Genomic DNA, 49,618 nt, shown 5'->3' on the forward strand with positions numbered 1-49,618 from the left:
TGGGAACTGTGGAGGGTTGATAGTGCCCGTGCGAATGGGAAAAAATGAGCCGGGGGCACTCTGACAGAACATCAGAGCCACTTCTATTAAAAATGGTAACTTAAGAGATGACTCCATATAAAAAAGAGTGCCGGCCCCTGTGCTGACACCCCATTCTACAAATTTTTGAACTAAAAACGGTGCGCTCTGAGAGAGCGATGTTACGTGGCTAAATAGGCCTCCAGCATCCATCTGTGCTTCTCAAACGAAGCACGAATCGCAATCAGCAGATCGGCCGTCGGTTGATCATCATGATCCTCGGCAACGGTGATTCCCTCCGTCAATTCTGTGCAAATCGTGTCAAAGTCACTGGCGAGCGTCTGCACCATTTCCTGAGCGGTTTCAGAGCCTGATGCCTCTGAAACCGACGCTAGCTGTAATTGATCTTTAAGTGTCGCCGTAGGTAAAGCCCGTAGCGCCAGCATCCTCTCGGCGATCGTGTCCAAATGCAATGTGGTCTCCGTATACAAGTCCTGGAACTTTACATGTAAGGTGAAGAAATTTTCCCCTTTTACATACCAATGATAATGGTGCAGCTTCATATAAAGCACCGAGAAGTTGGCGACCTGCTGATTAAGTGTCTCGGTTAAAATGGTTTCTGGATCTTTCGTTTTTGTTTTTGCCATCGTGCATCCCTCCAAATGTAATTGTGGTGATAGTATTTCTGTACCCGTCGCAGGAACGGTTCAAACCATCTTTTTTAGGACCTTCTGCAGGAGTACAAATAGAGCGGGCCTACGTCTACTTTTAAGAGGAAAGTCCATGTAAGAGTAGAGTAGCCCCGCAAATACCTTACTTTTCCAAGCAAATAAAAAAATCCCCAAAATAGGTTTCACCCCTGCAAAAAACGGGTAAAGCAATGGAGCGGAGATATGGTAAAAATGAACCAATTATGTCGAATTCCCAAATAAATGAGTGATAGCGGCATCCGTGATATGGTAGGATAAGGTATATTTCGACAGACGAATTATACCGAGGAGGAGAGCAGGACCATGAAAGGCTGGAATTTTAACATACATGCCAAAATCATTACAGGCTACTTAACCATCCTGATCTGCTTGGTGGTATCACTGTTCATCGTGATCAACCGGATGTCAGACCTGCAGCAGGAGGTCGATTTCGTAGCCGACCACGATATTGAAGTCCATGATCTGGCCAACCAGATTCAAAAAAATGTCCTCGATATGGAAACCGGGATGAGGGGGTACGTGATTACGGGTGATGAGGCGTACCTGGAGCCCTACAATAACGCAAGCCGCAGCTGGCTTGATAACTACAATAAGCTTCATTCCTTGTTAAACGATAACGGCAGCCAGCAGCGGAATCTCGAGGAAATCAAACCGCTGATCTTAAGCTGGGTCACCAATACCGGAGAATTTGTGATCAATCAAAAGCGATCCAATAACACAGCCTCCTTGAACGAGCACTTCGCCAACAACACCGGCAAAAAATTGACTGATCAGCTGCGAACTCAACTCGATTCATTCCTGGCGACCGAGAAGCAATTAACCACGGAACGGACGGAACAGCTCAACCAGAGCAATATGAATTTAAAAATAGCCCTTTATGCCCTGATCCTTTTTGTGACAGTGGCCACGGTAGCGACAGCCTTTTTCCTATCGAATTCAATTGTCAAAACGATCAAGCAGGTCGTCAGAACGATTAGGAATATTACCGAGTCCGAGGTCGACCTATCTACCAGAATCCATGTTAACACGCGCGATGAGACGCGCGAACTGGCCGAGGCGATGAACCACCTGCTCGGCAATCTCGAGAAACAGAGCTGGGTGCAAAAAAGCATGGCGGATATCTCGACGATGTACCAAGGAATAACGGACATTACCGAATTAGCACAAGACTTTCTGACCAAGCTGGCGCCCTTATTGCAGGCTAGCTATGGAATCGTCTATCTACGTAGAAGCGGAGGGGACGAGACCTGCTACGTCAAGGTCGCCGGCTATGCGATCGCGGATGAGGCGAAACCCGCGACCAGCTTCCGACTGGGTGAAGGATTAATTGGTCAAGCCGCCCTGGATCAACGTATTTTTCTGATTGATCGGCTGCCAGAGGAGCATATCAAGGTGACGTCGGGTCTCGGCGCGTCCTCACCGCGTAACCTCTTAATTGCACCGATTTTATTTGAGGGCAGAGTCGAAGCGGTCGTCGAATTCGCCGCGCTCCAACCGTTTGAATCGCAACACCTGACCTTACTGGACCAGCTTCAAGACAAATTTGGTTCAGCGATTTCGAGTGTGAACGGAAGGATGGAAGTAGAACGATTGCTGGGTGAATCCCAGATCCTGACCGAAGAACTACAGGCCCAATCGGAAGAGCTTCAAGCACAATCCGAGGAATTGCAAATGCAGCAAGAACAGCTGCGGATCACCAATGGCTATTTGGAGGAGCAGAACCATTTTGCCGAACAGCGTGCCATCGAGTTAAAACGTGCGAAGGATGAGCTCGAGGACTATTCGCTTAAGCTGAAAATGAGCTCGCAATATAAAACCGATTTCCTCGCCAACATGTCGCATGAGCTGCGGACGCCGTTAAACAGTATCTTGATTTTATCGCAAATGTTGATGGAAAATACCGCGGAAATGGACGAGGCCGAAGTCGAAGAATACGCCCGCGTGGTCTACACAGCTGGTGGCGACTTGCTGCGACTCATTGATGATATTCTCGATTTATCGAAAATCGAAGCGGGGAAAATTGAAATTGTAACCGATGAAGTGAACGTTACCGAGCTGCCACAGCTGCTCCGGAATATCTTCACACCGGTTGCTGCGAAAAAGAAGCTGGCCTTTGAGGTGGCGACAGCCCCTGTTGTCCCAGCGGTGATTTCGACAGACGGTCAACGACTCCAGCAAATTTTAAAAAATCTATTATCGAATGCCTTTAAATTTACGGAACAGGGCTCCGTTATGGTCACGATTGACCTGGCGGCACCGGAAAAAGCCGAGGAGCTGCTTGGCCGTCAAATAGAAGAACCGGTTTTGGCAATTGCCATCACCGATACAGGCATCGGCATTCCACTCGAAAAACAGCAAATCATTTTCGATGCCTTCCAGCAGGTGGATGGGACGACAAACCGGCAATATGGCGGGACCGGGCTTGGACTCTCGATTTGTCGTGAATTTACTAAACTGCTTGGCGGGGTATTGGTCGTCCAAAGTGAGCCGAAAAAGGGAAGCACATTTACCCTGTATATCCCGAGCCGATTAGAGCCTGAAAGCTATCATGTTTTCGAGGATACGGGCCACGACGAAGTAGCCGTCACCGTGATCGATGAAATTGAGGACGATGTGGGGGACGATGAAGAGCTAGCCTCAATCATGGATGTGCCGAGTGCGGAAGGTACAGATGAACAGCTTTTTTATGGAAAAAAAGTCCTGCTAGTCGAGGATGATAGCCGGAATGTATTCGCGCTTGTCACGGCGCTTGAGCGCAAGGGCATCGATGTTCAGGTCGCAGAAAATGGAAAGCGGGCAATTGAGATGCTTCAAAGCCAAGGCGACTTTGATTTGATTTTCATGGACATCATGATGCCAGTAATGGGCGGCTATGAGGCGATGAAGATTATTCGCCACGAGCTCCAACTGGAAAGCCTGCCAATCATCGCGCTAACGGCCAAGGCGATGAAGGGGGAGCGCGACAAATGTATGGAAGCCGGCGCCTCCGATTACATTATGAAGCCGTTAAATATGAATCAGCTCTTTTCGTTAATGCGAGTATGGCTGACAGAGCAGGTGAAGCCACATTGAACCACCAGAACACGATCCAACTACAGCAAGAAGCGGAGCGATTCCCTGAACCAGAGGTGATCGCCCCGACCGAGCTACAGGAAATAGAAATCAGTTTATTGATTGAAGGTCTCTATCAGATGTATGGCTATGACTTTCGTGGTTATGTTAAGGCGTCGTTGAGTAGACGAATCCTGAATCGAATGAAGGCCGAGCGCTTGCCAACCGTGACGGCGCTTTTGGAAAAAGTTCTTCACGAACAGGGCTATTTGGAGCGGTTGTTGAATGACCTGTCGATTCGAATGACGGAAATGTACCGAGATCCTAGCTTCTTTGCCGCTTTTCGCGAGCGGGTCGTGCCGCTGCTTCGGGATTTACCCGAGATTCGCATTTGGCATGCTGGGTGCGCAACTGGTGAGGAGGTCTATTCGATGGCCATCCTGATGCTCGAGGAGGGATTGGCCGATAAGACGAGGATTTATGCGACCGATATGAATGAGAAGGCGTTGGCAGCAGCTCAGACAAGCGCCTTTCCACTTAAGAAAATGCAGCAATATACGAAAAATTATTTGAAGGCCGGTGGGAAGAAGGCTTTTTCCGAGTACTATACGACCGACCATCAATATGCCTATTTTTCACCGCATCTTGAGGAGAACCTTATTTTTGCCCAGCATAATTTGGTAACGGACGGCTCGTTCAATGAATTTCATGTGATTCTCTGCCGCAATGTGTTGATTTATTTCGATAATGATCTGCAGCAGAAGGTGCACCTACTATTTCACAATAGCCTGGCTGAGGGAGGATTTATGGGCCTCGGTAACAAAGAGTCACTGTTATTTACGCCGAAGGGGATGAAGTACGAGGAATTTATCTCCCATGAACGAATCTACCGAAAAGTCTAGCAGCCTGCCCCTGTTGAACGGGGCGGGTATTTTTTATGACTTTATGGCTGGTGAAAAACGAGTCCTCGACACCACCCTCTTCTCTCCAATAGGTTTTATTTTTTAAAAAAAGGGTACTAGAAAAATAAAAAGCTGTGGGGAGACTGTCATGATGAAAATAAAACGCTTGGAAATCCTCTTTGTCCTCGTCATCATCTCTTTTTGCTATGAACTCATCTTTACCAACCTGCCACCTAAAGGCTAGACCACACCATAAAAAAAGCAGTGGGATCTCAACAAGACGTTGAGATCCACTGCTTTGCTTCATTGATCTAGATACTGATTATGCGGTGCGCTTCATCCCGCGTAGAATCAAGCTTACGATAAAGACAACGACAATCGCTCCGATAAGGGCGGGGATGAGGTAAAAGCCGCCGATAACCGGCCCCCAGCCGCCTAACAGGAGCGACCCTAGCCATGCCCCGATAAAGCCGGCAATAATATTTCCAAGGATGCCACCTGGCACGTCACGTCCTAAAATAAGTCCAGCGCCCCAGCCAATCACGCCTCCAATAATTAATGACCAAATAAATCCCATAATGATTCTCTCCCTTCAAAGTATCAATGATGTTGGTGTTTATGTACCCGCCATCGGAGCGGATAAACCTCTTGGTGGAAAAATCGCAACGCTTTGTTGAAAAAAAAGCCGAGATCCGCCCTTGTGACCCATTCGCAGTTAAACCTCTTGGTGAAAAAATTGCAGCGTCCTTATTGAAGAAAATTTAACGTCGTTCCGGTTCTGCCTCCCCCTGCGCGAGCGGAGGGGGGTTCACTCCTTTTGTTAAAAAATGCTGACACAAGCGTAATTCGAACGTTAACTTGTGAAAGCGTTCTTCGTCCCGTTCGTCCAGACAGCGATCAATTTCTCGTTTTAATAAGCTTACCTTCGAAATCATCTCCGCCTGGCGCTTTTGATCCATAGACAGCTGCTTGTTTTTCTTTTGCGGATATTGGCAGCGATAATCGCTCGATTTGGTCAAGCGGACCCCACATTTACACAATGTCACGCCTACATCCAACACAGTAAATTCGGCATTCCCACAATATTTACAAATTAGTTTCTTCATATAAATACCTCCAATAAAGATCGGGCAGTCCCATTTGCTGACAATGTAATGGAAGTTTACCTACTCTATGAGCGCCTTTGCCATCTTATATACCCGCGATTCCGTTTCAATAACCTACTAGTTTTTGAGAAAAAAAGGTTTTATTTTTCAGAGGAGCGGTTATATACGGAATAGAACGACACGAAATCCTAAAGGAGGAATGAAACATGGAAAACGTAAAAATTGTTGAAAACAGTGTTCAAGCAAGACAGGAAATTGACCAGTTCATCCGACAGGGGTTCACGAAGGATGAAATCTATTTATTAACGCACGACCAAGACCGCACCAATGATTTAACCGACCATCTCGATATAAATGATGTGGGCGTCCCAGAACAAGGCGTCTTCGAATCACTTGCCAATGTATTTCGGACAAGGGGAGATGAACTCCGCTCGAAGTTCGAAACACTGGGGTTCTCAACGGAGGAAGCCGAGCGATTTGAGCTCGAGCTCGACCAGGGCAAAGTCGTCGTTGTCGCCAAGTCAGCCTAATGGACTAAGAGAGGGAACAAAGACAGTGCGAGTTCCCTCTCGATTTTTAAAAAAATAAAGGAGCTGAAGGAAATGAAGATATCGAATTTAAGTTTTGAACAATTAGTAGGCGGACATAAACGGGCACGTCATAAAGCGGGCCGTCAGGAGGACAGCTTGGGGCAATATTTTGAGACGCCGATTATCCATCGGGAAATCCAAGGGGATCGGATTTATGTACCGCTCAATTTACAAAGGGTTTGGAATGAGATTTGAGATGGATGACGAATATGGCTAACTGGTTAGCTGCCTAAACACGGTCTTATCGTTGGGATACCGTGTTTAGGCAGCTAATTTATGTAAAGAGATAGCAAACACCAGGCTCTTCTTTTTGAATTTTCCAAATATAACCTCTAGACGAAACTTTTAAGATTTTAATACGTCAATATGGTAGAATATTCTTTGGGTTTAAAAATTGGCGAGCCCCTAAGGGAAGTTGCACTTATGTCTGATAGGAATACTTTCCTATTGGCTAAAAAGGAGGACAGACAGATGGAGGACTTTGGGCAAATAGCATTGTTAAGCATCCTATCACATTTGTTTTTTATTGCGATAGCCTGGTGGGCATTGCAAGCGATTCGCGTAGATAAGCTGCTGCGGCCGAACCATGTATTCCAGGCACGATTACTTTACATATTATTAGCCATTTTCATCGGATCATCTGTTAGTAATTTTTTCCTTGATTATTTGCAATGGGCCCAACAACTGCCATTCATGTTTCAATAAATGGTAATTTGAACTATTTATTTGCAAATTGGTAAAAATTTAGGTCTTCGTACATGTTCCCATTTAGCAAAATTCCGAGTACAATCTTCTTTATGTGGAAAACTAAGGTTGTCCCAAAGTTAGTACTTGTATAAGATATTATTTTTTCACTCTGGAATTTGTCAAAAAGTGACGAGATTTCCCAAGTATCGCTCGCTTGCTACCTGTCCATAATGGTAGTAAGGGGGAGTAGAGAGATGAAAAGAAAATTAACGCTTTTTTTATACATGATTTCCATCGTAAGTATGATTTTGGTTGTTATGGGGAACCGCACTACTGACCAACCGATTCAATCTCTTTTTCAGGAGGTTGTTCATGCAACAGAGAACGCGCCGAAAGGGTCCGATGATTTAGCAAAAATAGGCACTACGTTACAAGCCGAACATATTTTGCTCAGTGATTGGTCATTTTATGCACGCGAGCAAGTGAATGGATTAAAAAGTGAACAAGAGCTTCAAGCGTTTGCGAAGCAGCTTCAGAAACAGTTTTCCGATTGGGAATGGTCTGTGACGAACACAAGCCAGAAATGGGAAGTGACAGCAGTATCTCCAACATCTAAAAACCACCAAGAAAAGCTTCAACTAATGGCTACCCACACAAAACAACCTGTGAATGCGTATATAGTATATAGTGTCAGTGGAAAAGAGTGGAATCAGTCACAAGAAGCTTTTTTCACTAGTGATCAGTTTAAATCTAGGCTATCCGACATATTTCGAGGAAAACCTACATTTTTCTCTTGTATGAAGGGCGTGGTCAGTGATAAGATTGATACGGCTTTACCTACAACAGTAAGAAATTTACTGTCTGTTTTTAATGCAAAAGAGATCGAAGCGTTAAAAGAGGAGACATTCATGTCTGTTTCGGCATCATCGCCGATGTTTACAGGCTCCATAGATAATCAAAAAGATAGCATGAATTTGCAAATTGGCATACGCTCCGAAGGATTGGGCGGGAAGACTACCGTTGTAGTTGGAACCCCTCTCATCACGATTGAATATTAATATAGAGAAAATGGACGCGGAGGGGAATACTCTTGGAAAAGATCATCGTCCGCGGCGGACAAAGGCTATATGGAACGGTAAAAGTTGAAGGTGCAAAGAATGCCGTTCTGCCAGTTCTCGCTGCAACATTATTAGCAAGTGACGGAAAAAGTGTGTTACGTGATGTACCTACACTCTCCGATGTATACACAATTAATGAAGTTTTACGCAATCTAAATGCTGAAGTGGTATTTGAAAATAATACAGTTGTTGTCGATGCATCCAGAGAGTTAAAAGATGAAGCACCATTCGAGTATGTTCGAAAAATGAGGGCGTCTGTTCTTGTAATGGGCTCTTTATTGGCACGTAATGGCCGGGCACGCGTGGCATTGCCAGGCGGTTGTGCGATCGGATCTCGTCCTATCGACCAGCATCTTAAAGGCTTTGAAGCAATGGGTGCAAAGGTGAAGGTAGGGAATGGCTTCATTGAAGCAGAAGTGGATGGCCGCTTAAAGGGAGCTAAGATTTATTTGGATTTCCCAAGCGTAGGGGCAACAGAAAATATTATGATGGCGGCGTCTCTTGCACAGGGTACGACGATCATTGAAAATGTTGCCAAAGAACCAGAAATTGTTGATTTGGCCAATTTCTTAAATAAAATGGGCGCTCGCGTAAAGGGTGCAGGTACAGGCACTTTACGGATTGAAGGCGTGGATGTATTATTTGGCGCAGATCATGCGATTATTCCTGACCGTATTGAAGCAGGTACATTTATGGTGGCTGCTGCGATTACGGGCGGAGATGTAGTAGTAAAGGGCGCAGTTCCGGAACATCTTTCATCTTTGATTGCAAAAATGGAAGAAATGGGCGTCGAGATTTTTGAAGAAGAGGATGGCGTTCGTGTCATCGGTCCGGATCGCTTGAAGGCAGTCGACATCAAGACGATGCCACATCCTGGTTTCCCAACGGATATGCAATCGCAAATGATGGCATTGTTGCTTCGTGCGGATGGAACGTCGATGATTACGGAAACGGTGTTCGAAAATCGTTTCATGCATGTGGAGGAATTCCGCCGCATGAATGCCGATATTAAGATTGAAGGCCGCTCGGTTATTTTAAATGGCCCTTCGAATTTGCAAGGGGCTGAGGTTTCGGCAACGGATCTTCGGGCAGCGGCAGCGTTGATTTTGACTGGTTTGGTTTCTGAAGGTGTGACACGCGTGACGGAGTTGAAACATTTAGACCGCGGTTATGTCGACTTCCATGGCAAGTTAGCAGGTTTAGGTGCTGATATTGAACGCATCAAGGAAGCAGACGAAATCTTCGTTGAAACAACGAAATATGTTTCAGATATGAATGCCTAATAAAGGCAAATAGGAATCCTGGAGAGTGCAAGGTGGTCTAATATCGGACCATGCATCCTTCGGGATTTTTTGCGTTTTGGGGATGGTTTGTGGTGCGGTGAAGTGCGGTGTCAGGCATTGTTTGTCCTCTAGGCATGATGGTAACCTAGGAAAGGGTGTCAGGCACCAATTGTAATCTATGTATGATGGTAACTAGGGAAAGGGTGTCAGGCACCATTTATCCTCTATGTATAGTGCTTACCGTTTCAATCAATGTTTGCTATCCTCTCTTAAATATCCGAGGAAAACCTTCCAAAAAATCTGTAATAAATGCTTGTCCGCCTCCATATGATGAATTGAGACGCATCCCGGCAGGACTGTGCCGGTTGTGAATTTGCAAACTGGAGGCACTCACATGAAAAAAATCAAACCCCTCATCGTACTAGCATCACTCCTCATTGCCTTGACCCTAATTATCCCAGCTGTCTTGGTGTTACCCTTTTCGGGCGAGCACCATGCCAGTGGAAAACTAGGGGAAGTATTAAAGAAATCTCCATCGAAGGAAACAAGCGGAACTGTTTCAGTGGATTCTACATCCGGAGTTGACGTAGCCGTGTACCGCTCCTCTAAGAAGGTAGTCGAAGATGTCCCGTTAGAGGAATACCTCGTCGGCGTTGTGGCAGCAGAGATGCCAGCTGATTTTGAAGAAGAAGCCCTGAAGGCACAGGCATTAGCAGCGCGAACCTATATCGTCAATCGTTTAATGAGCAAGGATACACTGGGCGTGCCAAAAGGAGTTCAGGCCCAGGTCACTGACACGCAGGTTCACCAAGTGTACATGAATGATGCAGAAATGCAGCAAGAGTGGGGCAATGATTATAGCTGGAAAAAGAAAAAGGTGCTCGAGGCTGTTCAATCAACGGGTGGAAAAATTTTGACCTATGATGGAAAGCCAATTGATGCCCTATTCTTCTCGACAGGCAACGGCTACACGGAGAACTCCGAGGACTACTGGAGTGGAACGTTTCCTTATTTACGAAGTGTAGAAAGTCCATGGGATAAAAAGTCACCGAAGTTTAAGAGTCAAAAGGTGATGACTGTGAAGGATTTTGAAACGAAGCTCGGCGTGAAGATTGGCTCAGCATCGACGATTGGAAAAATTGTCGAGCGCACAGCAGGGAAACGGGTTGGAAAAGTCGATTTTAGTGGCAAGGTTCTGACGGGACCGGATATCCGCGAGAAGCTTGACCTGAGATCGTCCGACTTCGCCTGGGAACGCAAGGGTGACAATATTCTTATTACGACGAAAGGATTTGGCCATGGTGTTGGCATGAGTCAATACGGCGCGAATGGGATGGCGGAGGAAGGCAAGGATTATGCGGAGATCGTGAAGCACTATTATCAAGGTGTCGAGATTACTTCAGCGGAGCCTATGATGGCATCGCTGACGGCACAGAAATGATGTTGAGTTGAGCCAGGCCTTGTGCCTGGCTTTTGGGTTTTAGTGGAAGTGGTTGATAAATGGGGTGATGTGGTTGATAAAAAGGAAAAAGTGGTTGATAAATCAAAAAATCGGTCGATAAACGAGGAAAAGTGGTTGATAAATCTCGAGAGTACGTGAATAGGTTCTTGATTGAGATGGAAATCGTGCGATAAATAAGGGATTTTTATGAAAAATGGTATTTGAATAGAAATTGGGCAGCGATCAAGGCAAAAAATAGAAGAAAATTCACAAAACAGACAAAATCCCTCACCTCAAAATGGCAGGAATCTACCTATGAAACGAGAAATTAGATAAAAAAACGAAAGGATTGATGAAAACTTGTTTGCGAAACCACCAGCCCCCTCGATCAAAATCCAAAAATACATGGCACTCGAACCGCGCTTCCCGACCCATCACCCCAACTGGCCCATCTTCCAAGCCGACTACAAAAACTGGCTCGCCGGATATAAAGGAGAAAAATCACTCGAATTCCACCTCAGCATGCTTCCCGACGAAGACTACCACATTTTTCACAATATTCGCCTCCCATGGGGGAAATACTTTTTCCAAATCGATTACCTCCTCTTATGCAAAACCTTTGCCCTCATCCTAGAAGTCAAAAATCGCAGTGGAGAATACCGATTTGAAAAACACCTCAACCAAACCACACTAAGCACAAATGGACGCATCAGCAATCCCGTCCTCCAAGCAAGACTCCAGGCCCTCAAACTAAAAAAATGGCTCAAGAAACATCACTATCCGGAAATCCCGATCGATCACCTCTTCGTCAATAGTAACCAAAAGGCGACCATCCGCATCGGCCATAGGAACGAACAAATCCTTCGGTATATCTGTCACAGCGAGGGCCTCCTCGAAAAAATCAGCCAAATACAAGCCATCCACAAACAGGAAAAACTTGACTCGAAAGAATTACGCAAACTAAAACGCCTAATCCTATCGAGTCATACACCAGAAATCTTTGATATCCTGGCCCACTACCAGCTAACATCACAAGACCTCCTCACCGGCGTGGCCTGTCCCGTGTGCGGCACTCTCCCGATGACCTATTCCCATGGGAGCTGGAGTTGCTCCATGTGCAGCCACAGGTCGAGGACGGCGCACAAGTCAGCGATCCAAGATTATTTCTTGCTAATCAAGCCGACCATCACCAATGCGGAGCTGCGCCAATTTTTACAGGTGGATTCAGCGCGGAGCGCCAATCGCATCCTAAGTGGGCTCAACCTCGCTACCACCGGCCCAAATAAAACTAGAATCTATTTTTTGCAAAAGAAAAACCACTGCCAACCATAGCAGTGGTTAATCCCGAACACGCCCAAGCAACCGTCCCAGACGCGTAAAACGCCCATGAAACAGTGCACCTCTCACAAAATAAAAACAAACCGAGATTCCCGTGAAATCCTTCACGAGATCAAACCAGGACGCCGAACGGTACGCATAAAACGATTGGTGGATCTCATCACTGACGCCATAAAGCCCCGCCAACACAGCACAAGCCACATTCAAAGCCGGCGTAAACGAACCGCGCCGCGTCAAAAACGCCAGCACCAGCAACAGATACAAAATCGCAAACTCAATCAAATGCAGCGATTCCTTCATATTATGATCAAATGTCGAATTCGGCAGCTCGACAAACTGATTCGAAGGCAAACTCGACTGAATAAACACCACCGCCATATACAAAAACGGCAGCACTCGCCATACCCATTTCATAAAAAAATCCTCCATTAAAAAAATAATTTCCTCTAACATGCATAAAAAACCAGACACTGTCGAAAAATAAGTTTTAAAAAAAATTTTTGACTAGTGTATATAATTCTACTTATCTGTTCAGAATGATTGCTGAGGTGATGAAAATGAGAGAGGAAGAAAACAAACGATCTTCTCAAAGTTCCAGCATAAAACGCTTTTTCAAAAAGCGTTGGGTATTTCCAGCCATCTATATCGCAAGTGCAGCAATCATTTTAACCGGAGTTCTTTGGTACCAAGCAAGCAGCAGTGACACAGATAAATATGACTACAAGTCCACTGACATCGCCGGGAAAAACGACACACCAGCAGTAGAAGTCAACAAACCATTAGAGAACTTCAAAATGCCGGTGAAGAGTGCCGATGACGCCGTTGTAAAAACCAAATTCTATGACTTCCAGGGCAAAGCAGAAGACCAGGAAGCCGCATTAGTATTTTACAACAATCGCTATGAACCAAACCAAGGAATTGACATCACGACCAAGAAAGACGAAAGCTTTGATGTGACAGCATCATTAAGCGGAACCGTCACTCGTGTCGAAGAAGATGCCACCCTCGGTAATGTCATAGAAATTGAACACGACAAAGGTATTGTAACACAATATCAATCCGTTAAAGACATAAAGGTCAAGGTTGGCGAAGAAGTAAAACAAAATCAAGTGATTGCCAAGGCTGGGCAAAGCTTGTTTAATGAAAAAGCTGGAACACACGTACATTTTGAAATCCGCAAAGACGGCGTAGCCGTAAACCCAACAGAATACTTTGAAAAATCGTTGGACGCACTTTCGGAGGTTAACAAAGAATCGTCAGACATGCCAGAAATGAAGCAAGAACAACAAAAAATCGATGATCCTGCTTCCGACAGCACAGACGACGAATCAACAAACACAAATAAAAACGCAAACTCATAATAAACAATCCAAAGGGGAAGGGGAATACTTTCCTCTTTTTTTTTTGCATAAAAAAAGCCGGCACAATGGCCGGTATAATCAAAAGGGGGTTTGAATAAGTGTGAATACCCCTATCATAAACCCTCATTATGAACAAAATATGAATAAAACATGAAAGATCCTAACTTTTTTTCAGGAAAAAGGAACTCCTTCTTTGCCATTGGACCCAAAATGAAATGCGCCTGAACAGTTTTTTTACATTAAAACAGCTTGTAAGCGCATATATGTTAAAATGGTAATTAAAGGAGGGACATGCTTTGAAAAAAATAGTAGGATTAGTGTGCCTGCTCGTCATTATTGCGCTCGCAGGCTGTAGCAAAGAACCCACGCCGCAGGATCGATTTGCAGACTACATAGCATTATGGAACAATCAAAAATTTGCTAAGATGTATGATTACCTTTCAAATGATGCAAAAGAAACGATCTCCAAGAAAGACTTTACTAGTCGTTATCAAAAAATTTACGATGACCTACAGATTTCAGACCTCAAGATTAACTTCAAGAAACCAAAAGATGACAAACAGGGCGACGAGGAACAAGCCCAGTACTCTTTTACTGCAAAAATGAATAGCATTGCAGGACCAATTGAATTTACCCATAAAGCAACATTGCAACAGGAAGAACGAGACAAAAAGAAGAACTGGTATGTCGACTGGAGCTCCGAGTATATTTTTCCAGAATTGAAGGAAGGCGATACCATAGGGATCAGTACTGTGGCGCCAACGCGCGGAGAGATTCTGGACCGCGACGGGAACGGGCTGGCCGTCAATGGCCAAGTCTATGAAGTCGGTGTCGTTGCCGGAGATATAGATCAATCAGTGTTGGAACCACTTGCTTCGCTGCTGAAGATGACGCCTGAGCAAATCAATAAAGCACTTGGCGCGAGCTGGGTGAAGCCAGGCCTGTTTGTGCCGCTAAAGAAGGTGTCGATGGACGACCAGGAGCGGATTGCCCAGTTGATTGCGCTCGAACCCGTCCAGACGCGCAAGGTCGGGGCGCGGATTTATCCGTATGGTCCAGCAGCGGCGCAGTTGGTCGGTTATGTCGGATCGATTACCGCAGATGAGCTGGAGAAGCGGAAGGACAAGGGCTACACCAGCCAGGATGTGATTGGGAAACGCGGCCTTGAACAGGTGCTGGATGAGCAGCTGAAAGGCGAAACGGGCGTTACAATTGTGATTAAGAAAAAGAACAAGGCGTCCGGGGATGTGACCCTCGCTGAAAAACCAGTGGTCAACGGTAAGAATATCACGCTGACGATCGATGCTGATGTGCAGTCGGGGATCTTTGCAGAGTTTGGTGGCGAAGCCGGGACGGCGGCAGCATTGAATCCGACCACCGGTGAGACGCTAGCACTCGTCAGTAGTCCATCATTTGACCCGAATCTGGCCACGCTTGGCTTCTCAGCGGATGAATGGAAAGCGCTCCAAGACGATCCACTTAAACCGTTGACAACGCGGTTTAAACAGGGCTATGCACCGGGATCAGTCATGAAACCGCTGACGGCGGCGGTCGGGCTCACGACCGGGAAGATTTCGCCTGATGAGGCGGTGCCGATTATCGGGAAGCAGTGGCAAAAGGATAAATCATGGGGCGGCTACTTTGTGACACGGGTACACGCGGGAACGGATCCCGTGAATCTCGAAAAGGCGTTTGTGTTCTCGGATAATATTTATTTTGCCCAAGCGGCTTTGAAAATTGGCAAGGATCCGTTTGTCGACGGGCTGAAGAAATTTGGTTTTGACGAAGAGCTGGATTATCCGTTTCCGCTTGAGAAGTCGGTAACGGGGACGCTTGCCAATGATATTGCGCTCGCCGATTCTGGCTACGGGCAAGGGGAGATTCAGATGAGTATTGTGCATCTGATGTCCACCTATACACCATTTGTGAATGGTGGCAATATGATTAAGCCGATATTGCTAGCGGATGAGAAGCAAAGCCAGGTGTGGAAGGAAGCAGTGGTCTCGTCGGAGCATGCGGCGTTGATTGCCGCGGACTTACGAAAGGTCGTTGGTGATGCAAGTGGAACGGCCCATGCCGCGGAGATAGCTGATTATCCGTTAGCGGGTAAGACGGGAACGGCAGAGATCAAGCAGAAGCAAGGGGAAACCGGGACGGAAAATGGCTGGTTCATCGCCTACAACCCCGACTCGCCAAACCTGATGGTCGCGATGATGATCGAAAACGTCCAAGGCCGGGGCGGCTCCTCTGTCCCTGTCAAACTAGTCAAAAACATCTTCATCAAAAATAAATAAACATATGGGTGTCAGGCACCATTAGGACTATGAAGGTAGTGCTTTTGGTGTCAGGCACCTTTTTATTTGGGTTTCACGATTAGTGTTCCATGCAAGCTGGTTCCCACAAATATTTCTCTAAGTCAATCCCTCCATGCAAGCCCACCATTACCCCTTCAGCCTCTAGCGACATCCGTTGCTCTTGGTAGGATTCGTCATCTCGAAGAGCAATTTGCCCCTTAGCATTGATGACACGGTGCCATGGAAGGTGATAGCTCCGGCTCATTGAATGGAGGATGCGAACAACCTGCCGAGCCGCACGCGGGCTTCCTGCATGTCTAGCAACCTGGCCATACGTCATCACCTTGCCAGTAGGGATCCTTTGAATAATCGCAATGACCTTTTCCGTAAATGGCGTCATAATCTTCGTTCCTTTCAATCAAATGCATAGACTCATCATCTTTCGACTCTGATGACGAAATGGAATCATCATCAGGAACATATAAACATTATATAATAGTTTGCAAAAGGACAAACCGATAATCATCCAGAATAAAATCACCACAGGGAAAACCAGGCTCAAAGTAGAGTAGAATTCATCTCATCACAACCTCTACTACGCAAAAATGAGGCAATATTCCACTGTAAAATAATATTTTGCAAAAAAAATCTATCGACAAATTTCTCGGGAAATAAGGGTGCAATTGAAATATTTCCACTGTAATCCCTTGCTAGATAAGGATTTTAGCTATTGTCGAAAAGAGCGAAATTGTCCAATTTTTAAAAAACTTATTCGTCGTCCTGTCCTGATTGTGGATTTTGTGCATAAACCCGTATCCAAGCTAATAAAATGGTTACAAACCTTTACAAAGAGAGTGTTTGAGGTGAAGAGTCGTTTGAAGTTAGCGGGTATTCAGTCGGAGACATGATTATTCATCGTATTGTCAGAAGGTAACAACTTTCTGCCGTATGGATCACGCACCCTTATTGTGTTGTCCACCTGGAGTGGACAGTGTCTATATTCGGTGCCTGTCACCAAAAGTGTGTCACCAAAAGTGTCACTAAAGTAACACAACTGTGGTGGAATCCATGCGGAAGCAGAATTCGTCGAAGTGATAAGCGGGTCTCATTTCACACTACTCACATCCATATTAGGGAGGGCGAGAGTGTGCACGATTACATCAAAGAGAGAACTATCAAGATTGGAAAGTATATCGTGGAGACGAGGAAAACGGTTCGCGTGATTGCGAAGGAGTTTGGCGTATCCAAAAGTACAGTCCATAAGGATTTAACAGAGAGATTACCTGAAATTAATCCAGATCTGGCAAATGAGGTTAAGGAAATTCTAGATTATCATAAATCGATCCGTCACCTTAGAGGTGGAGAGGCAACAAAAATGAAATACCAAAAAGAAGAAAAGGAAGGGGAGGCTGTCAAATAAGGTGGATCCACCAATGCTGGCGGACACTCATCCCAAACAGCCTAAGCCAACGGGCATCCCGAGAGTGGGACTCGGCCTAAACAGCTTCCAAAAAGTCGAGTCAACCAAACAGCGAATAAAGTTCCAATGACCTAGTAAAACAGATCTAGGATCATCTTGAAAACGGAACAGAAGGGAAAAATGACCACAATTTCCAGTATGAAAATAGGTAAAAAACCAAAGGCATTCACTGAAAAACCTCCGAATCCGACATATTTCCACAAAAGTCTACGTATTTACATTAAAATGTTATGGAAATTTTAATGAATATGGTAAAATAGTCAATTAGGAAAAGTATGTGGATTTTTGTTTCCAAGGAGGAAAGAAAAGAGAATGTTTGCAAGGGATATTGGGATTGACTTAGGAACGGCTAACGTGCTCATTCACGTAAAAGGCCGTGGAATTGTATTGAATGAACCTTCCGTCGTGGCAATTGATAAAAACTCAAATCGTGTATTAGCTGTTGGTGAAGAAGCTCGCCGCATGGTCGGAAGGACACCAGGTAACATTGTTGCAATCCGTCCACTAAAAGATGGCGTTATTGCCGACTTCGATGTGACAGAAGCAATGTTAAAGCATTTTATTAATAAGTTAAACGTAAAGGGCTTCCTCTCGAAGCCACGCATTTTGATCTGCTGCCCAACGAATATCACAAGCGTAGAGCAAAAGGCAATCAAAGAAGCGGCTGAAAAAAGCGGTGGCAAAAAGATTTATTTGGAAGAAGAACCAAAGGTTGCTGCAATCGGCGCCGGAATGGACATCTTCCAACCAAGCGGTAACATGGTAGTAGATATCGGGGGAGGAACGACGGATGTTGCAGTGCTTTCAATGGGCGATATCGTGACTTCTTCCTCCATCAAAATGGCCGGTGACAAGTTTGACATGGAAATCCTCAATTACATCAAGCGCGAGTACAAGCTCTTGATTGGGGAGCGCACGGCTGAAAATATTAAAATCAACATCGGGACTGTTTTCCCAGGTTCTCGTTCAGAGGAAATGGAGATTCGCGGTCGTGACATGGTGAGCGGCTTACCGCGCACGATTACCGTTCGTTCCGAAGAAATCGAAGGCGCATTAAGAGAGTCAGTGGCAGTCATCGTTCAAGCGGCGAAAAGTGTTCTTGAGCGCACACCACCAGAACTTTCTGCTGATATCATCGATCGTGGCGTCATTCTAACAGGTGGCGGAGCTTTACTGCACGGGATCGATATGCTCCTTGCTGATGAGCTTAAGGTACCAGTATTGGTAGCAGAAAATCCAATGGATTGCGTCGCAATTGGTACAGGAATCATGCTTGATAACATTGACCGCATTCCGAGTCGTAAGTTTGGCTGATTTTAAACATGATAGTTGTAAGACCTCTTACGATACAAAAAGTCTAATGAAACGGGCCGGACAAGCCTTGATCATTAGGCTTTTTTTTTCAAAAAAAGAAAACATTGTTTAGTCAGAATGGCCATCCCTTTTTGAAAGGATCAACAAAATCCGCGCAATTTTTACAAGGTTTGACTATTTCCTGTAAAAAAATAATGTCTATTTCGGAATATTTTTTTATAATAGAGATAATGAACAGGAGACGAATCAAATTTTTATAAAATAAATCGGGTATAATAGGTACTAACTCACTGAAATCTGTGTATTCGAACGGATTTTGGTTAAAGGGGAATATGAAATGTCTGTAAATAATCACCAACAAGCAAGTACGAGAGAAGAATATAAAAAAGCAAAGCACGAAACAGAGCTAAAGACCAAGACCAAAAAGACGGTGCAAGAGGGAGAGGCCGCTGCCGCACCACAAGCCCATAAACGAGTTCGAATTCGGATGATTCCGATTTGGCTGCGGTTTGTTATTTTGTTTGTCTTGATCGTTGTTAGTGTCGTCGTTGGTGCAGTGGTTGGCTACGGGGTGATTGGCGGCGGGGACGTAGCAGACGTATTTAAGGAATCAACTTGGTCACATATACGAGATTTAGTCGATAAGAAATAACCGGGAAGGGTGCGATTGCCCTTCCCTTTTGTATAGGGTAGAATAGAAGTAAATATCTGTTATTAGTAGGAGGTACTAAAAATATGCTTGATATCGAACAAATCAAAGAAATCATCCCGCACCGTTACCCATTTTTATTAGTAGACCGCATTTTAGAGGTTGAGGAAGGAAAGAGTGCCGTTGGGATCAAAAATGTGTCAGCCAACGAAGAATTTTTCAATGGCCATTTTCCTGATTATCCCGTCATGCCGGGCGTCCTGATCGTGGAGGCACTAGCCCAGGTCGGCGCTGTTGCGATGTTGAAAAAAGAAGAAAACCGTGGCCGCTTAGCCTTTTTTGCCGGAATTGATGGCTGCCGCTTTAAGAAACAAGTCAAACCAGGTGATCAGCTTCGCCTCGAAGTAGAAATTGTGCGCCTGCGTGGGCCGATTGGAAAGGGCAAAGCCGTCGCGACCGTTGATGGGGAAGTCGCCTGCGAAGCAGAAATTACCTTTGCACTAGGCGAGAAAAAAGAATAATTTGTAACCGACCGGGGAGATATTCCGGTCGGTTTTTTTATTAGCCATGGTTGGAAAAAAATACTTGTTAACATTTTTTTACCTGTGGGAAGCCTAAAAACAGGCCATGGATAAATGAGGTCAATTCTTTAAGTTGAAAGGGGCTTTTTGCATGAAGAAAAAGTTATTTTTATTACTCGCGGGTTCCATCCTCTCTGGCGTGTTGCTTGTTGGCTGTAACAACGATGATGATGACCAAAACCCGCCGCCGCCAACCAATAACAATATTAATACACCAGTCGATCCGGACGTAACAGATGATGAGAATGATGTCATCGACAACGACAACCACTATCCAGAAAGAGAAGACAAAAATACGGATACAGACAAAGATCCATCAAAGGACAACAACACACCTCGAGAAGATATCATCGAGGATGACATCGACGTAAACGACAGAGACAACAAAGACGAATAAGCGTCGAAGCAAAAAAGGGACAGGCAACTGTCCCTTTCTCTATCAGGAGAATCCATTACTCATCAAAAACACAGCAACGATCAACAAGAAAATGAGGATAATATACAGCAAAATTGACACGATCGTGACAATCCAGCCCAGGACCTTACGCCCCGTTTTAATCAAATAGATCCCGACAGCGATGGGGCCAAAAATAAACCCTAAAATCGCCCAAAGCCAGCGGCTCTTATTATGTTTAGGAGCATCAATAAATAAAAAGATAGCAAGAATAATTCCAATAATAAAGCCAAATGAACCTTCCATACAGCACCTCCCCTTCCCTTAATTATCGCTAGGAAAGACGAAAAAATCAACAAAAAATGGAAAAAATCAGTCATCTCAAATTCCTTAAAAGAAAAACCAGCCACCATGGCTGGTTGTAATATCAAAATAGTATAAAGACCGTGAACCGCTTTCTGCCCACGCATTCCTTCCTCAGATACCTTATGGCTTCACCTTAATCCTCGGCTTACTTTGCATTTTTTCCTTGAATTCCTTCAGCAGCTCAGGGCCTTCCAACCCTTTTTGCATGAGACTATCGAGCAAGAGCTCGGAGTAGTCACTTTTATTGCGACGTAAATGCCCTTCAAACAGGACACTAATATGCTTTTCAAATTTGAGCAGCGAGCTAATTTTCGTTTGAAAATAGGCCGGAGCATTCTCTTTCTTCGTGATCACCGCCTCGACAATAATGTCACGGTTTTGCTCGGAAATTTTTTTAAAATAATCATAGAGGGACAGGTCAGTATATGCCTCAAGCAGCCAAGTGGACCGTTCGTCTTCTTTGTTCAGAATCAAGCCATCCACGAGTGGAACTTCAACGGAATTTACATCATCCACGACATCCAATGAGTATAACTTAAATGATTTCATCGTAACCTCCTGTTTATTTTTTGCCGTTTCTGTGCGCATTAAGGGAGACTAAGCCGCTTTTCAATCGCCTAAGTTTCCCTAGATTTTCGATAAGCGGGCGCCTTACGCTGTTCTTTCCTAAATTATAACATAGGTTGGGCAGAAGCAAATGTCGAAAAATATTAGGGACATCTACTTTAAGGGGAGAATCTAGGGGAAATTAAAATAATTCTGACAAAAATCCACAAGGAAAAGCAATTTTTTGACAAAAACCACCCAATTAATGGTCTTTTCTCGATTTTACAGGGATTTTCCAAGGGTCTATGATAAAACCATCAACCAATAAAGGAGATGAAAACATGATCAATCAGGTTACACTTGTTGGGCGATTAACCCGGGATCCGGAATTGAAAAAGACGCCAGAGGGAACGGCGGTGACAAACATAACGCTGGCCGTTAATCGTCAATATCGCAATCATAATGGCGATATTGACGCCGATTTCGTCCAATGCACATTGTGGCGAAAAGATGCCGAATATACATGTCGGTATTGCCGAAAGGGGGACGTGGTCGGTATCACTGGCAGGCTGCAAACCCGCCATTATGAGAAAGAGGGGCGCCGAGTTTATGTTACAGAGGTTGTCGCGGAATCGATCCGCTTTCTAAGTGGGAAGTCCCACGATAGTATGCCGCAGCATAAGAGGGAGGAAGCGGCAATTGAGATTTCATGAGGATGATTTCAACAACCTAGAGCAGCTGCTCGAAAGTTTAATTAAAATGGTGGGCAAGGCAAATAAGAATGTTGACAGCCTGCAAAAACGCGTCAGCCAGTTGGAATGGCTTATACGGGAGCAACAACTAGAAATGAAGGGACAAGTCCCTGACCCCATCTTCTCCAGACATCCACACGAACCTTCCGCAGCATTTCGATTACATCCTTGAAGGACCTACCATAGACAACTCAATTAGTATCGTAAGGCAAGTTGTTGTTGAAAAATTTCCCCCGCAACTGGATCCGTTGCCAGAGAAAATCAATCCAGACTTCGCCCGTTCCCCACTTTTCCCGGCAGAGATAGCCGGTTTTTTTTATTTCCATGTATAAAAACCTCGGGGTGGGGCAAACTTATAGAAAAACCCCCCTGTTTTTTTGAATAGAAGCCGCTGACTATTTGTTGTCAGCGGCTTCTTTGATGTGGGTTACATTTTGTCTTTATGTTTGTTATTTACTTTAATGAACGTGATAATCGTGTCCGCATAAAACCTTCGTCGTTTGGGTGGCATGAGGTGTAGGTCGACAAGCGCTTTTTGGAGTTCCGGTTCTTGCTGTAAGAGCTTTAAGATCATGCCGATCGCAGGATCCTCAAGTTTTTCCTTTAATATGTAGCCCGTTGCCCCCGTAGTTGGGAACTGTTGCTCAAGCTCGCCAACTAAATAGTCTTTGTCTATCTTAAATATTTCTGCTAATTGTATGACTGTTTGATAGGAAGGAATCGCTTTTCCGGTTTCATAGCGACTAAGTGTCGAGCGGTGCATTTTCATCATCTTCGCAAGCGTATCCTGTGACCAGTTCTGCTTTTCACGCAATTCCTTTATTTTTTCTGATAAGGACATTCATTTCACCACCGTAAAACAATTCATACCTTTAACTTACTGGTTTCCCGGTGGTGGAGTTTGAAATGTGTGCGTTATGCACGGGGTTGATGGTGAAAATACTGCACAAACAATGAAAAGATGGTACATTGTGTGAATTCGGTTGTGTGAAAAATGGAAATTATTGTAGAATAATAATGTCGGAATATGTAAAATTTGGAGGTTATCTTGGTGGGAAAAAATACTTCAATCGTCTTGATTGGAAAAAGAATGGGTAGTCAAGAATTCCAATTTAAAAGCAAGCCAAGTTTTGCTGATGCAGTCCAGCTCTCACTGAAATCACGTAACCAGTATAAGAATGCCTCCTATCAATCCTTTCCGCTAACGGAGGATACAAAAATTATTTTCTACTATCGGGATATCACCATTCAACTTACCCTCGATCAATTATCATGGGTGAGAATTGATAGTGAGACCCCCTTAACGGAAGAGGAGGTTATCGACGTGTCAGCCAATTTTGTTCTCAAAGAAGGCAGCAAGATCACCTACCTCACGATGCCGCCAAGCCGTAAGAAAAGTTACAAAAAGGAAAACAAACCTGATTCATCATTCGTGGCGAAGGCAAACAAGCACAACGACAAGGGTCAAACAAGTGCCCATCATCAAGCGGGCAAAAACAAATAAAACCCAGCAAAGAATCATTCACAACCAACCAAACCACAAAAAAGACTCCCCCACGGAGCCTTTTTTACATTCCCCTGCTTAGCTATGAGAATGCTATGTGTCCTTCCGAGGTGGACATTGTCCATAAGTGGTGCCTGACACCACAACTGACAACACAATTGACACCAAAATTCTGCTATTTATCCAAAACCTGCCACTGTTATGGCACAGAATTGACACTTTTTCTTGAAATAAGACAAATTGTGATACACATTTAATGTTTTTGTAACATAACTGGCATATTGATTTGTTATAAATAGAGTACTAAGGAAAGGAGAACGTGTATGCCAACGACAAAAAAGCGTATCATTCTCGTGTTACTTACAATGGTGTTAAGTGTTTCCGGAACAATGGTTACATATGCACAAACAAGTAGTGAGGCCCTACGAAATGCTCAACAACAACTAAATCAAAAAGCGAGTATCGTAGAACAAAAGCAGCAAGAACAACAATCTGTTAACAAAGAAATAGAAAATATTCAAAAAGAGTTAGAGTCTCTTTACAGCGATATTACAAAGAACCAAGAAGCTATGGCAAAAACGCAACAAAAAATCGATGAAACGAATCAACTCATCGAAGAGAAAAAAGCAGAGATTGTAGTCCTAGAGGACAAAATGCTCGCTCGTCAAGACATTATGAAAAAACGAGCAATGGCCATGCAACAAAATAGTAATGTGAACATGGTGATTAATCTATTTTTCGAGTCTGATAGTATCTCAGATTTCATCCAACGCGCGAGTGCTGCGTCTGAACTCATCGATGCAGATAAGGATATTTTAACAGCGCAAAAGGAAGACCTTAAACAGATTGAAAAAGATAAAGAAGAGATTGACCGCCAAGAACAAATCTTGGAAAAAGATCAACAAGCCCTTGCTGCACAACAAGCGACACTTGATCAAAACATGCAAAAAAGACAAGAAACTCTAAAAGTCATGCAAGATAAATATAATCAAATTGCGCAACAAGTAGCGCTTGCTGAAAAAGAGAAATCTGGGATTGAAAACCAGATGAAATCGATTCAGGCTTCGATTGCCCGTGAACAAGAAGCGGCAAAAGCGCGTACAGCTTCAGTAAAATCTGCACCGGCACAAAGCAGTCCGGCCCCAGCTGTTGCAGGGAAAGAAATGTATGTGACGTCTACTGCTTATACTGCACAAAGCTCTGGACGCTATACGGCTGCGGGTTACGATATTGTGGCCAATCCCAACATAAAGTTAATTGCTGTTGACCCATCTGTTATTCCACTGGGAAGTAAAGTATGGGTGGAAGGCTATGGAGTCGCTGTTGCAGGTGATACTGGCGGTGCCATTCACGGACACAAAATTGACGTGCTCTTCCCAACCAATGGACAAGCGTATGCTTGGGGCAGAAAAACCGTCAAAATTATTATCCTTCAATAGCTATCACCGTCATGCGAAATGAATCGCATACTAGTACAAGCTTCACAACAAGATGCATAGTACCAAGAGACCTAACAGAGAACCTGTTAGGTCTCTTTTAATGTGGAAAAAAATGGAAAATGGTGCCTGACACCATTTCTACTATCTTGATAGAAGAAAAAGGATGAGGAAAATAAAGGAAAACTAGTAGCTGTAATGGAATAAAGGAAGTAGGGGTAATGGTGAAAATCACTTAAGGAGGTAAGAAAACGGTAGGGGTAGGTAAGAAGGATCGCTGGAATGCAGATTTGTATGATGAAAGACATCGGTTTGTTTCCTCTTATGGAGAGGATTTTGTGGGCGGCAAGATGTAATAAGCCGTTCCAACCCTTGATATGACTGGGTTTTTAAGTAAGATGAGAGTGGTTTGCTAACATTTTGATAACAATGAGGATTTTAATCGAGGCTTCTCATAAGTTCACTGAACTTTTGGGAGGCTTCTTTTTTTCTTGGATTACGTGAAGGTACACATTTTTCGTAATCTGATCATCGGTATGACCGGGCCTGTCCATGATTTGTTCGAGTGATACACCAGCCTCGGCAAGAAGCGACGTATAGTGAATGTGGTGTTAATTCTTTATTGAGACCGGAAATAGCCAGTAAACTTGCCATTCTGTTTTGACAATTCTTAATGACGATAGGATAGCCATATTGGCGCTCTGTTTTAGCAAAGATGAAGTCTTTGTTATAATAAGTATTCCCTAGTCGTTCAATCACTTGATTTTGATCCTCTTTATGCTTCTTCAAAGTGTTTATCACCTTCACATCCACAATAATCTTTCTTCGTGATGCTGATTGTATGGTTTTAAATCCTTACCTATCTGTATGAATATGAAATGTTATAATATTATTAACAAATTTTAGAAATGTAGGTGAGAAAATGGAGAACTTAAAAAGATTCATTCAAATCATCTTAGTAAGTACACCACTCCTAATTCTAAGTGGCTGTTCTAATTTTTCTAAAGATGATCTGAATAAACCAATACAGGAATATTTGAAAACGAACTACGGAATACAAGATGAGTTTACTGTTATTAAGACAGACAATAATTGGTTCGAAGGGATTGACCATCATACTACAATAGAAATTAAAAAGCCCTATCATGCTTATCCAAACCTTACAATTAAAAGAGATACGTTACAAATTTTGGGTGATGAAAGTGACGATATCTATTTAGCGCAATTTAAAGGTGCGTATATAAAGCAACACCCTGAAGTGGTTCAAGTAATGAAACAAATAATAAAAAAGTATGGATTAGTAAAATATCCCAATAAAGTTGTTCTAAAAGAAGATAGCCCTATTTCAATATTTCCTTACACTAACATTAGATTAAATATAATTAATTCTCAAGTGCTACTTGATGATTTTAAAAAGACTCAAAGGATTGATACTATTGATCTTTTACCTAAATTAAAACCAAGTGACCCTCGACGTGCTTATTTTAATTCAAGGTTTGTAGGTGTAGTGAATTTTTTATTTGAATTTGACATGTATGAAAATAAACATCCTATTCCGAAGGCAAAAGATTTAATAGAGGACTTTCAAAAAAGTGGCGTATTAAAGAAAGGAGTATACAATATTGATATGTTAGTAAAAGATTCAACTACTGGTGATTCTTCTGTTATGGAAAAATGTAATGTAGCTTTGTTTGAAGTTGATGAAATTGGACAATATACAATAATTGCTTCTCCAACGTATGATGAAGTAGATAAATCTTACTTTTACGGTGATTATGAAGCTAAAAAAATGAAAGAATAGATTAGATTTTTAAGTCGATTTCCAAAATGGGTTCGACTTTTTTATTTTCGATTAACAATTGAGTAAGAGCGAACATTTTCTATTTCACAGTAAGTCCGAATTTTCTTGAATTTCTTTTTGGTGTCTATATAAATCGTCACAATAACTCACACCTATTTGTACATTTTTGCTGTCCGCTTTCAGCCAATAACGACAAACATTCGCCTAGCAATTGGAAAAGGTAACTTTTTCTTAATGAATTTAACGGCATCTTCAATTTTGCCCAAAGTATCCTTGGGGCTGTTTTCCCATAGGAAGCTCTTGTACAGCCTAATAAATTCTTGTTTGATGCATCTCCTCAATTTGATAAATTTCACGAAGCACCTTCATAACTTCTTACTTTACTTTCTCCAATCTTAAAATCCTTATCTTTCTCCCTAAGTCCAGTTCGAATTAGCTCTTTATATTTATCAAGTTTATTTTCCTATTACGGCTTGGGACCATGCATTCGGTCATTTCCTCATGAGCTCTTTGCAGGTAGGAGTATACTGTATTTCTCGCAATATCTAGTTTTCTGGCAATCTTGCCTTTTAAAAATCCTTTCCTCCTAAGCTGATGTATTTCCATATCCCCCCTAACACTGGCGAATAAGGACTCAAGGAAAAAGTATCTAACAAAAAAATTAGAAATTAAGTTGTGAAATATTGCATTAGTACCTCTTTATATTATGTAATTCAAAAACACATTAAATATGGAAAGAGGTAATTTACATGGATGAAATGGTACTCACAGTTCAAAATTGGTTGAATGCCACTTATACAGGAAAGCCCGGATATAATCCGGTAAATCCGAGTGGAAAAACGGGATGGGAGACTATGTATGGATTAACAAGGGCGTTGCAAATTGAACTGGGAATTGCAACCCCAGCTGACAGCGTTGGTCCCACAACGTTACAGTATTTAACTAATTTAGGACCGATCTCAATGAATTCTAATACAAAAACCAATATCGTATTAATTATTCAAGGAGGAATGTATTGCAAAGGGTATAATCCCGGAGGTTTTACAGGGGTATTCGGCTCCGGTACGCAAAGTGGTATCGCCAGTATGCAATCTAATTTAGGAATTCAGAATCCTGATGGGGTTGTGACTCCCAAACTCTTTAAAGCTTTGTTAAATATGGATGCCTATGTTTTATTAGAAGGTGGAAATCCAAAAATCCGCTCTATTCAACAATGGCTGAACAATAAATATATCAAACGACAAAACTTTTTCTACATGCCATGTGATGGATTTTATTCTCGAGATGTACAAAAATCTTTAGTCTATGGAATCCAATATGAAGAAGGTCTTGATGACGCTACCGCAAATGGAAACTTTGGGCCGACTACTCAGAGATTAATTCCAACTTTAAATGTAAATGATGTTGATGGAAATCATAGCTTTATTCACTTATTTCAAGCAGCCATGATATTTAATAATTTTGATGTTTCATTTGATGGTATCTTTAATACAACACTTAGTAATACGGTTAAAGGTTTTCAAAAATTTTGCATGTTACCGCAAACAGGCATTGGTGATTTTCAAACTTGGGCTTCTTTATTACAGAGTACTGGAGATCCAACAAGAAAAGGAACAGCTTGTGATTGTATTACTGAGGTTACACCAGCAAGAGCTCAAACCTTGAAAAACGCTGGTTATACAACTGTTGGGCGATATCTAACTAATGCTAGTGCAACTGGATTAAATAAAAAAATTCAACCAGGAGAATTAGAAAATATTTTTGCTGCTGGATTGTCTGTGTTCCCTATTTATCAAACATATGGTGGAGACGCTACCTATTTTAATAGAAGACAAGGTGCTTCTGATGCAACTGCTGCCTATATTGCTGCAGAAAAATACGGATTTAAAGAAGGTACAACAATATATTTCTCAGTAGATTTTGATGTTCTTGGGGACGAAATTACGAACAATATTCTCCCTCACTTTTCTGCAATCAAATCTGAATTTGCTTCTATGGGCGGAAAGTTTAAAGTCGGAATTTATGGGCCAAGGGCAGTTGGAATACGTGCTCATGAAGCTGGATATGCTGAATATACCTTTGTAAGCGGCATGTCCACTGGATTCAGCGGAAACTTGGGATATCCTCTTCCTCCAAACTGGTCATTTGACCAGATTTCAACCATCACCGTCGGTACTGGGGTGGGCTCAATTCAAATTGACAATAATATTAATTCTGGTCGAGATTCAGGTCAATTTTCCGTTTCACCTAGTCCATCACTTGATGGTTTAGATTATCCTTTAGCGTTCCCTTATATCAATTCTGTTCGGAATGAAGTTAGCCCAGTAGTTGATTCAGGGAAAAATTGGTTCCAAAAATGGATTTTGGAAGATTTTGGGGACGTTATCGGGGCTGATTTTTATCTTATAAGTGCAAAAGATGCAGTGGAAAACGTTCTTAATCACGACGCTTTAATTACTAGATTAGCAAGAAAGCTTCAAATGAGAAAATCTTTTATTCAAACTGTATTGGCGTGGGAGTCTTCCGTTGAAAACATTTTAGACGTCGCAAAAGATTTGCTTGTAGATGAAGGAGTGGAATCAGATTCTAGTACAGGACCTTGTCAAATATTTGCAGCCACAGCAATTAAAGCAAGAGGATGGGCAGCCTACAATGGTTATTTAGAAGAAGAAATTCTTGATCCGAGCAATCCTGTTCATTTAAGAGTCATTTGGGAAGCATTAAACTCTAATCCAACTTACAATATTGAAAGTGCTGCTTGGGTCTTAAAATGGGGAGCAGTTCATATCCTTGGACTTAATGTAAATATGCTTGATTATAATGAAGAAGAAATCAAAGCAACTTTGGCTAGGTATAACGGGACGGGCGACAAAGCAACCGAATACGGAGAAAGAAACTACTCGATATATCAAGCTTTTGAGCAATACAACGAGCTTAGTCGATTAGGAAACTAAAACATTTTTGTTATGATGGGAATTTTCAAGAAATAATTAAGATCTTTTAAAATAATAGTTTTAAAGAAAAATATGGTGTGAAATTGGCGTCTCATCATATTTTTCTTTTTTTATATTCAGCCAGAAAGGAGGATGTTTTTATGAGGTATATGAACCCCAAGCTAACATTTCCTCCATGTTAAGGCATTATTTTATAGTCAATTACTAAATTATTAATACTCCCCTTTTAAGTTGCATTCCTAAAAAATTCATCTATAAATTCAATGATTAGAGCAAAAATAATAAGACTGATTGGCAATAAATTTACAAATAGAACCAAAATTCTTTTGACTAAATTTTCTTTGCTGAACATTGAAATAATGCTTAAAGGAATGCCAATCAAGGAACTAAAAAATGCAAGTAATGTAAAGATTCGTAGGATAGATTCTACGCTATTGTTGGATGTTGTAGATGATATATATAAGGACGTTGGTAAAACAATAATTGTAGCTAGGGCTGTGAAAAACGAGATTTTTGTGAATACATTCAGATTTTTCCTTTCCAAAAAATCACCTCTATTCAAAAAAATTATAACAGTTATTGTAGATAGATTATTATTTAGTTGTTCAACGAGCTGCAATAACTACACAGTGTTTCGGCCATGACGGACCATTTGAGTTACAACTTTTGCATCAGAGGCAATCTTGAAAAGAAAGTCCTCCAAGTGGGGATTCTGTTTAGAAACCCTACTGATTTTTTCCATTTCAATTTCATATATTTTGTAAGCTGTTCGATTTGAATATCAAGATTTTGATCTTTTACGCTCATCGAGTATATCCATAGATCACTTTTTGCTATCTTTTAATTTGTATTTTTGCTAGGTATTATTGAGAGTCTTTCAAAATAATAATATCAAGTAATAAAAATCCTATCAATACTATAGGGAGTGGGATACAGTCTTCGAGAAAAGAAAGCAAAGGTAAAATCAGCCCTTGAATGTGATGAGAAGCTCACTCTTTAAGCATTTTTAAAGGATGAAAAGAAGAGGAATTTTCGCATGTTGTATCTGATCACAAATTATTTTTGGTATCACCAAGGAGGAAAAATTTATAAAATAACTTCCCTAAAGGTGATAAAAAATCAACTAGAAGCATTCCTGTTAGAAGGATTTTCGGGGACTTGAACTAAAAAGAGCCCTCTTGGTATGATACGGGGTGTCAAATCTGCACAGAATTGACACCTAACTTAGTTAACCAAGGAGGACTCCATATGGATTTTAAACAAAGTCAAAAATAAATCAAGTCAACGAAAAAACACTCGTCATTAGGATCGATATTGCCAAGCTGACACATTACGCTTGCTTTGTAGATGATCGCGGACGAGTGCTTCGAAAGTCATTTTCCATTTCACAACCACGAGATGGTTTTGAACAATTATATCAACGTATTTTGGCTGCCATGAACGAACATGCAAAAACAGAAGTCATTGTTGGGATTGAACCTACGGGCCATTATTGGCTTAATTTAGCCTATTTCCTTGAGGAACGGGGAATTCCTCTGGTCATGACCAATCCGATGCACGTCAAACGTTCGAAGGAGTTGGACGATAATTTACCAACCAAACATGACCGTAAAGATGCTTTAGTGATTGCTCGTCTTATTAAAGATTGACGCCTTAGCTATCCTGAAAGACATGGAGGCTGAACTTCGTGTTGGGGCCACGTTTAGGGGCAAGTTGACAGAGGAACTTGGAGCTGTCAAAAACATGATGATTCGCTAGTTAGATCGTTATTTTGCTGAGTTCTCTCAGGTGTTTCTATTAATTAGAAAGGTGGCGACCGTACTTGAATGTACCCCATTTCCAAGTGACCTTCGTCTAAAACATCCAGATGAACTTTTTCTCTTTACCGCCAAGTTGAAGGACTCAAATCTCCTCAACGGCCGAAAGCAAAACGCCTCATTGAAGTCACAGCTAAATCCATCGGAGTAACAGAAGGACGGGAGATGGCCTGTATTGAAATTGCCACGGCTTATGGTCATTTTTCCACTTTTCCATTCTTAATACATGTATAGAGAAGGAGGACAAGTTTTAGAACTCCTTTTGATATTTGATACCTTTAGGTGTAGTTATATAAAAAAGATTGATTATTTAAAATAAAGACTGATTAAAAATCCTGTGTTAATATGCAGGATTTTTTCTTGTTCCACAAACGGACCATTATCTTGAATAAAACACTAATAGAAAAACGTTATGGGTAAGGAGATTGTGAGAATTTTCACTAAAACTAAATGGGCAGAATAATGAATAGAGATTTGTATAAATAGGAGGGATTTTATTTTGAAAAAGTTTCGTGGGAAAAGGCGTTATTTTCGTAATTTATAGGGAGTTGTAGTAGAGAGAAGAAGCAAAAGAACAAGGATATGAATAGTACTACTCATTGAAAGATAATTATGTAATAATGTGTAATATATAGGGATTTTATGGTATATTTCAATTATCCATAACATACAGGGGGTTATTATGAAAAGGACGATTACATATGTTATATTTTCATTGGTAATTTTATCATTAGTAATATTCGTAGTTGTTTCGACTAGTGCAAAATCAAAAGCAGATACTAAAGTACAAGATTCTAAGGTTTCCCAGCAATACATAGTAAGCAAAGAAGAACTAAAAAAGGCTGAAAAAGCTATTGGAGCCATTAAAGATGAGAAATCTTTGAATTTAAAAATGATGGAAATGGCTTTTCAAAAAGTTTCATTTAAAGGGGAAGATAATTTTAATGTCCCAGGTACCATTGTTCTTGAACGAATCCAAGTTACCAAAGAAAATATTCAGTATTTGAAGAATAATTTAAGTGTAGTAAGTGGTGAAAAGAAACAGCAATATGAATCTATCCTAAATAAGTGGTATAACGGTAATTTTAATTCAATAACTGATGATTTTAGAAATATTCGAATTCTACTTTTAGGAAAAGAAAATATGAATATGAGTAGTGATATCATGAATCCAACTAAGAAAACATCTATCGATGAAAAAACATATATTCTGAAATTTTTCGGACAGAATGGGCTTAATCTTAATAATTTAGAGTGGAAGTAAACTTCGAGAAAAAGCTGAGGGTCTTTGTAGTTTTTTCCTTTTACTGTCCCAAAAATCCTGAGATCAGTCCATGTTGAATTTTAAATAACGAGTCAGAATTATCTAGGAAATGAAATGAATCATTTACACCTTTCAAAACAGTCACGAAATAATGGACATATGGTTAAAATAATGGTTATTCGTTCCGCTTCTTTGTAACAGAAATGATGGCCAATTCGGATATCAAGCTGCTCGCGATCAATGAGATTGCCCCAGACCCGGCCAACATTACCGATGACAGTCACTGTCATCCTGGCGCAGGCAAATCGGCTATGTTTCACAGGAAAGTCCGATCATTGCCGGGACGATTCGTGATAATATTTGTTTTGCATGGTTAACGCGACAAATAAAAAACGCCTATTCCCTTTCGTATCAAGGGGTTTGGGCGTTTTTTCATTATTAATACTTTCGGGTTAATTTATATTTTTGCATTTATCGCTGCGAGCCGCTCTTGGTTTCATTGGTTTTATAATTTTGTTTTCCGGATATTTCTTTTCAACTTTATTATCTTTAAACTTTTTTTGTTCATTGAATAATGGATTAATATACTCCATTCCCTACCCCTCCTTATTAAAAAATCACTAATATCGTATGGTTACAATTCCTCTTTTCCACTTTTACTAGATATATATAAGGGAAGGACAAGTATTAACTTATTTCTGTATATTTTTATAGTTTACCGTCAATAATTGATTTAAGGAGAATATGGGAAGGGAGAAATAATCATGTTTGGCAAAAATCGGACTGAAAAAAATTGATTAAGAAGATCCAAAAGGCAAGTAAAAAGGCTAAGCACGGCTACAAGGAAATCTACATTGTTTTCGTTCTTTTGAAATGCTGCTACAGCCTCTTGGCTAAATTCATATTCCTCATCGTGTGAAACTTTACCATTAGATAAGTTCCTTTCAGCATTAGCAATAAGAGACTCCCCTTCTTCCACTTTTACTTCTTTTCCATCTTTGAAAAAAGAATAGACAAACAATCCCCCTATGAATAAAACGGAATACACAATGCATGTAATAATAATTTTATTCATTTGTATACACCTTTCTTCCAATAAACCTTTTAATAATTGGCTATGTTATACGACAATGTTGTTTTTTTATTGCTTCATTCAAAGATTAATCGTGAACCTGTAAACTCAACAAAAATATGCCGTGAGTTGCTTTTAAAATATATTCCTCCGAAGAACATGTGTAATAGCGATTGGAATTCACCTCAACCAAATAAACCTCATCAGGGTTCCCATTTATTTCTTTTATTATATTTTGAATCAAGAGTTCTTTTGGAGATTGATCATGTAATTCATAGTCTTTTGGAATTTTCCCAAACCAGTATGTTTCACTATCAGGAAATTCAGTCAGAAGATCTGTTTGCCATTCATTTAGTTTTGTTAATTTTACCTGATCACCGCTACTTAACTTCATAAAGTATCAAATTTTAACGGGTGGGTACCATGATACAAAATCAACAATCAATAGTGTTTAGTCAATATATGGGTATTTATGATTTAGTTGTTCCGAAAGATAATCTTTTACGTAAAATTAACGATCTGGTCGATTTCTCATTTATTTACGACGAACTAAAGGATAACTATTGCCATAATAATGGTCGAAATGCAATCGACCCTATTCGTTTGTACAAATATTTATTGTTAAAAACTATTTATGACTTGTCTGATGTTGACATTGTTGATCGTTCAATATACGACATGTCTTTTAAGTATTTTCTTAATATGGCTCCGGAGGAGCCTGTAATTGAGCCAAGCTCTTTAACCAAGTTTCGAAAACTTCGTTTAAAAGTTGTAAACCTGTTGGACATGCTTATCAATAAAACCGTTGAAATTGCCATCGAGCAAGAAATCTTCAAAAGTAAATCCATTATCGTGGATGCCACCCATACGAAAGCCCGATACAACCAAATGTCACCAAAAGAAATACTTATGGACGGTTCTAAGAAGCTGAGAAAAGCTATTTATCAAATTGATGAATCTATGAAAATTAAGTTCCCTGACAAAAATACAGCCGATGTTTTAGAAGATGAAATCGATTATTGCCAGAAACTAATTGACGTAATTGAAAAGGAAGAAAATCTTATTCAGTATCCGAAGGTACAGGGACAGTTAAACCTTCTAAAAGAAACAGTTACCGACGATATCGGACATTTGCAGAGCTCTGAAGATAAGGATGCAAAAGTAGGTCATAAAACTGCTGATTCATCTTTTTTTGGATATAAGACCCATATTGCAATGAGCGAAGAAAGAATTATTACAGCTACTACAGTTACGACAGGAGAAAAAAATGACGGAAAGCAATTAGAAACACTTATTGAAAAAAGTATTAAAGCTGGGATGAAAGTTGAAACTGTAATTGGTGATGCAGCCTATTCTGAAAAAGGTAATATCGAATATACAAAAGAGAATGAAATAGAATTAGTAGCCAAGTTAAACCCTTCTGTAATGCAAGGTTTTCGAAAAAAGAAGATGAATTTGAGTTCAATAAAGATGCTGGAATGTATGTTTGTAAAGATGGGCATATGGCAATAAGGAAACTCGACAGGGGACAAAAGGGGTAGCTACCAATCAAGTTAATACCTATTATTTTGATGTAAAAAAATGTGAAATATGTCCATTTAAAGCTGGATGTTATAAAGAAGGTGCCAAAAGTAAGAGCTATTCTGTAAGTATCAAATCAAATGTACATACAGAACAAATAAAATTTCAAGAAAGTGAATATTTTAAGGAAAAATCAAAGGAACGATATAAAATTGAAGCCAAAAATAGCGAATTAAAATACAGACAAGGGTATGATGTTGCGGAATCCTCGGGTCTAATTGGTATGGAATTGCAAGGTGCCATGGCAAAATTTGCAGTAAACCTAAAAAGAATATTGAAACTAATGGATTAAAATAAGGGGAATTAAGGCTTCATTTGGATTAAAAAAGACGACTTAAAATTCAATTTTGGAATTTTAGAGTCGTCTTTTTTTGTAAACTATTCAGTTCTTCAGAAAAATCGAAAGATTTTCAGTGGCCTCCCCGAAGGGACTTTATTTTTTATTTATTAGCGAATGAACATACTTCCCACACAAGTTTGCATTAAACTAGTATACCCAGTCCAACCATCATACAAGTAAGCAACAACACGTAAATTGCGGTCACCAGCTGTAGAATAATTGGTGAATTGTACGCTTCTTGAGCCGCCACCTTGAGCATTTCCAGCTTGGATAGTTTCAATTGTAACCCATGCTTCATTAGAATTGACTTCTTGAACTGCTAATTTTACGTTTACATTACTATCTTTTGAAGATTGAAATGTAGCGTAAATGTTGTAATTGTCTTGAGAAGTGGTTAAATAAACCGTTTCCCCTGCATAAGCAAAATTACTGTTGAGTTTAAATGAGTTTGATGTTGACATAATAAAATTCCTCCTGAATATAATGTTGTTTTTTAAAGCAAAGAGACTAAAAGTCCCTCGGCTTTATTACCGATTAATGAATTTACTGGAAAAAATAAATTTATCTTACAAATTCATTTAACTTCCTTCCTTTCTTACTAAATTAGTATTTTTTGATGTACATTCATTAAAGAGGATTAAGGATAGTATTTTACAACCTAACTAAAAAGTTTTTTAACTATAGGGTTTTGTGTTCAAAACGGAGGGAGGTTTTAACTGGAGCAGACTTTTGTAACCGTCAGATAACTTTGGTTCTTACGAGGATTTGGTGAGAGCCTTTTTTAATGCTAGATTGATATAATTAAAAGAAAAGGAGTGATGAGCATTTTGTCCTCTATTCCTTGGTCCTCCCCAGATCCTGATTTAGAACTGATGCAAATTTATCCTACAAATGAATCCTTACTAATAACGCTAAAAGGCAATCGAACCTCTTCCACTTGCCCTTCCTGCTCAAAGAAAAGTTCCCGCATCCATAGTCACTATACACGTAAAGTACAGGATCTCCCCATAGGTGAAAAATCTTGTGAACTGTTAATACTTTCAAGAAGATGGTTTTGTGATAACCCAGATTGCACCGTCAAAATTTTTACTGAGCGATTCGATTGGCTCTCATCAAATGGTAGACGAACTAAAAGGACAGAAGAAGTTTTACGTAAGATGGCTTTTTCAACAAGTTGTCTCTCGGCTGAAAGATTAGCCAAGTCAGCTCATATCCCAGTGAGCCATGATACGCTATTAGATTTGATACACCAGACTGTTATTGAATCAGAAGTGTCTCCCTTTCGTGGGTCTTGATGACTTCGCATTTTGCAAAGGTCATACTTACGGTACACTCGTTTGTGATCTCCAATCCAAAGCCCCCTTAGCGCTCTTACCAAATCGTTTACCTCAAACTGTTACTAGTTGGCTAAAGAAGTATCCGTTTATTGAACTCGTTAGTCGAGATGGTTTTACAGGTTTCCGCCAAGTAATTAAAGATGCAAGCAATACAATTATCCAGATTTATGATCGATGGCATTTTATTAAGAATGCCAAAAATCAGCTTGATTCCTTTCTTGCCACTCTTGTGCCTGCTTCAATCAAATGGAGCATCCCTGTATCACATCCCACAGAAATCCCATTAACTCGAGCAGAACAATCACCAAGAATCGCCAAGCTAAAAAGTGGGAGCTTATTTAGGAGATTCAACTTGCACATATCAAAGGTAAAAATATTTCCAGACTTGCCAAAGAGTATGATTTGGATAGAAGAACAATCTATCAATATTTAAAGATGAAGGAGCCTCCAATATTTCATCGTTTCCGAAATAGACCAACGAAGTATTTTGACCAAATTATTAAGCTTGAGCAAGAAGGAAATACAGTAAAAGAAATATACTCTTCTATTCAAAATCAAGGCTATACTGGCACTTAATCATTAGTAAAAGCAATAGAAAAGGGTCAATTAGTAGAAAGATTATTTTTGAAAAAAATCATGTTAAAGGTTGTGAAAGTTGAATGATAGATTTCTTTATTAGTAAAGAGTAATAAGGGGGATAAATCCTATGGCATTTTACTCAAACTGAACGAAAAAACTATATTGCACAACTTATAGACCCATCAATAAGTCCTAAAAAATAATGGGATTTTGAAAAACCAACTAGATTAGAATCAAATACAGAGATATAATCCCTGTATAACATTACCAATTATTACATGGATTTGAGATTAACATTCTAGAAATATCAATAAGTTATGACTATTCTATTAGTCATTTTTTTACACCCCAAAAGGGAACATACATTCCTATTTATTGGTCGAAGGAGGAAATATACATTGGGGAATTTCGAGGAAACTGATTATTATAGTAAGAAGTATGAGGACTATATTAGCAATAACGAGGCATTTTTTAACAATAAATTGATACAAGGATTTTTAAAAAATAAAGAAAATCAAAGTTTATTAATGGATACGATTTGTCATCCATCAGAGAATAATAGAAACCTTTTAGACAAGACCTTTAAAAACTTTTACTTCAATATTAGGTTTACTTCCTATATCTCTACAGCTCTCTATTTTAATACCATAAACTTTGATAAAAGACATAGAAAAATACAAAAACGTCATCCGTTAATAGTAGACAAACCCATTGGGGATTCCGAAGTTGAGACTTTTAAGGAACAGATATGTGATGAGAAAGCAGAGATAAAATTAGATACCATACTTCAAAGCAAAAATATAAAGGACTATTTAGGAGATCCGGCACTTTATGAAGCTGTAAAAACATTAACTGAGAAGCAAATTGAAATTTTAAATCTCGCCTATATACATGGATTGTCTGATACAGAAATTGGTATTAAGTTAAAAAAATCACAACAAACAATATCCAAAACTCATAAAAAGGCCATTCGAATTATTAGTAATTATTTGACAAAAAAGGAGTGAAGAACATGACTACGGTTGACATGTCTCAATGGATTACCATTTTAGGTAACTTTGGTTTCCCTATTGCGATAACTATTTATTTATTTGGTCGGTTTGAAAAGAAAATTGATAAATTAGAAATGGCAATTACAGAACTAGGAGAAATCATCAAAGATAGCAGAAAGGGATGAGCAGCGTGGATGTTTCATTATATGATTTAGTAAAAAAATCAAAACACAACAAACGAGCAATGAAGGAACTAATTGATTTATTTGAGCCTAAGTTAAAAAAATCACTATCCCTTACACAGTATGGTCAAAGGGAAGATTTAGAACAAGAATTGAAATGTACATTAATCAAATCTGTCCAAAGATATAATGTGGATACTATTCCGGGTTTTTGGGAATTAAAAGAGCAATTTGAGAATTTAAAAATAGTTTTAAATTGAGTAGGATGTATAAGTTACCAGCAAATAAAGTGTCTTTAGATAAAATATTCTATTGAACGAACACAAGCAAAACTGACAACAAGTTAGTCTTCAACCATAACGAGAAACAAATCTCCCTGACATTCTTGTATTAAGAGGAACCTGATCGTGGGACAGCTTATTAATATGTGGAATATCTACGTAAAGTCGGTGAGGGAAAAGCTAACCCGCGAGCGAGTGATGGCCAGGGTTGAGGAAGAAGCCAAACCTGTCTTATGGAAAAAGGATGAATGGGTCGCTGATTACAAGCGAATTCGTGTGATGGGGATCAAGGCGTAACGAGCATGCCAGGAAAAAGACAAAGACCGTCATGGCTACCATGACGGTTTTTGTCTTTGTATGTGGAAGGAGGGGAGCTCCTTACCGCTTTTTCTTTTTCGAATTGTCGACGACAAACTTGCTGACAGTGACCTTCTCCAACACTACGTGCACATGTACCGTGGTGTCATCGATCTGCTTGACACTAGTCACCTTTCCTTTTTTGCCCTTAATCCGCACATCTGCTCCAACGGCCGGAACACTACGAAGCAGCTGCGTTAATAATACAGCCTTGTCATCGAGAAAATGAACAGTAAACATATCGGTCTCACCTATTTCATTGGAGTGTGGTACAGGCAAAAAGACTCAGATTGCACCCTCCTATAAAATATTTCCGCCCCGGTGGTTTTAGACCAAAATGCCGCTGAACTCCGAAAAATCTCCCTACTTTTTCATAAAGGCTTCAATTTCCTCAACAGATCGGAAAATATTCTTCGAAAGAACTTCGTGCCCATCCTCCGTCACCAACACGTCATCCTCAATCCGGATCCCAATCGCTTCTTCCTCGATATACAAACCAGGCTCAACCGTCAGGACCATACCCGGCTGTAGAACCATGTCACGATAATTGCCGACATCATGGGTATCCAAGCCAAGCGAGTGGCTGACGCCGTGATAATAATAATTCACCAATTCACTGGCTTCCGTCATCAGTCCGACTTTAATGCATTCTTCCGCCAGCACCTTTTTCGTATGTTCATTCAGTTTAGCAAAGGGAACACCCGGTTTAATCAGGGCTGTCGTTTCCTTTAATGCCTTCAAGACGATATTGTAAAAAGTCCTTTGTTTTTCCGTAAAGGTGCCATTCACGGGAAAAGTATAGCTGATGTCGGCATTGTAATAATTCCATTGCGCTCCTAAATCCAGCAGGACCAAACTTCCATCCTCAGCGGACGCATTATTTTTATCATAATGAAGGACCGTTCCATTTGGGCCACTGGCGACGATCGTCGGGAAGGCAAAATCCTTAACACCTTCGGACTTGAGGGAAAAATTAAAGTAGGCCTCAAGCTGATATTCCTTCATCCCGGCTTTGGCGTGGCTCATGACATTTTTGATACCGGAGGACGTGATTTCAATGGCCTTTTTGATTTCGTCGACCTCTTCAGGTGATTTAAGTAAGCGTAGCTCACAAATATCGGGATAGACATTTTGAATGCTGAGATACGGGTAATTGGCCTGCATCTTGGCGGCGAAGGGCTGCGCTGCTGATGTGACAAGATCCAACTCGCGTCGTTCCAGATCCAAATAGAGATTGGTTAGTTTGCTGCCCATAAGGGTCCGGGTGAGCAGTGCATCAAATTGTTCGATAAAAAGAATCTGGTCAATTCCTGAGGCTTCGGCCGCTTCCTCTGTGGAAATGGTCTTGCCAACCCATTTTTCGAGGACGGGGTCCGATTTTTCAATAAACAGGTATTCGTCAACGGTCTGCTTGGTCTTATGGACGAGCAGCATGAGCTTAGGTTCCGCGAGTCCTGTTAAATAGTAGAAGTTGCGATTGGGCACAAAATGGTAGGCCTCGTCAGCTGACTTATGCGGAGCCTGCCCCGCAAACAATACGAGCAGCGACTGGTCCTCCATTTTTTCATACAAACGCTTTCGATTCGCAACAAAAAAATCCTTGTTCATTTGATGACCTCATTTCCAATAGTGTATGTACATAGTTCTACTATACTATAAACTGATGAAATATTTCGTCATTTTGCTTTTTGAAAAAGAAAGTTGGCGGGTGACTAATGCCTAAGCTGGAGCTAGTCAGGGCGACTAATATTGATGCCTCGCCAGCAAGGATGTTGTTAGACCTCCCGTAACAATTGCAAGACAGGAATAAAGAAAACGATCGATCTCCAGAAAAGCAAAACCAGCGGCAACGATAAGCCCGTCAATCAGAATGATGACAATGGCTATATCCAAAGAGGTTGTCTTTGCAATGATTTTTGCCAATAAGTCCGTCCCACCAGTGCTTGTCCCATATCGAAGCATCAATGCTACGCCCGTTCCGATTAATACCCCTCCAATTAAAGCACTCATTAAGTTGGAAACTGTAAATTGTGTGCGAAGAGGAGAAAGCAAATCAATAAATAAAGAAGAGATGAATAGTCCCTGGATGCTGCTAAAAAAAGTCCCTTTTTCATGTTTAGCGGCGAGTATACAGATCGGAAGACATAATAAAAACATCATTATTCCCGTTTGGAAATGGAAGAAATAGTGGATAATCAGGGCTATTCCGATAATTCCACCGTCTATCAATTGGTTCGGCACTAAAAATCCATTAATGCCAATTCCTAATAAAAAACTTCCAATGAGGGTAGCTAGTAATCTCTGATAAATAATCATCACCTGGTTCAGTGTTTTATTCTATACTATGTCGCTCCTATTCATTTAAGACTGGTCCCAATAGGATAATCATATAAGTGCTTTGAGGGAGAGGGGAGAGGTGGATCGATTGGATAAAGTCGAAAAAAAGTTAGTATGTGTATGGGGTCCATCTATTTTCATGAAGGTCTAATCAAACCCAAATAATATAAAAAAGGCGTGCAAACTATCCCTAGTTTACACACCTTTCTCCATGCACTGGGTCACCGATCACCCCAAATACACTAAATCCTTCAATTCATCCGTCGACAACTCCGTAATCCAGTTCTCACTCGTAATAATTTGGTCATTCAAGAACTGTTTCTTCTCGAGCATCGCATCAATCTTCTCCTCCAGCGTCCCCGTGCAAATCAATTTATGCACATGGACAAACCGCGACTGGCCAATCCGATAAGCCCGGTCCGTCGCCTGATTCTCAACTGCGGGATTCCACCAGCGATCATAATGAATGACATGATTGGCCGCCGTCAAATTCAGCCCCGTTCCGCCAGCCTTCAATGACAGCAAGAACACAGGGAACTCCCCAGCTTGGAACCGTTCAATCATCGTATCGCGCTGCACTTTCGGTACACTTCCGTTCAAAAACGGTACCTCAATACCAAACTTCTTCTTCAACGTCGCCCGAATCATTTCACCCATCTCAATATATTGCGTGAAAATCAGGCAGCTTTCACCCTGATCGAGGACGGCATCGACCAATTCCACCAGCTTCTCCAGTTTATTCGACCGCTCCTGCAGCACGCGCCCCGCCGATTGCTCCTTCAAATAGAGGGCCGGGTGATTACACAGCTGCTTCAAGCGGCTCAACATTTGTAAAATTAACCCCTTGCGCTCGAAACCCGTCAGCTTTTCAATTTCAGCGAACGTATCGTGAATTAGCTGTTCGTACAACGAAGCCTGCTCAGGAGTGAGTGGGCAGTACTCTTTTTGTTCGAGCTTATCAGGAAGGTTCAAGGCAACCTCTTCATCCTTCTTCGTCCGGCGCAATAAGAAGGGACGAATCAGCGCCTGCAGCTGGGTGACTTTTTCCTTCTTTTCATCCTTCTCAATCGGAATGACGAATTTTTTCTGAAACTGCCCCAAGCTGCCGAGGTAGCCATGATTGGTAAAATCAAAGATTGACCACAACTCCGATAAGCGATTCTCCATAGGTGTTCCTGTTAAGGCAATGTGATGGCGGCCGCGCAGCCTGCGCACCGCTTTTGATTGCTTCGTCTGGGCATTCTTAATGTTCTGCGCCTCGTCAATCGAAATCGAACTCCACACTAGCGACTCGAACTCTTCGGAATCAAGGTGGCTCAGCCCATAGGAGGTCAGCACGACATCGGCCGCTTGCGCTCGCTCAGAAAAGGCCTCCTCCTTCAGGCGATTCGACCCATAATGGAGATACACCTTCATCTCAGGCGCAAACCGCTCCAGCTCCTTCTGCCAATTCCCCAACACCGACGTCGGACAAATAATCAACGCCGCCTTCGTCGGAACCTTTACCTTGGTGTCAGGCACCAATTCTCCTGTTTTCACGCTCTTTGTGGTAGGAACTCCGATTTCTTCGTTTTTCCTGTCCCCCGTAGTAGTAATGGTGTCAGGCACCGCCCCCTCATCCTTCACCTTCAGCAAGTAAGAAATCAGCTGGACGGTTTTGCCGAGTCCCATGTCATCAGCGAGCACCGCCCCAAACCCATACTGCCGTAAGAACCAGAGCCAGCTCATCCCCAGCTGCTGGTATGGGCGCAGTTCTCCGTTCAACCCGTCCGGGACACCTTCGAGCGGGATATTTTGCACCTCTGAAAGCTGCTTGACCATTTGCTTCCATTGCCGGTTCAATTCAATTTGAATCTTCGCAAACGCCTTCGGATTCTCCAGCTCATCCTCAGGGGTCGCTTCATCTCCGAGCTCCTGCTCCAACAAGTCCCGAACATGCAGGCCTTCCTTTTCTGCCCGCTTCATCAAATCCTGAATCTGACGAATAAACTGCGGATCCAGCTTCACCCAACGCCCGCGAATATAGACAAGCCGCCGCTTCTCCTCGACCAATTGCCCGAACTCCTCCTCGGACAAGTCAACGCCATTCATCGAAAAGCGCCAATTAAAATCGAGCATTGCCTGCAAGCCCACGAACGACGGACGATGACTCGACGACCCCTTCAGCGACGCCTTCACCTTTAAATTGGCATTTTTCATCGCTTGCCACCAGGAAGGAAGGAGGATCTCGATATCGAGCGCGACCAACGTCTCACTCGCCTCCGTTAAAAACATCCAAGCCTCTTCCTCGGTCAGATGGCTCTTAAAGTAGCCATCCTCCGCCAGCCAAGGAATCAGGCGCGCCCAGCGACCCCGTTCACGATCAACCCGTTCTAAAAAAGGTCGCCACTTAGCAGGAATCTTCCGGGCACCCTCCACATCGTACACTTCGTCGACATTCTTTTTCCCGCGCAAAAAGACATCGAGGGTCCAAGCACCCTCACCATCCACGGGTTCATCCAAACGAAGCCCAATTGTAAACGGCGTGTCGCTTTCCTTTATGCCAACCCACTCCAGCCAGCTATTCTCATCAAAATAGCGCGCTAACTGGCCACCAGAAATATTTTGCCTCCGCAATAACTCGAGCTTCGGTCCAAACAGCTCCTTCATCGCCGCATTCCTAGTTAAATAGGCGTCAAGGGCATGATTAAACAAGTCAGAAATATACTGCTTGGTCGTCCCGCGCTCGTCTTGGTCATCTGCGATGGGCTGCTCCCAAAAAGACGGATCAAACTCATCCTTAACCCGTTCCGGCAACTTCCAACGAAAATCGCCGTGCTCCCACACCGAAAAGTCGGGCAGCCAATCCTTCTCAGTAATCCCTTCATACAGTGAAAAGGCCGCGGCAAGACAAGTCTCCGACTCCTCATTCCAATCCCACTCAACAAAGCGATTGAACGATTCCTTCGCAAAAAGGGAGACGAGCTGCCAGCCGCTGATGACGACACCTTCCACGTCATCCACCGTATCCGTTTCAAGAAGCGTACCAAAAAAACTCTCTTCATGGTTGCTAAAAACGAGGTTTTTCCACCTAAATGGGTTCATGTTAGAACCATGTTCATCCTCCGCCGTCAACAGAAAGCGGCCATCTCCTAATTTAGTTGTGATCAATTTCATAAACCTAGTTTTCAGCATCTATAACGTGCTCCTTTAACTGGAGGAATAAAATGGTGCCTGACACCATTAAAAAGTACATCCTAAAAAATCCATATTCCTATATTATACCCAAAATTGTGCAGGAAGAGGAGTGCCAGGATCAGGTTCTTAAAAGTTAGTAGATGATCGAGCACCATTTTTGTGCGAATTCGTGGCTTGGCTCAAGGATCTGCTTCAAATTGATGCAAAATCCGTTACCACGTTCGCTATTAAATGACCATTTTTAAGAATTTGTTCTCACTACAGGTGCAATGATCACGAATCGAAAGGGGTGAGCATCCCCAAGTAAAGTTTATCGACGATATTTTTCGATTTATCAACCGCTTTTCACTTTTATCGCCCACATTTTTAAATTTATCAACCACTTTTGTCCTTTTATCAACCACTTTTGTCCTTTTATCAACCACTTCGCAAATCCCACGTACAAACTCACCTAAAAAAGCCAGGCGCACCGCCTGGCTCAACTCATTATCAGAGGATCTGCCTCGATTTGAAGCTAGATCCGTTACCACGTTCGCTATTAAATGACCATTTTTAAGAATTTGTTCTCTGTACAGGTGCAATGATCACGAATCGAAGGGGGTGAGTATCCCCAAGTAAGGTTTATCGACCACTTTTTCGGATTTATCAACCGCTTTTCATTTTTATCGCCCACATTTTTAAATTTATCAACCACTTTTGTCCTTTTATCAACCACTTTGCAAATCCCACGCACAAACCCACCTAAAAAAGCCAGGCGCACCGCCTGGCTCAACTCATTATCAAAGAACCTGCCTCGATTTGAAGCTAGATCCGTTAACACGTTTGCTATTAAATGACCATTTTTAAGGATTTGTTCTCTGTACAGGTGCAATGATCACGAATCGAAAGGGGTGAGTATCCTCAAATAAAGTTTATCAACCGCTTTTCACTTTTATCGCCCACATTTTTAAATTTATCAACCACTTTGGTCCTTTTATCAACCACTTCGCAAATCCCACGTACAACCCCACCTAAAAAAGCCAGGCGCACCGCCTGGCTCAACTCACATATCTTCAATTTAGAGGTAAGGGTGTACATTCCAAACGGACAGTGTCCACGAACGGTGCCTGACACCCACACACCGCACAAACACCGCACATCACACACAATCCCTCACCCCTCAATCAACTTACTCCTACGGCACTCTTCATGAAATGCCCGCAGCCGCTTCGTTCGGTCCAGCAGCGTCTCCAAGAAATACTCCCAATCATCGACTCGCTTTAACTTCTTATACAGCGTCCGCAGCTTCTTCAAATGGCGCACCGCCAACCGGTAACTCGCCCGATTCTTCTGATCAATCTCCCGCTGCGCCGTCTGATGCAACATCCCCAGCAGCACCTCAGGCCGCTCCTTCTCCACAATCTTCAAACGATCCTTCGGCAAATCATAAAAATCCAAGCCTACAAACGCCTGCAACTCACCCCAGCGATCATACTGGCCGCGCTCGAACAGCAAATATTCATAATCCCCAAAACTATACGGCAGCATCGACAATAATGCCCGCTCATACAAATCGACCCGATCACTCTCCGCACAATAAGGCGCTACCGCCCGAAGCGCATTCCGTGTGAACGTCACACAAGCATGATAACCGCCAAGCTCCTCCAAATACCTCTTCACCTTTTGCAAAAACACCTCAACCACCGGCCCCACCCGGCGCCATGCCTTCAACCCAGACAAATAATCAATCCAATAGACCATATGCGGCACAATCTCCGCCGCACTAAACTGCCCGAACAACTTTAACGCCTTCTCATCATCCCCCACCAGAAACTGAAGATGAACACCGGCCACCATCAGCGCCAACGGACTCTCCCAATCATGCAGCGCCTTCAACCGCGCTGTAATCTTGGTTAACTCCTGCTCACGCCAACCCTTATTTTTGAAAAAATGGACCCACAACAGCCGATACAAATGAATCCGCTCATATTCCAGCTCGCGCGCACAAGTCAGCAGTTCAAACGCATCTTCCTTCAATTTTTCAATAAAGGCATCAAACGCAAACGGCAGCGACTGCACGCCAATCTTTACCGCCAACTCCTCCGCATCATCCAATAAATTCTGGAACAAATGCAAATAAGCCCGCTTTACCGTATCCCCGTCATGGCCAAGCTGCTCACTGAGCGCCGCCAACTTCCGGAATGACACCACAATCCCAATCAACTCATACAACAAGCGCCATTCCTGCTCCACCGGCGCACTCGCATGAATCCGCCGCTCATAAATCCCAAATAACTCCGGCACCACATACGGACTCGTATACTTCTTCGTCGCCAGTAACGTATCAAAACTAACCTCAAACGAATGCACCCAGCGCCCATAATCCGGCTCCAGCGCCCCATTTGCCTTAATTAAATCACGGGCCGTCTGCATCCCCCAATCAGACGCCGCTCTCGACTCCCGAATCGGCTCGCGCCACTCCGTCACCCAATCCGCCACACTGCCCACCCGAGCATACGTCGCGAAAAAAGTCGCCATCTGATGCCGACAAAACCCCTCACCAGGACACGAACACTTACTCATCGCCAGAAAATCCAACTCCAGCGTCACATAGCATGGCGTCACATCCTGAACCGTCGACGTCACCTTCGTATCCCATATCTGTAACTGCTTCACCAGCCCCTGCCGATAAAGCATCAACCCCTTCTGAACCAGCTTCGCATCCTCCGTCGCCGTAGGGTGCAACAAATCCCGCAACTCCTCCGCGAAAACCTCAATCTTTTCATTAGCAGGTGTCGACTCCAAGGCCGCGCCCCCCTTTTTTTGGAAAATCAAAAAATCCATATTCCTCTATTATACCCAAAAAATGAACCAGGGGGACGGTTCTCGTGGCACATTTAGTTTATTAATCGCCAAAAACGGAGGAGAGAATGTGCACCGTGAAAAAATGAACTTAAAGTTGGAAAAGCGCCGCCGATAATTTTTATCCAAAAAGAGCTTGTGGTAGGGAGCGTGCTTTTCGGAATATCCAAAAACAATATGCAAATAATACCTGTAAGTAGTTATTCTGAGCAAAGGCCAAGAGGGATAAAAATGGAATATAAAGAACATGAAAAAAAGCTGATTGATGAAAATGTTGAACAAATCCATCAATTAATCATGAAAAAGATTGAAATATGGTTCGATTATGTCGTTTTTTCAGACCTTTGGTGGTTCGGAGTTGCCCTGTCCATCATCCCTTGGATGATATGGTTTAAATTTCGAAAAAAAGAAAGTAGTGACCGTATTTTATATGGTGGTTTCTTTGTCCTCATCATCGCGCTTGCCCTTGATATTTTGGGGGATCAATTCAGTCTTTGGCATTATAGATTTAACGTAATACCAGTTGTCCCTACCTACTTTCCATGGGATATTACCCTCATGCCAGTATCCGTGATGATCCTCTTACAGATTAAACCTGATGCAAATCCATTAGTAAAAGCAATCTTATTTGGAATATTTTCTGCTTACATTGCTGAACCCTTTTTTCACTGGGTAGGGATATACGTTCCGACGAAATGGAAGTACACTTATTCAGTCCCAATCCAGGTTGCCATATATTTATATTCACATTACTTAACAAGACGAAAGAACTTTTCTCCGTTCTTCAAATGGAAATGATCCACCTCCCCCTACAAAACAAAGCACAAATTGTCGGATGGGTCCCTGTCAATCCTGTTATTCTTGGATCAAGGAGGTATGAAACATGGATTTGCTTACAGGCATGAACAAGGCGACCAAGTATATCGAAGACAACCTGACCAACGACATTGACTACAAAGAAGTGGCCCGGCAGGCATATTGTTCGGAGTACCATTTTAAACGGATGTTTTCCTTCCTGGCCGGTGTCACCGTGGCCGAGTATGTTCGGCGCAGACGCCTGACACTTGCTGCGTTCGAGTTGAACAACAGCGATGTTAAGGTCATCGATATCGCCATCAAATATGGTTATAACTCACCCGATTCCTTCACACGAGCGTTTCAAGCCTTGCACGGGATTACCCCAACAGAAGCGCGGGCGAATGGCCACTTGCTCAAGGCCTATCCACGGATTACCTTCCAAATCTCAGTTACAGGAGGAATGGAAATGAATTATCGTATCGTCGACAAGGAAGCTTTTCGGATTGTCGGACTTCACAAACGAGTTCCGATCCAATTCAACGGAGTGAATCCGGAAATCGCCGCGATGTGGCAAAGCTTAGAGAGGGACACGATTGCCACATTGAAGGCTTTGTCCAATATTGAACCAATGGGGATGCTGAGCGCCTCGACGAATTTTTCTGAGGGCAGAATGGAGGAGAAGGGGGAACTCGACCACTATATTGGCGTCGCGACGACGAAAGACGCGCCGGCCGAGCTGAAGCAGCTCGAGGTCCCCGCCTCATCGTGGGCCGTTTTCGAAGCGGTTGGCCCCTTCCCGGACACGCTGCAGAATGTGTGGGGGCGAATTTATTCAGAGTGGTTCCCATCGTCAAGCTACGAGCAGCTCACCGGCCCAGAAATTCTCTGGAACGAGCATCCTGATACCACTTCGCCAACGTTTAAAAGCGAAATCTGGATTCCGGTCGTGAAGAAGAAATAATAAGTTGAGCCAGGCTGTGCGCCTGG

At 42.1% G+C, this 49,618-nt stretch carries 53 protein-coding genes and 2 pseudogenes; 33 read left to right on the forward strand and 22 right to left on the reverse strand.

All coding sequences use genetic code 11. From position 1 onward, the window contains the following. Window positions 1–200: 200 nt before the first annotated feature. The gene (locus TY15_RS14640; protein WP_040207060.1) at window positions 201–665 is read right to left on the reverse strand and encodes a Dps family protein; all 465 of its coding nucleotides are present in this window, start codon (window positions 663–665) and stop codon (window positions 201–203) included. A gap of 366 nt (window positions 666–1,031) precedes the next feature. Here TY15_RS14640 and TY15_RS14645 point away from each other — a divergent pair, with 366 nt between their 5' ends. Beyond that, window positions 1,032–3,800, forward strand: a complete 2,769-nt coding sequence (locus TY15_RS14645) for a CHASE3 domain-containing protein (protein ID WP_042374917.1) — start codon at window positions 1,032–1,034, stop codon at window positions 3,798–3,800. 56 nt (window positions 3,801–3,856) lie between these two features. After that, window positions 3,857–4,681: a CheR family methyltransferase gene (locus tag TY15_RS14650; protein WP_040207227.1), complete on the forward strand. Its 825-nt coding sequence runs from the start codon at window positions 3,857–3,859 to the stop codon at window positions 4,679–4,681. Between the two features lie 322 nt (window positions 4,682–5,003). On the opposite strand, the gene TY15_RS14660 is transcribed toward TY15_RS14650, so the two are convergent. After that, window positions 5,004–5,258: a GlsB/YeaQ/YmgE family stress response membrane protein gene (locus TY15_RS14660; protein WP_040207062.1), complete on the reverse strand. Its 255-nt coding sequence runs from the start codon at window positions 5,256–5,258 to the stop codon at window positions 5,004–5,006. 184 nt (window positions 5,259–5,442) lie between these two features. Then, window positions 5,443–5,787 (reverse strand): IDEAL domain-containing protein, encoded by a 345-nt coding sequence (locus TY15_RS14665; protein WP_040207064.1) that lies wholly within the window; start codon window positions 5,785–5,787, stop codon window positions 5,443–5,445. 206 nt (window positions 5,788–5,993) lie between these two features. Between TY15_RS14665 and TY15_RS14670 the strand changes: the two genes are divergently transcribed. From TY15_RS14670 to TY15_RS23700, 7 genes are all read left to right on the forward strand, one after another. After that, window positions 5,994–6,317 (forward strand): YflT domain-containing protein, encoded by a 324-nt coding sequence (locus TY15_RS14670; RefSeq protein WP_040207066.1) that lies wholly within the window; start codon window positions 5,994–5,996, stop codon window positions 6,315–6,317. Window positions 6,318–6,389: 72 nt separating this feature from the next. Beyond that, entirely contained in the window at window positions 6,390–6,572 is a 183-nt protein-coding gene (locus TY15_RS14675) for a hypothetical protein (RefSeq protein ID WP_040207067.1), read from the forward strand. A 276-nt stretch (window positions 6,573–6,848) separates the two neighbouring features. Further along, entirely contained in the window at window positions 6,849–7,082 is a 234-nt protein-coding gene (locus TY15_RS14680; RefSeq protein ID WP_040207069.1) for a DUF1146 family protein, read from the forward strand. 236 nt (window positions 7,083–7,318) lie between these two features. Beyond that, a complete protein-coding gene (locus tag TY15_RS14685; RefSeq protein WP_040207071.1) occupies window positions 7,319–8,122 on the forward strand; it encodes a YwmB family TATA-box binding protein in 804 nt (267 codons plus the stop codon). Window positions 8,123–8,154: 32 nt separating this feature from the next. Then, window positions 8,155–9,465, forward strand: a complete 1,311-nt coding sequence (murA, locus tag TY15_RS14690; RefSeq protein WP_040207074.1) for a UDP-N-acetylglucosamine 1-carboxyvinyltransferase — start codon at window positions 8,155–8,157, stop codon at window positions 9,463–9,465. 394 nt (window positions 9,466–9,859) lie between these two features. Beyond that, window positions 9,860–10,906, forward strand: coding sequence for a stage II sporulation protein D (gene spoIID / locus TY15_RS14695; RefSeq protein WP_040207075.1), 1,047 nt, complete (start codon window positions 9,860–9,862; stop codon window positions 10,904–10,906). Between the two features lie 360 nt (window positions 10,907–11,266). Then, on the forward strand, window positions 11,267–12,238 hold the full coding sequence (locus tag TY15_RS23700) for a nuclease-related domain-containing protein (protein ID WP_081799426.1): 972 nt from the start codon (window positions 11,267–11,269) through the stop codon (window positions 12,236–12,238). Window positions 12,239–12,244: 6 nt separating this feature from the next. Here the strand turns inward: TY15_RS23700 and TY15_RS14700 are convergent, their stop codons facing one another. Beyond that, window positions 12,245–12,658: a VanZ family protein gene (locus TY15_RS14700; protein ID WP_040207077.1), complete on the reverse strand. Its 414-nt coding sequence runs from the start codon at window positions 12,656–12,658 to the stop codon at window positions 12,245–12,247. A gap of 143 nt (window positions 12,659–12,801) precedes the next feature. On the opposite strand from TY15_RS14700, the gene TY15_RS14705 reads away from it, so the two are divergent. Together TY15_RS14705 and TY15_RS14710 are read left to right on the forward strand one after the other, a co-directional pair. After that, complete coding sequence (locus TY15_RS14705) at window positions 12,802–13,605, forward strand: stage II sporulation protein SpoIIQ (protein ID WP_040207078.1); 804 nt, start codon at window positions 12,802–12,804, stop codon at window positions 13,603–13,605. A gap of 296 nt (window positions 13,606–13,901) precedes the next feature. Then, the gene (locus tag TY15_RS14710; RefSeq protein ID WP_040207080.1) at window positions 13,902–15,899 is read left to right on the forward strand and encodes a penicillin-binding transpeptidase domain-containing protein; all 1,998 of its coding nucleotides are present in this window, start codon (window positions 13,902–13,904) and stop codon (window positions 15,897–15,899) included. Window positions 15,900–15,978: 79 nt separating this feature from the next. Here the strand turns inward: TY15_RS14710 and TY15_RS14715 are convergent, their stop codons facing one another. Next, window positions 15,979–16,299 carry an MGMT family protein gene (locus TY15_RS14715; protein ID WP_040207081.1) on the reverse strand — a complete coding sequence of 107 codons (321 nt, stop codon included), beginning with the start codon at window positions 16,297–16,299 and terminating at the stop codon, window positions 15,979–15,981. 747 nt (window positions 16,300–17,046) lie between these two features. On the opposite strand from TY15_RS14715, the gene spoIIID reads away from it, so the two are divergent. From spoIIID to TY15_RS14740, 5 genes are all read left to right on the forward strand, one after another. After that, on the forward strand, window positions 17,047–17,319 hold the full coding sequence (spoIIID, locus tag TY15_RS14720) for a sporulation transcriptional regulator SpoIIID (RefSeq protein WP_040207082.1): 273 nt from the start codon (window positions 17,047–17,049) through the stop codon (window positions 17,317–17,319). Window positions 17,320–17,691: 372 nt separating this feature from the next. Further along, window positions 17,692–18,693, forward strand: a complete 1,002-nt coding sequence (mreB, locus tag TY15_RS14725; protein WP_040207083.1) for a rod shape-determining protein — start codon at window positions 17,692–17,694, stop codon at window positions 18,691–18,693. Between the two features lie 337 nt (window positions 18,694–19,030). Beyond that, window positions 19,031–19,345, forward strand: a complete 315-nt coding sequence (locus tag TY15_RS14730; RefSeq protein ID WP_040207085.1) for a DNA-directed RNA polymerase subunit beta — start codon at window positions 19,031–19,033, stop codon at window positions 19,343–19,345. Between the two features lie 83 nt (window positions 19,346–19,428). Continuing rightward, a complete protein-coding gene (gene fabZ / locus TY15_RS14735; protein ID WP_040207086.1) occupies window positions 19,429–19,863 on the forward strand; it encodes a 3-hydroxyacyl-ACP dehydratase FabZ in 435 nt (144 codons plus the stop codon). Between the two features lie 151 nt (window positions 19,864–20,014). Next, window positions 20,015–20,320, forward strand: a complete 306-nt coding sequence (locus TY15_RS14740; RefSeq protein WP_040207087.1) for a hypothetical protein — start codon at window positions 20,015–20,017, stop codon at window positions 20,318–20,320. A gap of 42 nt (window positions 20,321–20,362) precedes the next feature. Here the strand turns inward: TY15_RS14740 and TY15_RS14745 are convergent, their stop codons facing one another. Together TY15_RS14745 and TY15_RS14750 are read right to left on the reverse strand one after the other, a co-directional pair. Next, entirely contained in the window at window positions 20,363–20,623 is a 261-nt protein-coding gene (locus tag TY15_RS14745; RefSeq protein ID WP_040207088.1) for a hypothetical protein, read from the reverse strand. Window positions 20,624–20,803: 180 nt separating this feature from the next. Beyond that, window positions 20,804–21,232, reverse strand: coding sequence for a YwpF-like family protein (locus TY15_RS14750; protein WP_040207090.1), 429 nt, complete (start codon window positions 21,230–21,232; stop codon window positions 20,804–20,806). A 338-nt stretch (window positions 21,233–21,570) separates the two neighbouring features. Here TY15_RS14750 and ssb point away from each other — a divergent pair, with 338 nt between their 5' ends. Then, window positions 21,571–21,942 (forward strand): single-stranded DNA-binding protein, encoded by a 372-nt coding sequence (gene ssb, locus TY15_RS14755; RefSeq protein WP_040207092.1) that lies wholly within the window; start codon window positions 21,571–21,573, stop codon window positions 21,940–21,942. Continuing rightward, window positions 21,929–22,153, forward strand: coding sequence for a hypothetical protein (locus TY15_RS14760; RefSeq protein WP_040207093.1), 225 nt, complete (start codon window positions 21,929–21,931; stop codon window positions 22,151–22,153). The genes ssb and TY15_RS14760 overlap by 14 nt, the downstream gene beginning before the upstream one ends. A gap of 255 nt (window positions 22,154–22,408) precedes the next feature. Here TY15_RS14760 and TY15_RS23225 read toward each other — a convergent pair whose 3' ends face one another. Continuing rightward, on the reverse strand, window positions 22,409–22,822 hold the full coding sequence (locus TY15_RS23225; protein WP_052353795.1) for a helix-turn-helix domain-containing protein: 414 nt from the start codon (window positions 22,820–22,822) through the stop codon (window positions 22,409–22,411). Between the two features lie 210 nt (window positions 22,823–23,032). On the opposite strand from TY15_RS23225, the gene TY15_RS14770 reads away from it, so the two are divergent. Both TY15_RS14770 and TY15_RS14775 read left to right on the forward strand, forming a co-directional pair. Further along, window positions 23,033–23,485, forward strand: coding sequence for a hypothetical protein (locus tag TY15_RS14770; RefSeq protein WP_040207095.1), 453 nt, complete (start codon window positions 23,033–23,035; stop codon window positions 23,483–23,485). A 323-nt stretch (window positions 23,486–23,808) separates the two neighbouring features. Further along, window positions 23,809–24,924 carry a 3D domain-containing protein gene (locus TY15_RS14775; RefSeq protein WP_040207097.1) on the forward strand — a complete coding sequence of 372 codons (1,116 nt, stop codon included), beginning with the start codon at window positions 23,809–23,811 and terminating at the stop codon, window positions 24,922–24,924. Between the two features lie 525 nt (window positions 24,925–25,449). Here the strand turns inward: TY15_RS14775 and TY15_RS24320 are convergent. Beyond that, complete coding sequence (locus TY15_RS24320; protein WP_052353796.1) at window positions 25,450–25,710, reverse strand: hypothetical protein; 261 nt, start codon at window positions 25,708–25,710, stop codon at window positions 25,450–25,452. A gap of 133 nt (window positions 25,711–25,843) precedes the next feature. Between TY15_RS24320 and TY15_RS14785 the strand changes: the two genes are divergently transcribed. Beyond that, window positions 25,844–26,722, forward strand: a complete 879-nt coding sequence (locus TY15_RS14785) for a hypothetical protein (RefSeq protein WP_040207099.1) — start codon at window positions 25,844–25,846, stop codon at window positions 26,720–26,722. A 432-nt stretch (window positions 26,723–27,154) separates the two neighbouring features. Here TY15_RS14785 and TY15_RS25355 read toward each other — a convergent pair whose 3' ends face one another. Continuing rightward, window positions 27,155–27,328 carry a terminase gpP N-terminus-related DNA-binding protein gene (locus TY15_RS25355; RefSeq protein WP_222860762.1) on the reverse strand — a complete coding sequence of 58 codons (174 nt, stop codon included), beginning with the start codon at window positions 27,326–27,328 and terminating at the stop codon, window positions 27,155–27,157. 143 nt (window positions 27,329–27,471) lie between these two features. Between TY15_RS25355 and TY15_RS14790 the strand changes: the two genes are divergently transcribed. The 3 genes and pseudogenes from TY15_RS14790 to TY15_RS14805 all read left to right on the forward strand — a co-directional run bounded on the left by TY15_RS14790 (window position 27,472) and on the right by TY15_RS14805 (window position 32,757). Next, window positions 27,472–29,676, forward strand: a complete 2,205-nt coding sequence (locus TY15_RS14790) for a glycoside hydrolase domain-containing protein (protein WP_040207101.1) — start codon at window positions 27,472–27,474, stop codon at window positions 29,674–29,676. A gap of 1,271 nt (window positions 29,677–30,947) precedes the next feature. Further along, window positions 30,948–31,682 (forward strand): annotated as a pseudogene (locus tag TY15_RS14800) (IS110 family transposase); the annotation flags it as partial. 493 nt (window positions 31,683–32,175) lie between these two features. After that, window positions 32,176–32,757: a DUF6241 domain-containing protein gene (locus tag TY15_RS14805; RefSeq protein WP_040207105.1), complete on the forward strand. Its 582-nt coding sequence runs from the start codon at window positions 32,176–32,178 to the stop codon at window positions 32,755–32,757. Window positions 32,758–33,209: 452 nt separating this feature from the next. On the opposite strand, the gene TY15_RS24325 is transcribed toward TY15_RS14805, so the two are convergent. The 3 genes from TY15_RS24325 to TY15_RS14815 form a co-directional block, all read right to left on the reverse strand. Next, window positions 33,210–33,350 (reverse strand): hypothetical protein, encoded by a 141-nt coding sequence (locus tag TY15_RS24325; protein WP_157042264.1) that lies wholly within the window; start codon window positions 33,348–33,350, stop codon window positions 33,210–33,212. 140 nt (window positions 33,351–33,490) lie between these two features. Next, a complete protein-coding gene (locus TY15_RS14810; RefSeq protein WP_040207107.1) occupies window positions 33,491–33,832 on the reverse strand; it encodes a hypothetical protein in 342 nt (113 codons plus the stop codon). An 85-nt stretch (window positions 33,833–33,917) separates the two neighbouring features. Beyond that, a complete protein-coding gene (locus TY15_RS14815) occupies window positions 33,918–34,223 on the reverse strand; it encodes a hypothetical protein (RefSeq protein WP_040207108.1) in 306 nt (101 codons plus the stop codon). Between the two features lie 29 nt (window positions 34,224–34,252). Between TY15_RS14815 and TY15_RS14820 the strand changes: the two are divergent. Then, window positions 34,253–35,702 (forward strand): annotated as a pseudogene (locus TY15_RS14820) (IS1182 family transposase). Window positions 35,703–35,857: 155 nt separating this feature from the next. Here TY15_RS14820 and TY15_RS14825 read toward each other — a convergent pair. Then, on the reverse strand, window positions 35,858–36,211 hold the full coding sequence (locus TY15_RS14825; RefSeq protein WP_040207109.1) for a hypothetical protein: 354 nt from the start codon (window positions 36,209–36,211) through the stop codon (window positions 35,858–35,860). A 411-nt stretch (window positions 36,212–36,622) separates the two neighbouring features. Here TY15_RS14825 and TY15_RS23705 point away from each other — a divergent pair, with 411 nt between their 5' ends. The 6 genes from TY15_RS23705 (at window position 36,623) to TY15_RS24330 (ending at window position 39,418) form a co-directional block, all read left to right on the forward strand. Further along, window positions 36,623–37,045: a transposase family protein gene (locus TY15_RS23705; protein WP_244440939.1), complete on the forward strand. Its 423-nt coding sequence runs from the start codon at window positions 36,623–36,625 to the stop codon at window positions 37,043–37,045. Further along, window positions 37,035–37,520: a transposase gene (locus TY15_RS23235; RefSeq protein WP_052353797.1), complete on the forward strand. Its 486-nt coding sequence runs from the start codon at window positions 37,035–37,037 to the stop codon at window positions 37,518–37,520. The genes TY15_RS23705 and TY15_RS23235 overlap by 11 nt, the downstream gene beginning before the upstream one ends. A 544-nt stretch (window positions 37,521–38,064) precedes the next feature. Further along, window positions 38,065–38,673: a sigma-70 family RNA polymerase sigma factor gene (locus TY15_RS14840; protein WP_040207110.1), complete on the forward strand. Its 609-nt coding sequence runs from the start codon at window positions 38,065–38,067 to the stop codon at window positions 38,671–38,673. A 5-nt stretch (window positions 38,674–38,678) separates the two neighbouring features. Continuing rightward, window positions 38,679–38,843: a YvrJ family protein gene (locus tag TY15_RS23710; RefSeq protein ID WP_074432819.1), complete on the forward strand. Its 165-nt coding sequence runs from the start codon at window positions 38,679–38,681 to the stop codon at window positions 38,841–38,843. 5 nt (window positions 38,844–38,848) lie between these two features. Further along, window positions 38,849–39,100: a helix-turn-helix domain-containing protein gene (locus tag TY15_RS14845; protein ID WP_244440938.1), complete on the forward strand. Its 252-nt coding sequence runs from the start codon at window positions 38,849–38,851 to the stop codon at window positions 39,098–39,100. Window positions 39,101–39,247: 147 nt separating this feature from the next. Further along, window positions 39,248–39,418 (forward strand): hypothetical protein, encoded by a 171-nt coding sequence (locus tag TY15_RS24330; RefSeq protein ID WP_157042265.1) that lies wholly within the window; start codon window positions 39,248–39,250, stop codon window positions 39,416–39,418. Window positions 39,419–39,499: 81 nt separating this feature from the next. Here TY15_RS24330 and TY15_RS14850 read toward each other — a convergent pair whose 3' ends face one another. From TY15_RS14850 to TY15_RS14870, 8 genes are all read right to left on the reverse strand, one after another. Continuing rightward, window positions 39,500–39,757: a hypothetical protein gene (locus TY15_RS14850; RefSeq protein WP_306454192.1), complete on the reverse strand. Its 258-nt coding sequence runs from the start codon at window positions 39,755–39,757 to the stop codon at window positions 39,500–39,502. 84 nt (window positions 39,758–39,841) lie between these two features. After that, the gene (locus TY15_RS14855) at window positions 39,842–41,086 is read right to left on the reverse strand and encodes an aminopeptidase P N-terminal domain-containing protein (protein ID WP_040207112.1); all 1,245 of its coding nucleotides are present in this window, start codon (window positions 41,084–41,086) and stop codon (window positions 39,842–39,844) included. Between the two features lie 135 nt (window positions 41,087–41,221). Continuing rightward, entirely contained in the window at window positions 41,222–41,794 is a 573-nt protein-coding gene (locus tag TY15_RS14860; protein ID WP_179301801.1) for a YitT family protein, read from the reverse strand. Between the two features lie 249 nt (window positions 41,795–42,043). Beyond that, entirely contained in the window at window positions 42,044–44,989 is a 2,946-nt protein-coding gene (locus TY15_RS14865; RefSeq protein ID WP_040207113.1) for a DEAD/DEAH box helicase, read from the reverse strand. A gap of 230 nt (window positions 44,990–45,219) precedes the next feature. After that, window positions 45,220–45,417 carry a hypothetical protein gene (locus TY15_RS24335; RefSeq protein WP_142305381.1) on the reverse strand — a complete coding sequence of 66 codons (198 nt, stop codon included), beginning with the start codon at window positions 45,415–45,417 and terminating at the stop codon, window positions 45,220–45,222. 113 nt (window positions 45,418–45,530) lie between these two features. After that, window positions 45,531–45,725 (reverse strand): hypothetical protein, encoded by a 195-nt coding sequence (locus TY15_RS24340; protein ID WP_142305382.1) that lies wholly within the window; start codon window positions 45,723–45,725, stop codon window positions 45,531–45,533. A gap of 167 nt (window positions 45,726–45,892) precedes the next feature. Continuing rightward, window positions 45,893–46,138, reverse strand: a complete 246-nt coding sequence (locus TY15_RS24345) for a hypothetical protein (protein WP_148336001.1) — start codon at window positions 46,136–46,138, stop codon at window positions 45,893–45,895. A gap of 6 nt (window positions 46,139–46,144) precedes the next feature. Next, window positions 46,145–47,776, reverse strand: coding sequence for a hypothetical protein (locus tag TY15_RS14870; protein WP_040207233.1), 1,632 nt, complete (start codon window positions 47,774–47,776; stop codon window positions 46,145–46,147). A gap of 288 nt (window positions 47,777–48,064) precedes the next feature. On the opposite strand from TY15_RS14870, the gene TY15_RS14875 reads away from it, so the two are divergent. Next, on the forward strand, window positions 48,065–48,631 hold the full coding sequence (locus TY15_RS14875) for a CBO0543 family protein (protein ID WP_040207115.1): 567 nt from the start codon (window positions 48,065–48,067) through the stop codon (window positions 48,629–48,631). Window positions 48,632–48,716: 85 nt separating this feature from the next. Then, window positions 48,717–49,592, forward strand: a complete 876-nt coding sequence (locus tag TY15_RS14880; protein WP_040207116.1) for an AraC family transcriptional regulator — start codon at window positions 48,717–48,719, stop codon at window positions 49,590–49,592. Window positions 49,593–49,618: the final 26 nt, after the last annotated feature.

Origin of the sequence: Neobacillus jeddahensis, assembly GCF_000612625.1 — a bacterium.
Lineage (GTDB): Bacteria > Bacillota > Bacilli > Bacillales > Cytobacillaceae > Neobacillus > Neobacillus jeddahensis.

Coding starts and splice junctions, on each gene's coding strand:
- TY15_RS14640 (WP_040207060.1), bottom strand. CDS start 665: ATGGCAAAAACAAAAACGAAAGATCCAGAAACCATTTTAACCGAGACA.
- TY15_RS14645 (WP_042374917.1), top strand. CDS start 1,032: ATGAAAGGCTGGAATTTTAACATACATGCCAAAATCATTACAGGCTAC.
- TY15_RS14660 (WP_040207062.1), bottom strand. CDS start 5,258: ATGGGATTTATTTGGTCATTAATTATTGGAGGCGTGATTGGCTGGGGC.
- TY15_RS14665 (WP_040207064.1), bottom strand. CDS start 5,787: ATGAAGAAACTAATTTGTAAATATTGTGGGAATGCCGAATTTACTGTG.
- TY15_RS14670 (WP_040207066.1), top strand. CDS start 5,994: ATGGAAAACGTAAAAATTGTTGAAAACAGTGTTCAAGCAAGACAGGAA.
- TY15_RS14675 (WP_040207067.1), top strand. CDS start 6,390: ATGAAGATATCGAATTTAAGTTTTGAACAATTAGTAGGCGGACATAAA.
- TY15_RS14680 (WP_040207069.1), top strand. CDS start 6,849: ATGGAGGACTTTGGGCAAATAGCATTGTTAAGCATCCTATCACATTTG.
- TY15_RS14685 (WP_040207071.1), top strand. CDS start 7,319: ATGAAAAGAAAATTAACGCTTTTTTTATACATGATTTCCATCGTAAGT.
- spoIID (WP_040207075.1), top strand. CDS start 9,860: ATGAAAAAAATCAAACCCCTCATCGTACTAGCATCACTCCTCATTGCC.
- TY15_RS14700 (WP_040207077.1), bottom strand. CDS start 12,658: ATGAAATGGGTATGGCGAGTGCTGCCGTTTTTGTATATGGCGGTGGTG.
- TY15_RS14705 (WP_040207078.1), top strand. CDS start 12,802: ATGAGAGAGGAAGAAAACAAACGATCTTCTCAAAGTTCCAGCATAAAA.
- TY15_RS14715 (WP_040207081.1), bottom strand. CDS start 16,299: ATGACGCCATTTACGGAAAAGGTCATTGCGATTATTCAAAGGATCCCT.
- mreB (WP_040207083.1), top strand. CDS start 17,692: ATGTTTGCAAGGGATATTGGGATTGACTTAGGAACGGCTAACGTGCTC.
- TY15_RS14730 (WP_040207085.1), top strand. CDS start 19,031: ATGTCTGTAAATAATCACCAACAAGCAAGTACGAGAGAAGAATATAAA.
- fabZ (WP_040207086.1), top strand. CDS start 19,429: ATGCTTGATATCGAACAAATCAAAGAAATCATCCCGCACCGTTACCCA.
- TY15_RS14740 (WP_040207087.1), top strand. CDS start 20,015: ATGAAGAAAAAGTTATTTTTATTACTCGCGGGTTCCATCCTCTCTGGC.
- TY15_RS14745 (WP_040207088.1), bottom strand. CDS start 20,623: ATGGAAGGTTCATTTGGCTTTATTATTGGAATTATTCTTGCTATCTTT.
- TY15_RS14750 (WP_040207090.1), bottom strand. CDS start 21,232: ATGAAATCATTTAAGTTATACTCATTGGATGTCGTGGATGATGTAAAT.
- ssb (WP_040207092.1), top strand. CDS start 21,571: ATGATCAATCAGGTTACACTTGTTGGGCGATTAACCCGGGATCCGGAA.
- TY15_RS23225 (WP_052353795.1), bottom strand. CDS start 22,822: ATGTCCTTATCAGAAAAAATAAAGGAATTGCGTGAAAAGCAGAACTGG.
- TY15_RS14775 (WP_040207097.1), top strand. CDS start 23,809: ATGCCAACGACAAAAAAGCGTATCATTCTCGTGTTACTTACAATGGTG.
- TY15_RS14785 (WP_040207099.1), top strand. CDS start 25,844: ATGGAGAACTTAAAAAGATTCATTCAAATCATCTTAGTAAGTACACCA.
- TY15_RS25355 (WP_222860762.1), bottom strand. CDS start 27,328: ATGGAAATACATCAGCTTAGGAGGAAAGGATTTTTAAAAGGCAAGATT.
- TY15_RS14790 (WP_040207101.1), top strand. CDS start 27,472: ATGGATGAAATGGTACTCACAGTTCAAAATTGGTTGAATGCCACTTAT.
- TY15_RS14805 (WP_040207105.1), top strand. CDS start 32,176: ATGAAAAGGACGATTACATATGTTATATTTTCATTGGTAATTTTATCA.
- TY15_RS24325 (WP_157042264.1), bottom strand. CDS start 33,350: ATGGAGTATATTAATCCATTATTCAATGAACAAAAAAAGTTTAAAGAT.
- TY15_RS14810 (WP_040207107.1), bottom strand. CDS start 33,832: ATGAATAAAATTATTATTACATGCATTGTGTATTCCGTTTTATTCATA.
- TY15_RS14815 (WP_040207108.1), bottom strand. CDS start 34,223: ATGAAGTTAAGTAGCGGTGATCAGGTAAAATTAACAAAACTAAATGAA.
- TY15_RS14825 (WP_040207109.1), bottom strand. CDS start 36,211: ATGTCAACATCAAACTCATTTAAACTCAACAGTAATTTTGCTTATGCA.
- TY15_RS23705 (WP_244440939.1), top strand. CDS start 36,623: ATGCAAATTTATCCTACAAATGAATCCTTACTAATAACGCTAAAAGGC.
- TY15_RS23710 (WP_074432819.1), top strand. CDS start 38,679: ATGACTACGGTTGACATGTCTCAATGGATTACCATTTTAGGTAACTTT.
- TY15_RS14855 (WP_040207112.1), bottom strand. CDS start 41,086: ATGAACAAGGATTTTTTTGTTGCGAATCGAAAGCGTTTGTATGAAAAA.
- TY15_RS14860 (WP_179301801.1), bottom strand. CDS start 41,794: ATGATTATTTATCAGAGATTACTAGCTACCCTCATTGGAAGTTTTTTA.
- TY15_RS14865 (WP_040207113.1), bottom strand. CDS start 44,989: ATGCTGAAAACTAGGTTTATGAAATTGATCACAACTAAATTAGGAGAT.
- TY15_RS14875 (WP_040207115.1), top strand. CDS start 48,065: ATGGAATATAAAGAACATGAAAAAAAGCTGATTGATGAAAATGTTGAA.
- TY15_RS14880 (WP_040207116.1), top strand. CDS start 48,717: ATGGATTTGCTTACAGGCATGAACAAGGCGACCAAGTATATCGAAGAC.